At 67.4% G+C, this 55859-nt stretch carries 51 protein-coding genes (1 of these 51 running past the window's edge); 30 read left to right on the top strand and 21 right to left on the bottom strand.

Going from position 1 to position 55859, the window contains the following annotated elements; all coding sequences use genetic code 11:
- A protein-coding gene (locus HR9077_RS03705; protein ID WP_136065254.1) for a tripartite tricarboxylate transporter substrate binding protein crosses the window boundary here: on the bottom strand, positions 1 to 347 show its beginning. It extends 652 nt beyond the left edge of the window; 347 of the gene's 999 nt are visible here — the first part of the coding sequence; its start codon is at positions 345 to 347; its stop codon lies off the left edge, out of view.
- Between the two features lie 266 nt (positions 348 to 613).
- Between HR9077_RS03705 and HR9077_RS03700 the strand changes: the two genes are divergently transcribed.
- A complete protein-coding gene (locus HR9077_RS03700; protein WP_136065252.1) occupies positions 614 to 1660 on the top strand; it encodes a LacI family DNA-binding transcriptional regulator in 1047 nt (348 codons plus the stop codon).
- Positions 1661 to 1687: 27 nt separating this feature from the next.
- Here the strand turns inward: HR9077_RS03700 and thiM are convergent, their stop codons facing one another.
- From thiM to HR9077_RS03685, 3 genes are all read right to left on the bottom strand, one after another.
- Positions 1688 to 2557 (bottom strand): hydroxyethylthiazole kinase, encoded by an 870-nt coding sequence (gene thiM, locus HR9077_RS03695; protein ID WP_136065250.1) that lies wholly within the window; start codon positions 2555 to 2557, stop codon positions 1688 to 1690.
- Between the two features lie 90 nt (positions 2558 to 2647).
- Positions 2648 to 4009: an NCS1 family transporter gene (locus tag HR9077_RS03690; protein WP_136065248.1), complete on the bottom strand. Its 1362-nt coding sequence runs from the start codon at positions 4007 to 4009 to the stop codon at positions 2648 to 2650.
- Between the two features lie 147 nt (positions 4010 to 4156).
- Entirely contained in the window at positions 4157 to 4897 is a 741-nt protein-coding gene (locus HR9077_RS03685) for an aspartate/glutamate racemase family protein (RefSeq protein ID WP_136065246.1), read from the bottom strand.
- A gap of 283 nt (positions 4898 to 5180) precedes the next feature.
- Here HR9077_RS03685 and puuE point away from each other — a divergent pair, with 283 nt between their 5' ends.
- The 8 genes from puuE (at position 5181) to HR9077_RS03645 (ending at position 11609) form a co-directional block, all read left to right on the top strand.
- Positions 5181 to 6107 carry an allantoinase PuuE gene (gene puuE / locus HR9077_RS03680; RefSeq protein ID WP_136065244.1) on the top strand — a complete coding sequence of 309 codons (927 nt, stop codon included), beginning with the start codon at positions 5181 to 5183 and terminating at the stop codon, positions 6105 to 6107.
- A 316-nt stretch (positions 6108 to 6423) separates the two neighbouring features.
- The gene (locus tag HR9077_RS03675; protein WP_136065242.1) at positions 6424 to 7239 is read left to right on the top strand and encodes a transporter substrate-binding domain-containing protein; all 816 of its coding nucleotides are present in this window, start codon (positions 6424 to 6426) and stop codon (positions 7237 to 7239) included.
- Between the two features lie 14 nt (positions 7240 to 7253).
- On the top strand, positions 7254 to 7925 hold the full coding sequence (locus tag HR9077_RS03670; RefSeq protein ID WP_136065240.1) for an amino acid ABC transporter permease: 672 nt from the start codon (positions 7254 to 7256) through the stop codon (positions 7923 to 7925).
- Complete coding sequence (locus tag HR9077_RS03665) at positions 7922 to 8578, top strand: amino acid ABC transporter permease (RefSeq protein ID WP_136065238.1); 657 nt, start codon at positions 7922 to 7924, stop codon at positions 8576 to 8578. Before HR9077_RS03670 ends, HR9077_RS03665 begins: the two co-directional genes overlap by 4 nt.
- Positions 8559 to 9287, top strand: a complete 729-nt coding sequence (locus HR9077_RS03660) for an amino acid ABC transporter ATP-binding protein (RefSeq protein WP_136065236.1) — start codon at positions 8559 to 8561, stop codon at positions 9285 to 9287. The genes HR9077_RS03665 and HR9077_RS03660 overlap by 20 nt, the downstream gene beginning before the upstream one ends.
- Positions 9288 to 9328: 41 nt before the next feature.
- Positions 9329 to 10171 (top strand): MurR/RpiR family transcriptional regulator, encoded by an 843-nt coding sequence (locus HR9077_RS03655; RefSeq protein WP_136065234.1) that lies wholly within the window; start codon positions 9329 to 9331, stop codon positions 10169 to 10171.
- A gap of 83 nt (positions 10172 to 10254) precedes the next feature.
- Positions 10255 to 11082, top strand: coding sequence for a bifunctional allantoicase/(S)-ureidoglycine aminohydrolase (locus HR9077_RS03650; protein WP_136065232.1), 828 nt, complete (start codon positions 10255 to 10257; stop codon positions 11080 to 11082).
- Between the two features lie 38 nt (positions 11083 to 11120).
- The gene (locus HR9077_RS03645; protein ID WP_136065230.1) at positions 11121 to 11609 is read left to right on the top strand and encodes an ureidoglycolate lyase; all 489 of its coding nucleotides are present in this window, start codon (positions 11121 to 11123) and stop codon (positions 11607 to 11609) included.
- A 52-nt stretch (positions 11610 to 11661) separates the two neighbouring features.
- Here the strand turns inward: HR9077_RS03645 and efeO (HR9077_RS03640) are convergent, their stop codons facing one another.
- The 6 genes from efeO (HR9077_RS03640) to HR9077_RS03615 all read right to left on the bottom strand — a co-directional run bounded on the left by efeO (HR9077_RS03640) (position 11662) and on the right by HR9077_RS03615 (position 17426).
- Positions 11662 to 12501 (bottom strand): iron uptake system protein EfeO, encoded by an 840-nt coding sequence (efeO, locus tag HR9077_RS03640; RefSeq protein ID WP_136065228.1) that lies wholly within the window; start codon positions 12499 to 12501, stop codon positions 11662 to 11664.
- An 82-nt stretch (positions 12502 to 12583) separates the two neighbouring features.
- Positions 12584 to 13939 (bottom strand): iron uptake transporter deferrochelatase/peroxidase subunit, encoded by a 1356-nt coding sequence (gene efeB, locus HR9077_RS03635; RefSeq protein ID WP_136065226.1) that lies wholly within the window; start codon positions 13937 to 13939, stop codon positions 12584 to 12586.
- Between the two features lie 34 nt (positions 13940 to 13973).
- Positions 13974 to 15134 carry an iron uptake system protein EfeO gene (efeO, locus tag HR9077_RS03630; RefSeq protein ID WP_136065224.1) on the bottom strand — a complete coding sequence of 387 codons (1161 nt, stop codon included), beginning with the start codon at positions 15132 to 15134 and terminating at the stop codon, positions 13974 to 13976.
- 12 nt (positions 15135 to 15146) lie between these two features.
- The gene (gene efeU / locus HR9077_RS03625) at positions 15147 to 15983 is read right to left on the bottom strand and encodes an iron uptake transporter permease EfeU (protein WP_136065222.1); all 837 of its coding nucleotides are present in this window, start codon (positions 15981 to 15983) and stop codon (positions 15147 to 15149) included.
- Between the two features lie 185 nt (positions 15984 to 16168).
- Positions 16169 to 16942 (bottom strand): cytochrome c oxidase assembly protein, encoded by a 774-nt coding sequence (locus HR9077_RS03620; RefSeq protein WP_136065220.1) that lies wholly within the window; start codon positions 16940 to 16942, stop codon positions 16169 to 16171.
- Between the two features lie 16 nt (positions 16943 to 16958).
- Entirely contained in the window at positions 16959 to 17426 is a 468-nt protein-coding gene (locus tag HR9077_RS03615) for a DUF2243 domain-containing protein (RefSeq protein WP_136065218.1), read from the bottom strand.
- Between the two features lie 278 nt (positions 17427 to 17704).
- On the opposite strand from HR9077_RS03615, the gene HR9077_RS03610 reads away from it, so the two are divergent.
- Positions 17705 to 18331: a YdcF family protein gene (locus tag HR9077_RS03610; RefSeq protein WP_210725848.1), complete on the top strand. Its 627-nt coding sequence runs from the start codon at positions 17705 to 17707 to the stop codon at positions 18329 to 18331.
- Between the two features lie 76 nt (positions 18332 to 18407).
- Here the strand turns inward: HR9077_RS03610 and HR9077_RS03605 are convergent, their stop codons facing one another.
- The 4 genes from HR9077_RS03605 to HR9077_RS03590 all read right to left on the bottom strand — a co-directional run bounded on the left by HR9077_RS03605 (position 18408) and on the right by HR9077_RS03590 (position 22835).
- Positions 18408 to 19904, bottom strand: coding sequence for a sodium:solute symporter family protein (locus tag HR9077_RS03605; RefSeq protein WP_136065214.1), 1497 nt, complete (start codon positions 19902 to 19904; stop codon positions 18408 to 18410).
- Between the two features lie 200 nt (positions 19905 to 20104).
- A complete protein-coding gene (locus HR9077_RS03600; RefSeq protein ID WP_136065212.1) occupies positions 20105 to 20488 on the bottom strand; it encodes a RidA family protein in 384 nt (127 codons plus the stop codon).
- Positions 20485 to 21969 carry an N-acyl-D-amino-acid deacylase family protein gene (locus HR9077_RS03595; RefSeq protein WP_136065210.1) on the bottom strand — a complete coding sequence of 495 codons (1485 nt, stop codon included), beginning with the start codon at positions 21967 to 21969 and terminating at the stop codon, positions 20485 to 20487. Before HR9077_RS03595 ends, HR9077_RS03600 begins: the two co-directional genes overlap by 4 nt.
- A gap of 2 nt (positions 21970 to 21971) precedes the next feature.
- The gene (locus HR9077_RS03590; protein WP_136065208.1) at positions 21972 to 22835 is read right to left on the bottom strand and encodes a MurR/RpiR family transcriptional regulator; all 864 of its coding nucleotides are present in this window, start codon (positions 22833 to 22835) and stop codon (positions 21972 to 21974) included.
- A 196-nt stretch (positions 22836 to 23031) separates the two neighbouring features.
- Between HR9077_RS03590 and HR9077_RS03585 the strand changes: the two genes are divergently transcribed.
- Together HR9077_RS03585 and HR9077_RS03580 are read left to right on the top strand one after the other, a co-directional pair.
- Positions 23032 to 24261, top strand: a complete 1230-nt coding sequence (locus HR9077_RS03585) for an amino acid deaminase (RefSeq protein WP_136065206.1) — start codon at positions 23032 to 23034, stop codon at positions 24259 to 24261.
- Positions 24262 to 24413: 152 nt separating this feature from the next.
- The gene (locus tag HR9077_RS03580) at positions 24414 to 26468 is read left to right on the top strand and encodes a TonB-dependent receptor family protein (protein WP_136065204.1); all 2055 of its coding nucleotides are present in this window, start codon (positions 24414 to 24416) and stop codon (positions 26466 to 26468) included.
- Positions 26469 to 26582: 114 nt separating this feature from the next.
- Here the strand turns inward: HR9077_RS03580 and serA are convergent, their stop codons facing one another.
- Positions 26583 to 27833 (bottom strand): phosphoglycerate dehydrogenase, encoded by a 1251-nt coding sequence (serA, locus tag HR9077_RS03575; RefSeq protein ID WP_136065202.1) that lies wholly within the window; start codon positions 27831 to 27833, stop codon positions 26583 to 26585.
- Between the two features lie 328 nt (positions 27834 to 28161).
- Here serA and xseB point away from each other — a divergent pair, with 328 nt between their 5' ends.
- From xseB to HR9077_RS03550, 5 genes are all read left to right on the top strand, one after another.
- Complete coding sequence (gene xseB / locus HR9077_RS03570) at positions 28162 to 28455, top strand: exodeoxyribonuclease VII small subunit (protein WP_136065200.1); 294 nt, start codon at positions 28162 to 28164, stop codon at positions 28453 to 28455.
- Positions 28445 to 29335, top strand: coding sequence for a farnesyl diphosphate synthase (locus HR9077_RS03565; protein ID WP_136065198.1), 891 nt, complete (start codon positions 28445 to 28447; stop codon positions 29333 to 29335). The genes xseB and HR9077_RS03565 overlap by 11 nt, the downstream gene beginning before the upstream one ends.
- A 9-nt stretch (positions 29336 to 29344) precedes the next feature.
- Entirely contained in the window at positions 29345 to 31276 is a 1932-nt protein-coding gene (gene dxs, locus HR9077_RS03560; protein WP_136065196.1) for a 1-deoxy-D-xylulose-5-phosphate synthase, read from the top strand.
- A 39-nt stretch (positions 31277 to 31315) separates the two neighbouring features.
- A complete protein-coding gene (gene djlA, locus HR9077_RS03555) occupies positions 31316 to 32086 on the top strand; it encodes a co-chaperone DjlA (RefSeq protein ID WP_136065194.1) in 771 nt (256 codons plus the stop codon).
- Positions 32087 to 32155: 69 nt separating this feature from the next.
- Positions 32156 to 33121, top strand: coding sequence for an alpha/beta fold hydrolase (locus HR9077_RS03550; RefSeq protein WP_136065192.1), 966 nt, complete (start codon positions 32156 to 32158; stop codon positions 33119 to 33121).
- A 103-nt stretch (positions 33122 to 33224) separates the two neighbouring features.
- Here the strand turns inward: HR9077_RS03550 and HR9077_RS03545 are convergent, their stop codons facing one another.
- Positions 33225 to 35087 (bottom strand): ABC transporter ATP-binding protein, encoded by a 1863-nt coding sequence (locus tag HR9077_RS03545; protein WP_136065190.1) that lies wholly within the window; start codon positions 35085 to 35087, stop codon positions 33225 to 33227.
- 75 nt (positions 35088 to 35162) lie between these two features.
- Positions 35163 to 35735, bottom strand: a complete 573-nt coding sequence (locus HR9077_RS03540; RefSeq protein ID WP_136065189.1) for an NADPH-dependent FMN reductase — start codon at positions 35733 to 35735, stop codon at positions 35163 to 35165.
- A 77-nt stretch (positions 35736 to 35812) separates the two neighbouring features.
- Between HR9077_RS03540 and soxR the strand changes: the two genes are divergently transcribed.
- On the top strand, positions 35813 to 36265 hold the full coding sequence (gene soxR / locus HR9077_RS03535; protein ID WP_136065187.1) for a redox-sensitive transcriptional activator SoxR: 453 nt from the start codon (positions 35813 to 35815) through the stop codon (positions 36263 to 36265).
- Between the two features lie 23 nt (positions 36266 to 36288).
- Here the strand turns inward: soxR and trhA are convergent, their stop codons facing one another.
- On the bottom strand, positions 36289 to 36981 hold the full coding sequence (gene trhA, locus HR9077_RS03530) for a PAQR family membrane homeostasis protein TrhA (RefSeq protein ID WP_136065185.1): 693 nt from the start codon (positions 36979 to 36981) through the stop codon (positions 36289 to 36291).
- 69 nt (positions 36982 to 37050) lie between these two features.
- Positions 37051 to 37686, bottom strand: coding sequence for a GTP cyclohydrolase II (gene ribA, locus HR9077_RS03525; RefSeq protein ID WP_136065183.1), 636 nt, complete (start codon positions 37684 to 37686; stop codon positions 37051 to 37053).
- A 185-nt stretch (positions 37687 to 37871) separates the two neighbouring features.
- Here ribA and hemE point away from each other — a divergent pair, with 185 nt between their 5' ends.
- The 6 genes from hemE to HR9077_RS03495 all read left to right on the top strand — a co-directional run bounded on the left by hemE (position 37872) and on the right by HR9077_RS03495 (position 43861).
- Complete coding sequence (hemE, locus tag HR9077_RS03520; RefSeq protein ID WP_136065181.1) at positions 37872 to 38936, top strand: uroporphyrinogen decarboxylase; 1065 nt, start codon at positions 37872 to 37874, stop codon at positions 38934 to 38936.
- A complete protein-coding gene (locus tag HR9077_RS03515) occupies positions 38926 to 39306 on the top strand; it encodes a VanZ family protein (RefSeq protein WP_136065179.1) in 381 nt (126 codons plus the stop codon). Before hemE ends, HR9077_RS03515 begins: the two co-directional genes overlap by 11 nt.
- 278 nt (positions 39307 to 39584) lie before the next feature.
- Positions 39585 to 40613 (top strand): amino acid ABC transporter substrate-binding protein, encoded by a 1029-nt coding sequence (locus tag HR9077_RS03510; RefSeq protein ID WP_136065177.1) that lies wholly within the window; start codon positions 39585 to 39587, stop codon positions 40611 to 40613.
- Between the two features lie 73 nt (positions 40614 to 40686).
- Complete coding sequence (locus HR9077_RS03505) at positions 40687 to 41877, top strand: amino acid ABC transporter permease (protein ID WP_136065175.1); 1191 nt, start codon at positions 40687 to 40689, stop codon at positions 41875 to 41877.
- 1 nt (position 41878) lies between these two features.
- Positions 41879 to 42988 (top strand): amino acid ABC transporter permease, encoded by a 1110-nt coding sequence (locus HR9077_RS03500; protein WP_210725847.1) that lies wholly within the window; start codon positions 41879 to 41881, stop codon positions 42986 to 42988.
- 105 nt (positions 42989 to 43093) lie between these two features.
- Positions 43094 to 43861: an amino acid ABC transporter ATP-binding protein gene (locus HR9077_RS03495; RefSeq protein ID WP_458692906.1), complete on the top strand. Its 768-nt coding sequence runs from the start codon at positions 43094 to 43096 to the stop codon at positions 43859 to 43861.
- Positions 43862 to 43879: 18 nt separating this feature from the next.
- On the opposite strand, the gene HR9077_RS03490 is transcribed toward HR9077_RS03495, so the two are convergent.
- Positions 43880 to 44383, bottom strand: a complete 504-nt coding sequence (locus HR9077_RS03490; RefSeq protein ID WP_210725846.1) for a hypothetical protein — start codon at positions 44381 to 44383, stop codon at positions 43880 to 43882.
- Positions 44384 to 44700: 317 nt separating this feature from the next.
- On the opposite strand from HR9077_RS03490, the gene HR9077_RS03485 reads away from it, so the two are divergent.
- The 3 genes from HR9077_RS03485 (at position 44701) to HR9077_RS03475 (ending at position 48295) form a co-directional block, all read left to right on the top strand.
- A complete protein-coding gene (locus HR9077_RS03485; protein WP_136065173.1) occupies positions 44701 to 45126 on the top strand; it encodes a host attachment protein in 426 nt (141 codons plus the stop codon).
- A 379-nt stretch (positions 45127 to 45505) separates the two neighbouring features.
- Positions 45506 to 47650 carry a methyl-accepting chemotaxis protein gene (locus tag HR9077_RS03480; RefSeq protein WP_136065171.1) on the top strand — a complete coding sequence of 715 codons (2145 nt, stop codon included), beginning with the start codon at positions 45506 to 45508 and terminating at the stop codon, positions 47648 to 47650.
- Positions 47651 to 47809: 159 nt separating this feature from the next.
- Complete coding sequence (locus tag HR9077_RS03475) at positions 47810 to 48295, top strand: pyridoxamine 5'-phosphate oxidase family protein (protein ID WP_136065169.1); 486 nt, start codon at positions 47810 to 47812, stop codon at positions 48293 to 48295.
- A gap of 58 nt (positions 48296 to 48353) precedes the next feature.
- On the opposite strand, the gene HR9077_RS03470 is transcribed toward HR9077_RS03475, so the two are convergent.
- Positions 48354 to 50849: an EAL domain-containing protein gene (locus HR9077_RS03470; protein ID WP_136065167.1), complete on the bottom strand. Its 2496-nt coding sequence runs from the start codon at positions 50847 to 50849 to the stop codon at positions 48354 to 48356.
- A 274-nt stretch (positions 50850 to 51123) separates the two neighbouring features.
- Here HR9077_RS03470 and HR9077_RS03465 point away from each other — a divergent pair, with 274 nt between their 5' ends.
- The 3 genes from HR9077_RS03465 (at position 51124) to HR9077_RS03455 (ending at position 55663) form a co-directional block, all read left to right on the top strand.
- Positions 51124 to 51999 carry a DMT family transporter gene (locus tag HR9077_RS03465; protein ID WP_136065165.1) on the top strand — a complete coding sequence of 292 codons (876 nt, stop codon included), beginning with the start codon at positions 51124 to 51126 and terminating at the stop codon, positions 51997 to 51999.
- A 130-nt stretch (positions 52000 to 52129) separates the two neighbouring features.
- Positions 52130 to 53929 (top strand): assimilatory sulfite reductase (NADPH) flavoprotein subunit, encoded by a 1800-nt coding sequence (locus HR9077_RS03460; RefSeq protein WP_136065163.1) that lies wholly within the window; start codon positions 52130 to 52132, stop codon positions 53927 to 53929.
- 12 nt (positions 53930 to 53941) lie between these two features.
- Positions 53942 to 55663 (top strand): NADPH-dependent assimilatory sulfite reductase hemoprotein subunit, encoded by a 1722-nt coding sequence (locus HR9077_RS03455; RefSeq protein WP_136065161.1) that lies wholly within the window; start codon positions 53942 to 53944, stop codon positions 55661 to 55663.
- Positions 55664 to 55859: the final 196 nt, after the last annotated feature.

Raw genomic sequence — 55859 nt, 5'->3', positions numbered from 1 at the left:
GGCGTCAGGCCGATCCAGTGCATGGTATCGATCTCGACCGTGGCGGCGCCGATGGTATAGCCGTCCGGCTTGCCACGAGCGAGCGTGGTATGGCCGACGACACCGTTGCCCCCGGTACGGTTGACGACGTTGAACGGCACGTCCATCTGCTCCTCGAGCAGGCTGGCCAGCCGGCGTGCGTTGGCATCGGTGCCGCCGCCGGTGCCCCAGGGAACCACGAAGGTCACGGCACGCTCGGGTTGCCAATCGCAGGCTCCCGGCTGCTCGGCCAAGGCGGGGGTTGCCGCCAGCGCGGCCCACAGGGCCAGCGAGGCGGTCGTCATCGTTGTCGAAGTCGCGCGAACCATACGTCTACTCCTAACCAGTGGCGTGAGCCTTCCAGGCGGCGTAAACAACGCTCCCGGGCCGCCCTCCTGGTTCGTTTTTTACACAGTTCAATCGATTGAACCAATGCGACCTTGGTCGTTGAACCAAAGGGGTACCCGGCCCGCAGCGGCCCGCGATATCACTGAAAAGAGCGCTATGAGAAGATTCGGCGATACCGACCGGGCGGCTGGGCGTGGCGAAGCGCACCGATGCTCGCCCGGCGTTCGTGGGCGCAGGAACTCGCTGAATGGCAAATCGACCGACACTGAAAACCATTGCCGACCGGGTGGGGGTGACCGTCTCCGCGGTTTCGCTGGCCCTGCGCGACGATCCGCGCATTTCCCGGGCGACCCGGGAACGCATCCAGCAGGCGGCCGAGGCGCTGGGTTACGTCTACAACCGGCATGCGGCGGGCCTGCGGCGAGGTGATAGCGGTACGGTGGCGGTATGCCTCAACGACCTGAGCAACCCCTTCTTCACCGAATTTCTCGGCCACATGGAGGCACGCTTTCGCGAGGCGGACCGCATGATGCTGTTCTGCCATGCCCATGAAACGCCCTCGATCCAGGCCCGCTTCATTCGCCAGATGGCCGAGCATGGCGCCGCCGGGCTGATCCTGGTGCCGGTCGCCGGGACCACCCGCGAGGATCTCGACGGACCCCAGGTGCGGCACCTGCGGGATTTTCCGCTGGTGCTGATTTCACGGGATGTCGCCGATACCGGCTTCGACCGCGTCATCAACGACGACGAACTGGGCATCCGCCTGCTCTTCGACCATCTGCACGACGCGGGGCATCGGCGCTTCGCCTGGCTGGGGGGTGGCGGCGACACGTCCACGGCGCGGGACCGCGAGCGCTCTTTCCGCCAGCGGATGGAGGCCGCCGGGTTGCCGGTCGCCGCCGAGACCATCCACCACGGCCCGACATCGCTGGCCTTCGGCGATGCCATGCTCGAGCGGCTGCTGGCGTTGCCGACCCCACCGACCGCCATTGTCTGCTTTTCCGACATCATCGCCTTCGGCGTGCTGGCGGCCTGTTACCGACATGGGCTGCGTCCGGGAGTGGATCTCTCGGTCACCGGCTTCGATGACATGGGCGCGGCGGCCTACTCCGCGCCAGCGCTTACCAGCGTCAGGGTTCGCACGGACGTGATCGGCCAACGGGCCAGCGAGCTGCTGCTGGCCCGCATGGCGGGCGACCGTCACCCGCCGGTGCGTGAGGTGGTGCCCCCCGAGCTGGTAGTGCGGGCGAGCAGCGGGCCACCGCCAGCCTCGCTGGTCGAGACGCCGGGCTGAGGGTCATCCGGGGCTGTTGACCCCGGATTAGCCGTCGCTCAGCCACTCGGCTTCCAGGCGCTGCTCGACGAAGCCGGCCAGGTCGAGTGCGGGGTCGGCCAACGCATCCAGCCAGGCCACCGCGAAACTGCCCGGGCCGTCGGCGCGGGCTTCGGCCCGTTCGGCCGTGGCCGCGGCATGCGCATGGGCGGCGAGCATGGCCTCGGCGGGATCGTCGCAGACCGCGGCATAGGCGGCACTCATCGCCCCCAGCGCGCAGCCGCTGCCGGTCATGCGCGCCTGGAGGGCGCTGCCGCCGTCGAGGCGCAGCTCGAGCGGGCATGTCCGGCCGTCGTTGTCGACCCGCGTCATCAGGCGATCCTGTACCCCGGAAACCGCCACGCCGCCGCAACGTGCAAGCAATCGGCGGGCGGCGTCACGGGCTTCCGCGCTGGCACGCGCGCTGTCGACGCCGCGCCCGCCACCCTCGGCCTGACCTCCCAGGGCGATGACCTCGGCGGCGTTGCCGCGCAACAGCGTCGGCCGGTGGGCGAGCAACTCCCCGGCCCAGCGCCGACGCAGCGTCAGCGCACCGGCACCCACCGGGTCGAGCACCCAGGGCACGCGTGCCTCGCCGGCCGCGGCGATGGCGCGGTGCATCGCCTCGATCTGGTGGTCGCTGGGAGTCCCCAGATTGACCAGCACGGCGCCGGCCTGGCGCGCCACGTCGCCGGCTTCCTGGGGGTGGTCGGCCATCACCGGCGCGGCGCCGACCGCCAGCAGGGTGTTGGCGACCAGGTTGACGGTGACCTGGTTGGTCAGGCAGTGAACCAGCGGCGACTGTTCCTTCAAGCGCCGGTGAGCTTCGCTCACCATCTGCGGTGTCGGAACCTGGGTGGCACACGCGTTGAGACTCATGGGGGCTCCCTGTAGGCGAATCGGTTCGCCAGCACGCTGGCGCATTTGCCGCCGGCTGGCAATTCCCTCGCTACAGGGTAGCCCTCGAGGTCAGTCGCGAAAGCGCCGGCAGGCCGGCCAGTACTGCATCAGCAGGTAATAGAGAATCCCCGCCGGCAGCAGGCTGGCGTACCACGACACCGCCGAGACGTTGAGCGCCACCACGGCACCGCTCAGCGCGGCGACGATCGCCGCGTAGTTGACGCCGCGATAGGGGCCGGTGACGTCGTAGAGCTTGTCGAGGTCCAGCGTGCGGCGGCGGATCAGGTAGTAGTCCACCGCCATGATCGCGAAGATTGGCCCCAGAAACGCCGAGTAGGTCTGCACGAACAGCTGCAGGCCGGCGGCCGAATCGTCCTTGACCAGCTCCCAAGGGAAGGTGGCGAAGGCCAGCAGGCCGACGATCACCGTGGCGCTGCGGAACTTGAGCTTGAACACGTCCATCAGCACGTAGGTCGGCGGCACCACGTTGTTGAGCACGTTGGTGGTGACCTGGGCGAAGGCGATGAACAGCAGCGTGGTGACCAGCAGCGGGGTATTGTCCACCGCGTTGGCGAACACGTCGATGGGATCGGCGACGCCGGTGGCCCCGGAGACCATCAGCCCGATCAGCCCCATGAACAGCGTGCAGGGCAGGATCGACATGGCGTAGATAGTGGTCAGCAGCCCCGGCCCGGTGCCGTGCTTGAGCTCGCGGGAGTAGTCGCTGGCGTTGAGGATCATGGTGCTGTAGATGCCCAGGAACAGCATCGTCGCGCCCCAGAACGGCAGCCCCCAGGTGCCCTCGATGTCGATCAGCTGCTCGCCGAGCACGTCGCCGTACTTGTTGATCACGCTGACGAACATGTAGACCAGCGAGACCAGAATGAAGCCGCTGCCGATGTTCTCCAGCCACTTGATGCCCTGGAAGCCGAACACCGACAGGCCGATCTGCAGGAACTGGAAGGCGATGAAGTAGAACACCAGGTTGTCGAAACCGAACAGCGTCGCCGACACCGCGTTGAGCGCGCCGGCGCCGATCCAGCTCTGGAAGCCGTACCAGACGATCGCCGGCACCGCGCGCACCAGCCCGGGAAAGCGCGTGCCGGTGAAGCCGAAGGCGCTGCGTGCCTGGACCATGAACGGGATGCCGTACTTGTAGCCGGCGGCGCCATTGATCGCCAGCGCCACCCCGATCACGAAGCAGCCGATGGCGATGGCCAGCGACGCCTGCAGCAGGTTGAGCGTGCCGACGATGCTCGAGCCCATGGCGAAGGTGCCGATCGACACGCAGCCGCCGAACCAGGCCAGCAGGTAGGAAAGGCGTCCCATGATGCGCGTCTTCTGCGGCGCCAGGGATTCGTCGCCGGGGGCCTTGGTCGTCGTGGCGACGGCATCGGGTGCCGCCCCGGGCTGGGAGGTTGAAGTGGTCATGCGTTGCCTCGCGGTTTTGCCGGTTTGTTGTCGTCGCCGCAAGCGGCGGTTTGTGGGTCTGAGGCGTGCTGCGTTGTTGTGGTTGGTTGCGGTCAGGCTCGCTGGGTCGTCGGAATTACCTTGTGTCGTGTGTCGAACAGGGCCAGGTCAGTGGCGCGAGTCGCTCCAGTCGGCGAACCGGCCGCTGAACGGCTTGGGCCGCGGGAACGCCAGGTCGCCGTGCTTGCTGGTCTGAAGGCCCAGCCCGACCAGCGCCTCGGCGAGCTTGACCGCGGCGGTCACGCCCTCGATCACCGGCAGGCCCACCGCGTCGCTGATGCGCCCGGTGAGGTCGGCCATGCCGCCGCAGCCCAGCACGATCGAGCCGATGCCATCCTCGTCGCGGGCGCGCCGGCACTCGGCGACGATGCGCTCGAAGGCCGCCTCATTGTTGTCTTCCAGCTCGAGTACCGGAATCTCGGCGGCGCGCACCCGTCGGCAGTGGCCGGCGAAGCCGTAACTGGCGAGCAGGTGCTCGGCGATGATCGCGGTGCGTCCCAGCGTGGTGACCACCGAGAAGCGCGTGCTGACCAGCGTGGCCATGTGAAAGGCCGCCTCGGCGATGCCGACCACCGGCGCCCGGGTCAGCTCGCGCGCGGCCAACAGCCCGGGGTCGCCGAAGCAGGCGACGATGTAGGCGTCGATCGATTCGCGTTCGCCGCGGCGCACCTCCTCGGCGACGCCGACCGCGCTGATCGCCTCGTCGAAGTGGCTCTCGATCGATACCGGACCGTCCTGCGGGGTGACCGCGCTGATGTGTGTGCCCGGCGCGGCGATGGCCTCGGCGGCTTCGCCGATCTTGGCGGTCATGCTGGCGGTGGTGTTGGGATTGATGACGCGAATGTGCACGGTTGTCTCGCGGCTGAAGGCCGGCCTCGCCTGGTTGTCTACGATAGGGAAATACTTTGTACACAAAAGCTAGAGGCCACTGGCGGCGAATGCAAGCAGAGAAGCGTTGGTGGGGCAGGAAGGTGTCAACGTGTCGTGGACGAGGATTCGCCGGGTCGGCTGAGGCCAGGACAGGGACAAGCCCAGCGACCGGGAACGTCTTGCCGTGGAGCCGCGTTAGGCGCTAGGTTAGTCTTGTATACATTGGACACTCGCCGCCTGTACAACGACAAGGAAAACCGCCATGCCCCTATCGGATGCCGCCTACCCCCGCGACCTGATCGGCTACGGCCGCACGCCGCCGCAGGCCGGCTGGCCGGGCCGGGCCCGTGTCGCGGTGCAGTTCGTGCTCAATTACGAAGAGGGCGGCGAGAACAGCGTCCTGCACGGCGACAGCCACTCCGAGCAGTTTCTTTCCGAGATCGCCGGGGCCGAGGCCTATCCCGACCGCCACCTGAGCATGGAGTCGATCTACGAATACGGTTCGCGCGCCGGCGTGTGGCGGGTGCTCCGCGAGTTCGAGCGGCGCGGCCTGCCGCTTACCGTGTTCGGCGTGGCGATGGCTCTCGAGCGCAACCCCGAGGTCGCCCGGGCGTTCAAGGAACTGGGTCACGAAGTCGCCTGCCACGGCTACCGCTGGATCCACTACCAGAACGTGCCGGAGACGATAGAGCGCGACCACATGCGCCGGGCGGTCGAGATCTTCGAGTCGCTCTACGGCGAGAAACCGCTGGGCTGGTATACCGGCCGCGACAGCCCCAACACCCGGCGGCTGCTGCTCGACCGGGGCGGTTTTCTCTACGACAGTGATTACTACGGCGACGACCTGCCGTTCTGGAGCGACGTCCAGGACAGCCAGGGCCAGACGCACCGCCACCTGATCGTGCCCTATACGCTGGACACCAACGACATGCGCTTCGCCTCGCCCACCGGCTTCGACCACGGCGAGCCCTTCTTCCAGTATCTGCGCGATGCCTTCGACGTGCTCTATGAAGAAGGCGCGGAGACGCCGAAGATGCTGTCGATCGGCCTGCACTGCCGGCTGGTCGGGCGCCCCGGGCGCTTCCGCGCGCTGCAGCGCTTCCTCGATCACCTCGAGGCCCACGACCGGGTGTGGATAACCCGGCGTGTGGATATCGCCCGCCACTGGGCGGCCGAACACCCGGCGTGACTCTAACTGCACCACGTCACCGCCGTCCTTCACCGCTGACGGGTCAACCGAGCCTCTGAATTTTTCGCATCGTTTTGTGGTGCGGAAATCCCCTCGCGTGCCCCGGTTTCGGGCGTGGTGCCCTCCGTTCGGCTCGACTCGGCAGGTGACATGGACGGCTATCTATCAATAACCCCATGAATTGGCGCCAATAAAGCGAAGGTTGGCGTCAAGGTTGCTATCCGATTGTGTGGAACGAACGTTTCTACCGGCTCGGAGAAGTGGCCAAACGTTTCTCCATTCCTACAACAAGCCTGTTCTCGTCAGGAGATTCCGCATGTCTGTCTTCGCCAAACCCCGCTTTTATCGCCGCCTATTACTGGCGCTCAGCTGCGCCCTCGTCGCCGTTCTGGCAGGCGCCTCGGCCCAGGCCAGCGACCTGGAAACCATCGAACAGCGCGGCACCCTGCGTGTCGCCGTGCCGCAGGATTTCCCGCCGTTCGGCTCGGTGGGCACCGATCTGCAGCCGCAGGGCTATGACATCGACATGGCCCAGTATCTCGCCGACCAGATGAAGGTCGACCTGGAACTCGTGACCGTTACCAGTGCCAACCGGATCCCGTTCCTGCAGACCAACAAGGTCGATCTGGTGATCTCCAGCCTGGGCAAGAACCCCGAGCGCGCGGCGGTGATCGACTTCACCGATGCCTACGCGCCGTTTTTCCTGGGTGTGTTCGGCACGCCCGATGCGGATCCGATGAAGGAAGCCGCCGATCTATCCGGCAAGACCATTGGTGTGACTCGTGGCTCGGTCGAGGACATGGAATTGACGGGCCTCGCGCCTGACGACACCACGATCAAGCGCTTTGAAGACAATGCCACCACGATTTCCGCATTCCTCTCCAACCAGGTGGATTACATCGCCACCGGCAACGTGGTAGCGGCGCAGATCGCCGAGCGCAACGCCGATCGCGCGCCGACCATGGTCTTCCGAATCAAGAACTCGCCCTGCTATATCGGCCTGAGTCAGGACAACGAGGCGTTGAAGGCGCGGATCAACGAACTGATCGAGCAGGGCAAGGAAGACGGCACACTGGAAGCGATGTCGCAGAAGTGGTTCCACTCCGCGCTGCCCGACGACCTTTCCACCTGAGTGGGTGATCGTCCATGACCCTGGATTTCTCCACGCTGCTACCGTACATGGACGTGATCCTCGTGGGACTGGTGACGACGCTGTGGCTTACCGTCGTCACTACTCTCGTGGGTATCGCGCTGGCGGTCGTCGTCGCCTATGTCCGAGACGGCGAGTCGGCCATCGCGAGTCGCGTGCTCGGTGCTTATGTCGAGGTGATTCGCAACACACCGTTCATCGTGCAGCTATTCTTTCTGTTCTTCGGTCTGCCGGCGCTGGGCATACCGATCAGCGCTACGGTCGCCGCGCTGCTGGCGATGGTGCTGAATCTTGGCGCCTATACTGCCGAGATCCTGCGCGCGGGTATCGACTCGACAGCGCGCGGCCAGCACGAGGCGGCGCGTGCGCTGGGACTGTCGCGGCTGCAGGGCTTTCGCCATGTGGTGCTGGTGCCGGCCTTCTCGCGGGTTTACCCGTCGCTGATCAGCCAGTGCATCATCGTCATGCTGGGCTCGGCGGTGGTGTCCCAGATATCGGTGCTCGACCTGACCTACGCCGCCAACTTCATCCAGTCGCGCAGCTTCCGCGGCTTCGAGGTCTATCTGGTGGTGACGCTGATCTATCTGCTGTTGGCGGTCGGCTTGCGGTTGGCGTTCGAATTCGTCGGGCGGCGGCTGTTCGCGTTTCGCCAGGGAGGTTCGTCATGACCGATTTCACGCTGTGGGACATCGTGCGCAACCTGCTGCTGGCGGGACGCTGGACGGTGATGCTGTCGCTTATCGCCTTCGCCGGCGGCGCCGTCGTCGGTCTGGTATTGACCCTGTTGCGGATGGGTGGCATCCGTCCCCTCCGGTTGCTGATTCGCCTTTACGTCGACCTGTTCCAGGGCACGCCGCTGTTGATGCAGCTGTTCCTGGCCTATTTCGGCGCCGCCGTGCTGGGCTTCGACGTCTCCGCCTGGACTGCCGCCAGCGTGGCGCTGACGCTCTTCACCAGTGCCTTTCTGTGCGACATCTGGCGCGGCTGCGTCGAGGCGGTGCCCAGTGGGCAGTGGCAGGCCTCGCGCGTGCTCGGACTGAACTATCTGCAGTCGATGCGCCACGTCATCCTGCCGCAGGCGTTGCGACTCGCGGTGCCACCGACCGTGGGTTTCTCGGTACAGGTCATCAAGGGCACCGCGCTGGCCTCGGTGATCGGTTTCGTCGAACTGACCAAGGCCGGCACCATGCTCAACAACGCGGCCTTCGCCCCTTTCACCATCTTCGCGCTGGTGGCGCTCGGATACTTCATCCTCTGCTATCCGCTGTCCCGTTATGCCCGTTACCTGGAGAAAAAGCTCTATGGCGCTGGTATCCGTTAAAGACCTGCACAAATCCTTCGGCGACCTGGAGGTACTCAAGGGCATCGATCTGGAAGTCGAGGCCGGCGAGGTGGTGGCGATCATCGGACGTAGCGGATCGGGCAAGAGTACGTTGCTGCGTTGCCTCAACCAGCTCGAACGCCATGACTGGGGCACCATTCATCTCGCCGATCAGCGTCTCGATGGCGCCGCCATGTCGCCTGGCGAATTGAGCCAGAACGTCGGCATGGTGTTCCAGAGCTTCAATCTGTTTCCGCACAAGACCGTGGTCGACAACGTCATGCTGGCGCCGGTGGTGGTCAAGCAGACACCGCGGGACGAGGCGCGCCGGATCGCCGAGCAGGTGCTCGACAAGGTGGGAATGCGGGAAAAGATCGACGCCTATCCGGCGCAGCTTTCCGGCGGCCAGCAGCAGCGCGTGGCGATTGCCCGGGCGCTGGCGATGAATCCCAAGGTGTTGTTGTGTGACGAGGTGACCTCGGCACTCGACCCGGAGCTGGTCGGCGAGGTGCTGCGCGTGCTCGAGGATCTGGCCCGGGAAGGCATGACGCTGATATTGGTCACCCATGAGATGAAGTTCGCACGCGACGTCAGCGACCGGGTGGTGTTCATGCACCAGGGCCGAATTCACGAATCGGGCGACCCGCAGACACTGTTCACTCAGCCCAGGACACCGGAGCTCAGTCAGTTCATCGCGTCGATACTGTAGCGGCGGGTATTGCACCAGCGCTCACGATAAGGAATGTCAGCATGCAGGCCCACATCGGTCGTCGGCTACAGCAGCATTTTTCGGAATTGGGGCCTCAGGAACGCCGGGTGGCGGATTTTATCCTGGCTCACCTGGAGGATCTTGCCGTCTATAGCGCCGCCGATCTCTCGCGCCTGAGCGGGGTGTCCAAGGCGACCGTGACCCGGCTGTTCAAACGCCTGGGCTTTGATGATTTCAAGGCGGTCAAGGCGCATGCCCGGCAACTGCGCCATTATGGTGTACCGTTGGCGTCCAACACCGAAACGCTGGAAAATGGCGTCGAGCGCTTCCGTCGTCACGCCGAGCGCGAGAAGAACAACCTGCGCCACTGCCTGGAAGGGCTCACCCAGGGGGTGTTCGATGCGGTGGTCGGTGCACTTGATGAAGCGCCTGAAGTGGCTGTGGTGGGCTATCGCAACAGCTATCCGGTCGCGTTGCATCTGCGTCAGCAGCTGTTGCAGGCCAGAGCAGGCGTCAGGCTGCTGCCGGCGCCCAACCAGTCGTTGGCTGAAGAGCTGATCGAGCTTGATGCTCGGGCGCTGATCGTGTTGATCGGCTTTCGTCGCCGCCCCAGGCTGTTCGAAACGCTGATCGAGACGTTGGCCCATCGCCAGCAGCGCGTGCTGCTGATAGGTGATTCGACGGCGGCCAAATACAATGATCGGGTCACCTGGCGGTTGGAATGCGCGCTGGAGACGATTTCCGCGTTCGATAGCTATGCCAGTGCGATGAGCCTGGTCAGCCTGTTGGCCAACGCCATGTTGCATCGCCGACTGGCCCAAGGGCGTGCACGTATCGGAGAGGTGACCGAACTGTATCAGGAGCTCGAAGAGCTGGCGCCTTGAGCCGGCCATCGCCAACTTTCAAAGAAAACACGAATGCCGGGCAGCAGCTATTTTGCCCGGGTGTCGGTTGAAAAGGATGGAGCATGTCACAGCGTTCCTATTACGCCCCACACGGCGGGCTGCCGCCGCAGAGCCAGCTGATTCACGACCGCGCGGTGTTCACGGAAGCGTATGCGGTGATCCCCAAGGGGGTGATGCGCGATATCGTCACCAGCTTTCTGCCGCACTGGGAGAAGACCCGATTGTGGGTGCTGTCGCGGCCGCTTTCCGGCTTTGCCGAGACGTTCTCGCAATACATCATGGAGGTCTCGCCCGGCGGGGGTAGCGAGCGCCCGGAGCCGGACAGCGGTGCCGAGGGCGTGCTGTTCGTGGTCGAGGGCGAGATGCGCCTGATTATCGAGGGCGAAACGCACGACATGGCGCCGGGCGGCTACGCCTACCTGCCGCCGGGATGTACCTGGCAGCTGCGCAACGGGAGCGCGGCGCCGGTGCGCTTCCACTGGATCCGCAAGGCGTACGAGTTCGTCGAGGGCATCGAGGCACCGGAGGCATTCGTGACCAACGAGCAGGCGATCGAGCCGACGCCGATGCCGGATACCGACGGTCGCTGGGCGACCACGCGCTTCGTCGATCCCGCGGATCTGCGCCACGACATGCACGTGACCATCGTCACTTTCCAGCCCGGCGGCGTGATCCCGTTCGACGAGACCCACGTGATGGAGCACGGCCTTTATGTGCTCGAGGGCAAGGCGGTCTACCACCTCAACCAGGACTGGGTCGAGGTCGAGGCCGGTGACTACATGTGGCTGCGCGCGTTCTGCCCGCAGGCCTGCTACGCCGGTGGCCCGGGCCCGTTCCGCTACCTGCTCTACAAGGACGTCAATCGGCACATGAAACTGCGCCTGAGCTAAGCTGTGTCCCGACATCGGATACAGTGCAAGGAGAACGCATGCTCGAACTCACCGCCCAGCCGCTGACCGACGCGGCCTTCGCGCCGTTCGGCGAGGTCATCGACAGCCGGGTCGCCGACTACTTCCACATCAACGGCGGGCGGACCCGGCGCTATCACGACCTGGCCAGCGTCGAGACGCATGGCGAAGGCGGCCATGCGCTGATCAGCCTGTTCGTCAGCCAGCCGGTCGAGGTGCCGTTGACGCTGGACTTTCTGGAGCGCCACCCGCTGGGCAGCCAGGCGTTCATGCCGCTGCACGAGGAGCGCTTCCTGATCGTCGTGGCGCCGCCCGGCGAGACCATCGACCCCGCCAGCGTGCGTGCCTTCGTCACCGATGGCCGCCAGGGCGTCAACTACCGCGCCGGCACCTGGCACGCCATCCAGTCGGTGCTCGAGCGCGAGGGCGAGTTCCTGGTGGTCGACCGTGGCGGGCCGGGCGACAACTGCGACGAGTATCCGCTGGCGATGCGCGTCAGCCTGCCCTGAGCAGCGTTGCCGGCCAGCTGGCGCTGGCCGAACCGCGCTCGCCCGGGCGGCGCTATTGCAGGCCGAGCAGGCCGCGCAGCGTCGACAGGTCCTCGGCGAGCACGGTGACCGGGCCGACGAAGGCGCGACGATCCTCGTCACTGACTTTCTCGTAGCTGACGAAGCCGGCATCGGGGTTGTCGGCCTCCACGCGGTAATGGGCGAGTGTGGCCTCGACCGCGGCGAAGTTTTCCTCCACCCGGGCGACGAAGTCCGGGTCCTCCTCGGCAGCCAGCGGCTTGAACAGCTGGAAGATCTCCTGCGAGCCGTCGACGTTGCCCTGGAAGTCCCACAGGTCGGTATGACTGTAGCGATCCTCCTCGCCGCTGACCTTGGTCGCGGCGACCTCCTCCATCAGCGCCGCGGCGCCGCCGACGACCTTCTCGGGCGGGAAGGTCAGCCCGCGCACGCGCGCGTCGAGGTCTTCGACGTCGGCCATCAGCCGCTCGGCGAAGGGCGTGAGGCCCTCGGTGGTCCGTTCGTGGAACAGCCCGTACTCGAGGCGATGGAAGCCGGTGAAGTCCGGGTCCTCGACGCCCTTTTCATAGTCGTCCTCGCGGGCGTCGATGCTGGCATCGAGATCGGCGAACAGCTCGGCGACCGGTTCGATGCGTTCGTAGTAGACCCTCGTCGGGGCATACAGATCCTGGGCCTTGTCCAGCTCGCCGGTCTTGACGGCCTCGGTGAACTCCCGGGTATGGTGGGTGAATTCGTCGAGGTTGTCGAGCACGTAGAGCTTGTACTCGGCGACCGGGGCGATCAGCGCCTCGGGTTCGACGGCGGCCTGGGCGGGGCCCTGCAGGGCCAGCAGCCCGAAGGCGCTGGCGGCGAGAAGAAGCGAGTGTCTTGTCATGAGGTGTCTCCGATGAGTATTGGGTAATGCCAGTTCGGTCGTAAGCGCGCCGGGTGTTTACCGCCAGCGCCCGTTGGCGCTGCTAGGTGGCCGCCAGCAGCGCGCGGCCCAGGAAATCCCCGGGCTCGGTGATGCCGGGCAGGGTAAAGAAATAGCCGCCCCCCACCGGCTTGATGTACTCCTCCAGCGGCTCGCCATCCAGGCGCTTCTGCACGGTGATGAAGCTCGCCTCCAGGTCGGCCTGGTAGGCGATGAACAAAAGTCCCATGTCGAGTTGGCCGTTGGCCTCGACGCCGTTCGAGTAGTTGAACGGCCGGCGCAGCATCAGGTGTTTCTCGAAGCCCGGTGTGCGCGGGTTGGCCAGCCGGATGTGGGCATCCAGCGGGGTGGTCCTGCCTTCCGGATCATGGCTGTAGTCCGGCACGTCGTGTTCGACGCCGCCGCTCAGGGGGCTGCCGCTGGCCTTGCGGCGGCCGAAGATCGCCTCCTGCTCGCCCAGCGGCGTGCGATCCCAGCGCTCGACGAAGTTGCGGATGATGCGCACCGCCTGGTAGCTGCCGCCATGGGCCCAGGACGGTTCGTCGCTGTCGCCGCCGACCCACACCACGTCGTCCATGAGCGGCTCGTCGCGGGCATCGGGGTTGGCCGAGCCGTCGCGGAAGCCCAGGTAGTTGCGGGCGCTCTCCTCGGGTTGGCCCGGCCTGGGCGGCAGCACCGGCACGGTACCCTCCTGTTTCCAGCGCACCATCAAAAGCCCCGGGGTGTGCTTGATCACGTCGCGCAGTGCATGAACGGTGGTGTCGTGGCTATTGGCACAGATCTGCAGCGACAGGTCGCCATGGCAGCGCGCGGCGTCCAGCGCGTCGTTGGAGAACTCGCTCATGCGCTGCAGATGAACGGGGCGGGCGGCGGCCAGGCCGAAGCGCGCGTCGAACAGCGAGTCGCCCAGTGACAGCGTGATGGTCAGCGCATCGGGGGCGATGGTCGGCCCGAGAATGCCCGAATCGGCCGGTGGGAAGGCCGGGTCGCGCCGAGGATAGCTGCCGCCCTGGGTCAGGAACTCGATGCGCTCGGTGAGCGTGCGGAACAACCGCTCGAGACCGTCGCGATCCCGCGCCAGCACGTCGAAGGCCACGACCATGCCGGTGGCCGGGCGCGGCGTGGTGATGCCCTGCTGGTGAGGGCCGCGAAACGGGTGGATCTCATGGGTCGACAGGCTGACCGGTGAGCCGGTGACCTCGCGATGGTCGCCGCCCGGGTCGTCGGCAAACGCCCGGTTGGCGAGCCCGCCGCTGGCCAGGCCGGCCGCACCGAAGCCGGCCGCACCGAGGCCCTGAAGAAAGCGTCGCCGATCGGGCCGATGGGCGGAGCCATCGGCGGCGGTGACGTCGGAAACGGCAAAGGGGCAGCGTGGAGTAGCGTCGCGATTACGGGTCATGTCGTCAGAACCAGGTAACGGCGTGGTTGGGAAGTCAGGTGCTCAGCGCCAGCGCGGCGTTGACCTCGCGCAGCGCCTCGGCCAATGCCCCGGCGTCATCGAGCAGCGCCCGGGAATCGCCCGACGGCGGGGCCTTCAGGTCGGCGTGCAGCGCCTCGAGCCGTGCATCGAGCGTGGCCAGCGTCTCCGGCGCCTGGCGTTCGAGTAGCGGGGCGAGCAGGTCGACGATCTTCCCGGTGCCCTGCGCCAGGCCCCGCAGGTCGGCGCGCTCCGGCTCGGCCAGGGGGGCATCGGCGGGCTGATGGTCGTGCCAGGCCTGCAGCACCCGGGCGCTGCCGTTGGCCAGCTGCGCGGGCGGAACCGTCTGACGCTTGAAGCGCTGGGCCAGCGCCTCGATGTCGTCGACCAGCTGCGCGGCGATCGGCGCCAGGCCCGCGGTGTCCTGGCGGTCGTAGAGCCCCAGGGCCAGGCGGTGAAAGCCGACGAAGTCGGGGTCATCCTCGCGCTCGGCGAAGTAGTCGGCGCGGGCATTGAGTCGCTGGTCGAGGTCGTTGAACAGGCCGGTCGCCATCGCCAGGCGCTGGTCGGCGAGGCGGGCGTGGCGGTAGGCGGCACGAGCGCCTTGGAGATCGTCGGCGACGATCGCCTCGTGCAGGGCCCGGGCCGCGGTCTTCAGTTCGCGGGTCTGCAGGGTCAGGTAGACCGAATACTCGGCCAGCGGGGCGATGAAGTCCTTCCTGGACAGGGCGGCGATGGCCGCGTCGCCATCGCCGGCCACCACGTGCAGCGTGCCGCGCGGGTTGCTGAGCAGCCCGCAGGTCATCGCGTAGTCGCCCGGCGTCAACGCCGCGGTCAGTGGCTGGCGCAGTCCGGGGGCGATGTTCTCGCGCTCCTCGAGCACCATCACGCCGTCGAGGATCTCCCACTCGATGGCGCGCGGCGAGCGGTTGATCACCAGGAAGGTGGTCCGGCCCGCGGGCACGCTGATGGCGTTGGGCTGGCAGCCGCTGGCGGTGACGGTGACGGTGGTGGCGTCGTCGCCGGGGGCGTCATCGGCGTGGTGCAGCGAGGCGTAGAACAGTGCCAGGGCGGCCAGCATGGCCAGCGCGGCGAGGGCCACGCCGATACGCAGCAGGTGCGGCGAGGGCGGCTGGGTAGTGGCGGTTCGGGACGTGGCATGCCGCGTTTCGTTCACTCGTGACACCTCTCAGCGGACCCCGGCCGAAGGCGCGGAATGCGCGGCGGGCCGGGGGAGGAAGCAGAGGATCAGGGTCGCCGCCAGGTAGGCCAGATAGGCGACCAGCTCGCTGAGCGTGGGCGCGGGCTGATAGCCGAGCACGCCCGAGAAGACCGCGCCCAGCGGCGAGTCGAGAGGCAGGACCGCACTCAGGTCGAAGATCACCTGCTGGGCGTGGTTCCACAGCCCGGCCTCGTGCAGCGCGCGCACCGAGCCGGCGGTGAGCCCGGCCGCCACCAGCAGGATGAACAGCCCGGTCAGGCGGAAGAAGTGGCGCAGGTCGAGACGCAGGCTGCCGCGGTAGAAAGCCAGCCCGACGACGAGCGCGCAGACCACGCCCAGCAGGGCGCCGAGCGGTGCGCTTGCGGTATGGCTCTGCTGGAACACCGCGAGCAGGAAGAAGATCGACTCCAGCCCCTCGCGGGCCACGGCGAGAAACACCATGCCGACCAGCGCATAGGTATGGTGCCGCCCGCCGGCGAAGGCGCTGTCGAGGGCGCCGGTCAGCTCGGCGCGCATGCCGCGGGCGGCGCGGCGCATCCAGAACACCATCCAGGTCAGCACGCCGACGGCGATGAAGCCGACCAGCGCCTCGAACAGCTCCTGCTGGCGTTGCGGGAACTCGGCGCTGGCGAACTGCAGGCCGGCGCCCACGCACAGCGACAGCGCGACGGCGAGCAGCACGCCGATCCACACCGCGGGCATCCAGGCGCCGCGCCCGGTCTGCTTGAGATAGCCGGCGATGATGCCGACGATCAGGGCGGCTTCGAGCCCCTCGCGCAGCATGATCAGAAAGGGCACGAGCATGACCGGATCCTGGAAGCGTGAAGACGATTATGGAAAGCGGGCGCGGAAGGCATGCGGCACCGTTGAGGATGACAATCATTATCAAAAGTGGATGATAGACGTTGCCAAGCCGCCCGGCAAGTCGTGTATCCGCTCGCCAGGGGGAGAAAGCGCGCCGGTTGATCCGGGTCAAGTCCTGTGCCGTGTCAGGCGGGGCCCGCGAACGGCCTGCGTCCGGCCGCGGGGCGGGATCGACGCCAATGCAGCCACTGCTGCATCAGTGCTACCAGCAGCACGAGCTCGGCCAGGTCGCCGCCGTAGTACATCCATTGGGCGGCCGCCTGGATCTCGCCGATGGCGGCGCCGGTGCCCTGTGGCAGCAGCCAGGCGTACATCAGCTTGCCGAGCGTGGCGTGGGCGGCCATGGCCAGGAAAAGCACGCCCAGGCGCGTTCGCCAGCGCGGCCGGTGTGGCGCCGGGTCGGGGCCGGCGATCGCCCAGCTGAACAGGCAGCCGGAAATCACGAAATGCAGGTGGATGAAGTGATGCAGCCAGGGCGTGGCCAGGCTCTGGGTGTACAGAGACGTCATGTACAGCAGGTACATGCCGCCGATGTCGAGCAGCGCGGCGCTCGCCGGGTGGCTGAGCACACGCACCGGGACGCTGCCCAGCAACCCGACTACCGCACGCGCCCGGGCCGGTGCCAGGTTTCTGAGCAGCAGGCTCATCGGCGCGCCGAATACCAGCCCCAGCGGCGCGAACATGCCGACCAGCAGGTGCTGGAGCATGTGCCCGCGCAGGTCGTGATGGGCGAATGCATTGAGCGGCGCGGCGAACGCCACGATCAGCGTGACGATGCCGGCGGCGAAGCTGGCGCTGCGCCAGGGCGACCACGGCTTGCCGGCGCGGCGGGTGCGCCAGGCGCCGGCCAGGTACAGCGCCGCAGCCAGCAGCGCGAGCCATTGCGCGAGGTTGGGCATGGCGACGCGCCGGCGGTTAGCGCTGGCTCGCGGCGTGACCGCGCCGGGCGCGCCTGAGCAGCAGCCAGCCGATCGCCAGCACGATCACGCCGAAGCCGATCCAGGCGATGTCGTAGAGCCAGACGTTGTCGACGTAGCGCACCTGATGCAGGCGCAGGATCTTGTGATCGACTACCCCGTCGAAGACCTGGAAGCCCCCCGCACCCAGCAGGAAGCCGGGCCCGCGATAGCCCGGCGCCTGGCGGCTGGCGCCGTGCAGCTCGATCATCATGAAGAAGCCGGTCACCAGCAGCACCAGTTCGCCGGCGTGGAGCAGGCCGTCGGAGGCCAGCGCGAAGGCCGTGTCGCGGTCGACGAAGTGGTGCCAGGCCAGTAGCTGGTGGAAGACGATCTCGTCGACCGCCGCCATGCAGCCGATGCCGATCAGTACGCTGGCCAGCAGGGTGCGGCGAGGATTGGCGTGGCTGGGCTGGGGGATGGACATGGTGGCCTCCTGCCGATGTGTCGGATCCTCGTTCAACTCCTTGAACGTCTACTAAAACGTAGGCAGCCGGGGGCGTGCGGTAAAGCCGGCTTGTCTTTGATCGCCGAACGGCAGTGGTACCGCCGGGTCTATCGTCAGCAGGGGGAGTTGCGAATGGGGATGGAATGATCCATATATATTCCGAGTCGTATCGTTTTTAAAAAAGCGTTACATGAGTATGCAGCACATGCCTCGGGAAATTGTCCGCTTTCTGCAAGGGCTTGGCAGTGACACCAACAATGAGTCATGCGCGGGTCTTGTGGCGTTATCTTGCCGCGCCTCCTGACCATCATCGGGAAGGGTTACTGGTCGTATGTGGATCGTACGATCTGCGCGTATGCGATCATGCCTGCGATCTTTTCGAGCGCGGCCACTTCGATCGGCTCGTGATTACCGGACGCACCGGGAACTGGACCCGTCACCTGTGGAGCGAGACCGAAGCGCGGGTCTTTGCGGAGCGCGCGCGCCGGCATGGCCTTCCTGACAGCTCGATGCTCCTGGAAACGCAGGCGACGAACTTCGCCGAGAACATTCGAAACGTGCGGCTTCTCGTGCCCTCGGCCAGGAAAGTGACCTTCGTAACGAAGCTGAATTCCATCCGGCGCATCATCGCGACCGCGCCGATCCAGTGGCCCGACGCCGATGTTCGGGCCGATGGTCCGCCGATCCGTTTCCCCGACGAGGTATCGAACATCGTCGGGGTTTTCGGTGTGATCGCGGAGATGGTCGGCGACATCGACAGGCTCATCAACTATCCCGCTGCCGGATTCCAGGTGCCAAGTGACGTGCCGGACGATGTCCTGACGTCGTTCCGGTATCTGGCCGGACATGGCTTCGACAGTCATATGCTCTCGCCGACCGCCTGAGGTGTTCGTGACCACCGTCGAGACGGCCCCGGTACGGATACCGGGGCCATCGTCGAGTGAATGAATCGCTTGTCGGTCAGCCGGCCGGCGGCGCGCTCGGCTGGGTCAGCGTGGCCTCGGGGGCGCGCTCCATGCGTTCGCGCTCCTGATCGAGCTTGGCCAGTGCCTCGGCTTCGCTGATCCGCGAGGCCGGCGTGGCCAGACTGACGGCTACCCCGCCGAGAGTCGCCACGATGACCGCCGGAATACTGGGGTTGCCCCAGAAGGCGCTCCACCCGGCGTTGGCGATTACCGCCAGCGAGGTCGCCGAGGCGAAAATCAGCGTGGCGATCGCGCCCTGCCAGTTGTAGCGCGGCCAGAAGCGGCCCAGCATGCCGCACACGAACATCCCGGCGAGCACCGTCGAGATCATCTTGGTGATATAGCTGATGACGTTGTCCGAGGTCAGCGCGAAGGCCAGCGCCAGCCCGATGGTGGCGACCAGCGCCAGTCGCGAGTAGAGCACCACGTGGCGCGCGGCGGGCGTGCGCCCGGTGAACAGCACGTAGATGTCGCGCATCAGCGTCGAGACCCCGGCGATGGCGTCCGAGCTGGCGCTCGACATGGTCGCCGACAGCCCCGCGACCAGCAGCAGCAGGCCCAGACCCAGCGGCAGCACCTCGGTGGCCAGGAACGGGAAGGCGAAGTTGCTGTTGTCGAGGTCGGGATTGAGCACGTGGGTGGCCATGCCGATGATCGCCGGAACGATCGAGAAGGCCAGGTAGAGCGCGCCGGTGATGAAGAACGAGCGGCGCACCGAGCCCACCGACCTGCCGGAGTAGATGCGCTGGCGGAACGACGGCGTGGCCAGTACCCCGACGGCGATCACCGTGGCCAGCGACAGCGCCGGCAGCCCGCCGATCTTGTCGATGCCCAGGAAGCTCGTCGAGGCGGCGTCCATGCCGGCGGTGAGGCCGTCGAAACCGCCCACCTCGATCAGTGCCAGCCCGGCCATCAGGAAGAAGCCGACGAACAGCACGATGGCCTGGATGGTGTCGGTCCACACTACCGCCATGTAGCCGCCGATCACACAGTAGACGCCGAAGCCCAGCGCCACGGCCAGCTTGGCCAGGGTGGGGTCGATGTCGGCCACCCAGGCCAGGTACAGCCCGCCACCGAGGATGTGCGCGCCCAGCCAGCCGATGCAGGCGATGTAGATCAGCAGCGCGACGACGTTGCGTACCAGCCGATTGGCGCCGACATAGTAGGAGAGCTCCTCGCTCATGGTCATGAAGCGGAACTTGCGCACCGGGGCGAAGCACACCGCCAGCGCCAGCACGCCGACGGCGCCACCGATGCCGTAGAGCGCGCCGGCCCAGCCGTTGGAGTAGCCGAAGCCCACCGCGCCCATGCTCGAGCCGGTACCGACCATGGTCGCCACGGTGGTGCCCACGGTGAGAAACAGCGGCACGCTGCGCCCGCCGAGCAGGAAGTCGTCGCCGCTGCCACGACTGTTGCGCGACACCCACCAGCCGAAGCCGATCATCGCCACGATATAGGCGAAGAAGGTGCCGAGGAAGATATGACTGTTCATACATGCCTCTTATACTTGTTGGCTCGGTCGTTGCCGCGACCGAGGCAGTGGTAGAAAACGTTGTAGGTTGTAAACGTGGTTATCGCTGCAGTGTGTGGCGTCGGGGCCTTGCCGGGCCTCGGCGCCTTTTTGTTGCCCGTCCATTGTTGCCGTTTCGCGGCCCGCGGGTTGCCGCCCGCGGGCCCACGCGTCGGTCGCGCTCAGGCGCGGTAGCACTTGACGTCGACCTCCACCTTGCAGTCGACCACCAGGTCCTGAACGCTGCAGATGCGCGCCGGCGGGTGCTCGCCGAACACCTCGGCGAAAACCTTGTTGAACGACGAGAAGTAGCGCGCATCGGTCAGCACCGCGGTGACGTGGACGACGTCTTCGACGCCGTAGCCGGCCTCGCGCATGATCGCCAGGCAGTTGTCGAAGGCCAGTCGGGTCTGTTCGACGATACCGCCCTCGACGACCTCGCCGGCGGTCATCGGTGTCTGGCCCGAGACGAACAGCCAACCGGCGGCCTCGGTGGCGCGCGCGAACGGCAGCTTCTGGCCGCCGGTGCCGACGCCGCCCTCGACGCCGTAACGCTGGATGGTCATGGGGTTTCCTCCGTTGTGAATGAACTAGTGGGTTGTGGAGACAGGCGCTCGCTGCGACGCAGCAGGCGGCCGCCGCGCTCGCCGGTGGCCGCGCCGGCGCGGTAGCCGATCGTGCCGTTGACCATCACCAGCTCGATGCCGCGGGCGGCGGCGATCGGCCGGGCGTAGTCGGCGACGTCCTCGAGAGTGTCGAGATCGAACAGCGTCAGGTCGGCGTAGCCGCCCTCGCGGATCACGCCGCGGTCGGTGAGGCCGAACTGAGCGGCCGACAGGCCGGTCATCTTGCGGATCGCCTCGGCCAGCGGCATCAGCTCGAGATCGCGGCTGTAGTGGGCGAGCACACGCGGGAAGGCGCCCCACAACCGCGGATGCGGGTGCGGGTCGTTGGGCAGCCCGTCGGAACCGATCATCGCCAGCGGGTGGGCCAGCACCCGGCGCATGTCGTCCTCGCTCATGTTGTGGTAAACCGCGCCGGCCGGTTGCAGGCGGCGCGCGGCGTCGATCAGCGATACGCCCCAGTCGGCGGCGATCTCGGCGAGCGCGCGCTGGGCCTGCTCGGGGTGCGGGTCCGACCAGGTGATGAAGATCGCGATCTCGTCGGTGACCTGACCCAGATCCAGCGTCGACGAGCCGGCGGTATACGGATAGCAGTCGCAGTGCGCGCGCTGATGACGCGCGGCGTCCTCGAGCTTGCCGAGCGCGCGTGGCGCGCCGCCCCAGTTGCCGGCACCGGCGCACTTCAGGTGCGAGATCACCAGCGGCGCCTGGCCCTGGCGCGCGGTGTCGAAGGCCTCGTCCATCGCATCGATCAGGCCGGCGAATTCGTCGCGCAGGTGGGTGGTATACACGCCGCCGGCCGCGCCGACCTCGGCGACCAGCGCTCGCATCTCGGCCTGGGGGGCGTGAAAGGCGTTGCGGTAGGCCAGCCCCGAGCTCATGCCCAGCGCGCCGGCGGCCAGCGCCTTGCGCAGGGCATCGCGCATGGCCAGAATCTCGGCCTCGTCGGCGGGCCGGTCGAAGTCGCCCATCGCCTGGCTGCGCAGGCTGGTGTGGCCGATCAGCGCGGCGACGTTGACCGCGGGCGCGGCGGCGTCCACCGCGTCGGCGTAGGCCTCGAAGCTGGGGTAGCGGAAGTCCTCGGCGCGACCCAGCAGGTTCATGGGGTCGGGCACGTCACCGCTGAGCGTCACCGGCGCGGCGCTGATCCCGCAGTTGCCGACCACCACCGTGGTCACCCCCTGCGAGAGCTTGGGCAGCATCCCGGGGGTGCGGATGACGTTGGTATCGTCGTGGGTATGCACGTCGATGAAGCCCGGCGCCAGGTAGCGGCCGTGGGCGTCGATCACGGTGTCGGCGGTGGCTTCGCTGAGCGCGCCCACGGCGACGATGCGCTCGCCGCGCACCGCCAGGTCGGCGCGAAACGGCTCGGCGCCGGTGCCGTCGACGATCCAAGCGCCGCGGATCAGGGTGTCGTAGCGCATGCTCAGTCTCCCAGCGGTTGGCGGTTGTCGCCGCCGCGATGGGCGTCGAGGGTGATCTTGAGCCGGCGCAGCTTGGTGCGCGAGCGGTCCTGATGGCGCAGCGCCAGTTCCAGCGCCAGCACGTCGATGGCGGCGAGCATGGCGTAGCGCGACGCCGAGGGGTGATAGATGAAGTCGGTCTCGCGGGCCACCACCGGCAGCACCACGTCGGCGGCCTCGGCCAGCGGCGAGCCGTTGGCGGTGATCGCCACCACCCGGGCGCCATACTGACGGGCGATCTGCGCCGACTCGACGATTTCCGGGGTGTAACCGCTCACCGACAGCGTGACGACCACGTCGCTGGGCTCCAGCGTCGAGGCGACCATCCGCGGCAGCAGCGAGTGCGGGTAGGCGCTGATCGCGTAGCCCAGCCGCACCAGCCGGAACTGCAGCTCCTGGGCGAGCATCGTCGAACCGCCGCCGGCGCCGAACACCAGCACCTGGCGGGCGCCGTCGAGCAGCTCCACGGCGCCGGCGACATCGGCCTGTTCCATCAGCTCGCGATTGAGCGCCAGGGTCTGGGTGGCGATGTCGTAGACGGCGCTGGAGCCGTCGGCGTCGCCGGCGTCCTGGATGAAGCGGCGCCCGGCGGCCAGCGCCCGGGTCAGGCGCAGCTTGAGATCGCGCACGTTGGTGCAACCCACGGCGCGGGCAAAACGGGTCACGCTGGCATCGGAGACCTTGGCGCGTGCGGCGATGGCGCTGATATTGGCCTCGGCGACGAAATCGATGTCGGCGAAGATCAGCTCGGCCACCTTCTTCTCGGCGTCGCGCAGCTCGGCGAAATCGCTGGTGATGCGTGACAGAATGTCGATCTCCTGAGTCACCGGATTCTCCTCGGCAGGGTAAAGGCGAAGGGCCCGGGAGCCGTGCGGCATGTCTCGATCACGGGTATCGAGAGTTGTTTATCGGGAGCAGTATGGTATTTTCTAACAATAAATCAATAGGCGTGAAAATAACTAACACAAATCGCCAGCCAGCATCGAAACGAACAGGGCGACCGGCCCGGGGAGGAAGGCAGCGATGAGCGAATCGGCCAAGCGCAAGGCAGCGGGCAACAAGGGCACGCCCGAAACGGGGCGCTCGCTGCTGGGTGGGGTCGGCCTGCCGGCAGCGGCGATCTTCGAGGCGCCGCTGGCGCACAACCTGGTGTGGATGCAGCGCTTCGCCGAGGCTCACGGCGCACATCTCGCGCCGCACGGCAAGACCACCATGACCCCGGCGCTGTTCAGGCGTCAGCTCGAGGCCGGCGCCTGGGGCATCACCCTGGCCACCGCCCCGCAGTGCCGCGCGGCCTACATGCACGGCGTGCGCCGCCTGTTGCTCGCCAACCAGCTGGTCGGCGAGGCGAACATGGCGATCGTCGCCGGGCTGGTCGAGGCCGGCGCCGAGTTCTACTGCGTGGTCGACGGCGAGGCCAACGCCCGCGCGCTGGGGCGGTTCTTCGCCGCGCGGGGGTTGGCGCTCAACGTGTTGATCGAACTGGGCGTGCCCGGCGGGCGCACCGGCTGTCGCACAGTCGAGCAGGTGATCGAGCTGGCGCACGTGGTCGACGCCGAACCGGCACTGCAACTGGCCGGCATGGAGGGCTACGAGGGCGTCGTTGCTGACGCGGCGCACGGCGCCGACCCGGTGGCGGCGATCCGCGACTATGCTGCGCGGCTGATCGAATGCGCACAGCGTCTCGACCACGACGGCTTGATCGGTGTCGGCGAGCCGCTCGTCACCGCCTCGGGCTCGGCCTGGTACGACCTGATCGCCGAGGCCTTCGACGCCGCCGAACTGCGCGAGCGCTTCACGCCGGTGCTGCGTCCGGGCTGTTACGTGGTCCACGACCATGGCCTCTACCGCGAGGCCCAGCGCGGCGTGCTGGCGCGCCGCCCGGACCTTCACGAGGGGCTCGAGCCGGCGCTCGAGGTGTTCGCCCAGGTGCAGTCGCTGCCCGAGCCGGGACTGGCGATCGTCGCCCTGGGCAAGCGCGACATCGGCTACGATCAGCTACCCGAGCCGCTGCGCCGCTACCGCGAGGGCGGCCGTGCCGATCAGCCGCTCGCCGTCGCGGGCTGGCGGCTGTCCAGGCTGATGGACCAGCATGCCTTCATCGAACTGCCCAGCGATGCCGAGGATGTCGCGGTCGGCGACATCGTCGCCTTCGGCGCCTCGCACCCCTGCTTGACCTTCGACAAGTGGCGCCGGCTGTGCCTGGTTGACGAGACCCTGACGGTGCGCGAGACCCTGGCGACGTATTTCTAGTGGCGCCGTCGAAAGAGGCGATGGCGAGGCCATGGGTCGGCCCGGTTCGCCGCGCCGTGAGTGCTAGGCTGATAGAATGACGCCGCCCGGGTGACAACGATCGCCCGGGCGCCGTCGTCTTACGCCATCGCCACACGTCACAGGGAACCGACATGGTCCATCGCTACCTTCCCCTCGCGCCCTTGCTGGGGCTCGGCCTGCCAGTGCTGCTGGTGCCCACGGCCGCCGCCCAGCAAGCCGACGCGACCCCGGTCATCGAAGTCACCGCCCCGCGGCTCGACCGCGAACTCTACGCCACCCCCGCCGCGGTGTCGGTGGTCGAGCGCGAGGAGATCCAGCGAGGCCAGCAGCGGGTGCGCCTCGACGAGTCGCTGGTGACCGTGCCGGGCGTCTATCTGCAGAACCGCAACAACTTCGCCCAGGGCCAGCGCATCTCGATTCGCGGCTTCGGCGCCCGGGCTCCATTCGGCGTGCGCGGCATTACCGTCATGGTCGATGGTATTCCCTACACGCTGCCCGACGGCCAGGCCCAGACCGACGCCATCGACCTGGACAGCGCCCGGCGCATCGAGGTCATCCGCGGTCCGTCGTCGGTGCTCTACGGCAATGCCGCCGGCGGGGTGATCGACGTGACCACCGCCGACGGGCGTGGCGAATCGGCCGGCAGCGAGGTCCGCGTGGAGGGCGGTAGTGACGATTACCGCAAGCTCTCGGCGAGCAACGGCGGCGAGAATGGCCCCTGGTCGCATCATGTCAGTTTCTCGGCACTGAATAGCGACGGCTATCGCGACCACAGCGAGGTCGAGAAGTATCTGCTCAACGCCAAGCTGCGCCGTGAGCTGGGCAACGACCGCGCCATCACCGCCATCGTCAATCTGCTCGACAACCCCCGCTCCGAGGACCCGGGCGGGCTGACTCGCGAGCAGGTCGAGGAAGATCGCGATCAGGCCGGCGCCTTTACCGAGGAATACGACACTGGCCAGAGCGTCGACCAGCAGGTGCTGGGGTTGCAGTATGAAGACCTGTCCGCCGGCCCCGGCGAGCTCTATCTGAAGGGCTTCTACAGCTGGCGCGACTTCGAGCAGCAATTGCCCTATCCCGGCGACAGTCTGATCGGTTACCAGCGTGACTACTTCGGTGGTAGTGCCGAATATCATCAGGATCTGACGGTCGGCGAGCTGCCGCTGCGCTATGTGGTCGGTGTCGATGCGGCCCGCCAGGAGGACGATCGCTGGCGGCGCAACGTCGAGTTCGACGGCACGGTCACCGGCGAGGTCGCCGACGAGACCCAGACCGCGACCGCGCTGGGTGCTTTCGCCGAGGGTGATCTGGACATGACCGACAAGCTCACGCTATCGCTGGGCGCGCGCTTCGATCGCGTCGCGCTGGATATCGACGACGACTACGGCACCGACGGCGACAATTCCGGCGAGCGTACCTTCAATGAATGGAGCGGTTCGGCGGGGCTCAGCTATCGTTACCGACCCACTCATCAGATCTATCTGAACACGGGCACTGCCTACGAGACCCCGACGTTCTCCGAATTCGCCAATCCTAACGGTGGAGGGGGGTTCAATCCCGACATCGAGCCGCAGAAAGCCTGGAATCGCGAGCTTGGCCTGCGCGGCAACTTCGACAGCGGCATCGACTACGACGTGGCGCTGTTCTCGGTCGAGGTGCGTGATGAGCTGGTGCCCTACGAGGGCGAGTCCGGGCGCACCTTCTACGAGAATGCCGGCGACTCCTCCCGCGATGGCCTCGAGCTGGCGCTGGGCTGGCAGTTCACCCCCAACTGGCGCATCGACAGCGCACTGACCCTGGCGCGCTACGAGTTCGACAGCTTCGAGTCCGACGACGGCGACCATGCCGGCAATCGCCTGCCCGGGCTGCCCGAACGGGTGTGGGTCAATCAACTGGGCTGGCAAGGTCTTGGCGAGCGCTTCGCCACCCTCGAGACGCAATATATCGGCGACATGGTTGCCGACAACGCCAATGACGTCGACGTCGATAGCTTCTGGCTGGTCAACCTGCGCGCCGGCGATGGCTGGCAACTGGGCGGCGATACGTTGCTTAAGGGCTATTTCGGGGTGCGCAACCTGCTCGACGAGGAGCACTTCGCCAACGTGCGGATCAATGCCAATAACGATCGCTATTTCGAGCCGGCCCCCGGCCGCACCTTTTACGCCGGCCTGGGCGTGGAGTTCTGAGCGGCTGGCTCCGGGTTCGGCTCGGCCGGCGACACTGCCGTGCGCGTCAGGCGGGCATCAACAAAACCCCGGCATGCTGCATGCCGGGGTGGGGGCGTCACGGTCGTGTGGCGCTTACTCTTCGAAGTTGGTTTCCGAATAGAGCGCGCGGGTACGCAGGGTGTGGTCGACCTGCTTGATCGCCTCCAGCGCCTGGGCGCCGTAGGCCTTGTCGACATCGACCACCACGTAACCGACCTGGGGGTTGGTCTGCAGGAACTGACCGGCGATATTGATGCCGTTTTCCGACAACACACGGTTGATCTCGGAGAGCACCCCGGGCACGTTCTCGTGGATGTGCAGCAGACGATGCTTGTCCGGATGGGCCGGCAGCGCCACCTCGGGAAAGTTGACCGAGGTGATGGTGGTGCCGTTGTCGGAGTAGGTGATCAGCTTCTCGGCGACCTCGATGCCGATGTTCTCCTGGGCCTCGAGGGTCGAGCCGCCGATGTGCGGGGTGAGGATCACGTTCTCGAGCCCGCGCAGCGGCGAGACGAACTCCTCGGCGTTGCCCTTGGGCTCGACCGGGAAGACGTCGATCGCCGCGCCCAGCAGACGGCCGCTCCTGAGCGCCTCGGCGAGCTCCTCGATCACCACCACGCTGCCGCGCGAGGCGTTGATCAGGATGCCGCCCTGCTTCATCAGCGCCAGCTGCTCCTTGCCGATCATCCAGCGCGTCGACGGCACGTCGGGGACGTGCAGGCTGACCACGTCGGCGCGCGCCAGCAGTTCCTGCAGGCTGCCGACCTGGCGGGCGTTGCCCATGCCCAGCTTGGTGATGGTGTCGTAGAAGATCACGTCGAGGCCCACCGACTCGGCGAGTACCGACAGCTGGGCGCCGATGTTGCCGTAGCCGACGATACCCAGCGTCTTGCCGCGCGCCTCGTGGGAATTCCTGGCCGACTTCAGCCAGCCGCCCTGATGCGCCCGGGCGCTCTTCTCGGGAATCCCGCGCAGCAGCATGATCGATTCGGCCAGCACCAGCTCCGCCACCGAGCGCGTGTTGGAGTAGGGCGCGTTGAACACCGGAATCCCGCGTGCCAGGGCGGCATCGAGATCCACCTGGTTGGTGCCGATGCAGAAGCAGCCCACCGCGGTGAGTTTCTCGGCGGCGGCGAATACCCGCTCGTTGAGCTGGGTGCGCGAGCGGATGCCGATGAAGTGAACGTCGCGGATCTTGTCGATCAGCGTCTCTTCATCCAGCGATGTCTGCAGATGCTCGATATTGGTGTAACCGGCGTTCAGGAAGTTATCCACCGCCGACTGGTGAATGCCCTCAAGCAGCAGGATCTTGATCTTGCTCTTGTCCAGGGACGTTTTGGCCATTGTCGGTTCAACCCTTTTCGTCGACTGACGACGCGCTCGTTGGTGGGAAAGCGACCCGTTGGCTCCGGCTGATGAAGAGGCCGCGGTCGGGTGGCAGGCCAAGCCAGGCAAGGGGTAGCGCAACAGGGCGCCTATCGTAGCACAGCGTCGGCGGGGGACGATGAAAATGCCGCAGCTTGACCATGAGCCCGATTGATGGGGCTGTCGGCCCCGTGCCTGCAGTCCGCCCCGGGGCAGGCACCCCGCGGCACAGCGTGTATACTGTCCGGCCAGACCCTGGCCCGTGCGGGCCGCGAGGCCGCGGCCCGTTTCGATGAGTGAGAATGGCATGGCAGACAAGGACCCCGCAGCGCCCACGGACCACGAGGCGCCACCCGAGGATTTCGCCGCCACCCTGGAGCGGCTCGAGGCGCTGGTCGGCGAGCTGGAAGCCGGAGAGCTGACGCTGGAAGCGTCGCTGGCGGCCTTCGAGCAGGGCGTGCGGCTGACCCGCGACGCCCAGCGCCGGCTCGACGCAGCCGAGCTCCAGGTCCAGGCACTGGTCGAACAGCCCGACGGACGCTTCGAAGCGACGCCGTTCACGGCTCCCAACCCGCCCTCGGAGAGCGGCAATGATCGATGAAACCATGGAATGGCCGCTGCGTCTGAGTGCCGATCAGGCGCGCATCAATGCCGAGCTCGAGGAGCTCTTCGCCCATCGCGACACGCCCGCCGACCGGCTCGAGGCGGCGATGCGCTACAGTGTGCTGGGCAACGGCAAGCGCCTGCGCGCGGTGCTGGTGTACACCGCCGGACGCGCGCTGGGTGCCGATGACGAGTCGCTCGACCCCGCGGCAGTGGCGATCGAGCTGATCCATGCCTATTCGCTGGTCCACGACGATCTGCCGGCAATGGATGACGACGACATGCGCCGTGGCCAGCCCACGGTCCACAAGGCCTTCGACGAGGCCACCGCGATCCTTGCCGGCGACGCCCTGCAGACGCTGGCCTTCGAATGGCTGGCCGATGCCGGCCATGGGCGGCTGGCGGCGATGATCCGGGTGTTGGCCCAGGCCGCCGGCCGTGATGGCATGGTCGCCGGGCAGGCGCTGGATCTGGGGGTGGTCGGCGGCCGCATCGATGCTGACGCGCTGGCCCAGATCCATCGCTACAAGACCGGCGCGCTGATTCGTGCCGCGGTGCTGCTGGGCGGGCTGACGGCGGTGCCGATGAGCGACCCGCGACTGCAGCATCTGGAGCGTTACGCCAGCGCCATCGGCCTGGCCTTCCAGATCCACGATGACATTCTCGATGTCACCGGCGATACCGCCACGCTGGGCAAGGCCTCGGGCGCCGACGCCGCCCGCGACAAGCCTTCCTATCCGGCCCTGATGGGCCTCGAAGCGGCCCGTGCCAAGGCCGGCGAGCTGCTCGACGAGGCGTTGGCCGTGATCGCCCCGCTGGGCGAGGCCGGTGAGCCGTTGGCCGGCCTCGCCCGCTACATGATCGAGCGCGACTACTAAAGAGCCCTTATGAAGCTGTTCGACGAGATTCCTGTCGAGCGCCCGGCGACGCCGTTGCTCGACACCATCGATACGCCGGCCGCGCTGCGTGCCATGAGTGCCGCCCAGCTCGACGAGCTGGCCGATGAACTGCGCGCCTACCTGCTCTACAGCGTGGGCTGCAGCGGCGGCCACTTCGGTGCCGGGCTGGGCGTGGTCGAGCTGACCATCGCCCTGCATCACGCCCTCGAGACGCCCCATGACCGGATCGTCTGGGATGTCGGCCACCAGGCCTACCCGCACAAGATCCTCACCGGGCGCCGCGAGGCGATGCACAGCATCCGCCAGTTCGGCGGGCTGGCGGCGTTTCCCAAGCGCGACGAGTCGGAGTACGACACCTTCGGCGTCGGTCATTCGAGTACCTCGATCAGCGCCGCGCTGGGCATGGCGCTGGCCGCCCGCACCCGCGGCGAGAAGCGCCGGGTGTGCGCGGTGATCGGCGACGGCGCGCTGACCGCCGGAATGGCCTTCGAGGCACTGGCCCATGCCGGTCACGTCGATGCCAACCTGCTGGTGATACTCAACGACAACGAGATGTCGATCTCCGAGAACGTCGGCGGCATGGCCAGCTACCTGGCGCACATCTTCTCCAGCAAGACCTACATCAGCGTGCGCGAGGGCGGCAAGAAGGTGCTCTCGCGGTTGCCCGGCGCACTCGAGCTGGCGCGGCGCACCGAGGAGCACATGAAGGGCATGGTCAGCCCGGCGACGCTGTTCGAGGAGATGGGCTTCAACTACATCGGCCCGATCGACGGCCACGACCTGGCGGGGCTCAACCAGACGCTGCGCAACCTGCGCGACCTCGACGGCCCGCAGTTCCTGCACATCAAGACCAGCAAGGGCAAGGGCTTCCGCCCGGCCGAGGCCGACCCGATCGGCTATCACGCCATTACCAAGCTCGAGAAGGAGCCCGCGCCGCCGCCCGAGGTCGAGACCCAGGCGCCGGTCGAACAGGGCGCCTCCCTGCCCGAGGCCAAGCCGCGCAAGTATTGCAACGTGTTCGGCGACTGGCTGTGCGACATGGCCGCCGCCGACCCGCGGCTGATCGGCATTACCCCGGCGATGCGCGAAGGCTCGGATCTGGTGCGCTTCTCCAGGGAGTACCCCGAGCGCTACTACGACGTGGCGATCGCCGAGCAGCACGCGCTGACCCTGGCGGCCGGCTTCGCCTGCGAAGCCATGAAGCCGGTGGTGGCGATCTATTCGACCTTCCTGCAGCGCGGCTACGACCAGCTGATTCATGACATCGCCGTGCAGCACCTCGACGTGACCTTCGCCATCGACCGCGCCGGTCTGGTCGGCGAGGACGGCCCCACGCACCACGGCGCGCTGGATCTCTCCTACCTGCGCTGCGTGCCGGGGCTGGTGATCCTGGCGCCGGCCGACGAGGCCGAGTGTCGGGCGATGCTCAGCACCGCCTATCATCACGACGGCCCCGCGGCGGTCCGCTATCCACGCGGCAAGGGCCCCGGCACGCCGCTGCCCGGGAGCCTGGAAACCCTCGAGATCGGCCGTGCCGAGCCGCGTCGCCGGGGCAGCGGCGATGTCGCCCTGCTGGCCTTCGGCAGCCTCAACGGCCCGGCCGCCGAGGTCGCCGAGCGTATCGACGCCACGCATATCAACATGCGCTCGGTGAAGCCGCTGGACCGCCAGGCAGTGCTCGACGCGGCGCGCGATCACCGGCTGGTCGTGACGCTCGAGGAGAGCGCGATCGCCGGCGGCGCCGGCAGCGGCGTCAACGAGCTGCTGGCCGCCGAGGGCGTCCAGGTGGCACTGCTCAACCTGGGCCTGCCCGATGCCTTCGTCGAGCACGGCAAACCCGGCGAGCTGCTCGCATCCTGCGGGCTCGACGCCGACGGCATCGAAGCATCGATCCGTCGTCGCCTGGCCGACCAACCATGAGCCGGCGCACCTGCGTCTGATACAGCACACGAGGACACCATGGCGATCCTGATCGGGGCGATACTGGGCTATCTCATCGGCCGCTGGCCGGGGATGTTGATCGGCGCACTGCTGGGCTACTGGCTCGGCCGGCGCCTGGCGCGGGGCATCGGCATCGCCCGGGTGGCCCAGCTGCAGTCGCAATTCCTGGATTCCACCTTCGCGGTGATGGGCTGCATCTGCAAGGCCGACGGCCAGGTCACCGATGCGGAAGTGCAGGTCGCCGAGACGCTGTTCACGCGCATGCGCATGAGCGGCGACATGCGCAACCGCGCCCGCGACGCCTTCGAGCGCGGCAAGGCCGACGACTTCGATCTCGACGCCGAGCTTGCCGAGGTGCGGCGCATCACCCGCGGCCAGCGTGCGCTGCTGCAGGTGTTCCTCCAGGTCCAGCTGTCGGCGATCGCCGCCGACGGCAAGCTCGACCCGGCCGAGCACGAGATGATCCTGCGTGTGGCCCGCGGGTTGGGCTGCAGCGAGGCCGAGATCGCCCAGATCGAGGCGATGCTGCGTGGCGAGGCCGGTCAGGCGGGCGGCGGACCGCCCTCCGGCCAGGCGCTGGAGGACGCCTACCGGGTGCTCGGCGTCGAGCGCGACGTCAGCGACGCCGAGCTCAAGCGCGCCTATCGCCGGCTGATGAGCCAGAACCATCCCGACAAGCTGGCCGGCAAGGGCCTGCCCGAGAGCATGCGCGAGGTCGCCGAGGCGCGGACCCGCGAGATCACCCACGCCTACGACCAGATCAAGGAAGCCCGCGCCGCCAACGGCTGATGGCGCGCCGGCGGGCGCCGCCGCGCCGGACGCCACCAACACAGCATCGAGGCGAGCGAGGAGGGACGCATGGGCACCACCCCGTTGACGCTGGGCGTCGTTCTGCTGGCGACCATCGCGCTGAGCCTCTGGGGCTTGCGGCGCTTCAGTGCACGTGTCGCTCGCCGCGCCGAGACTGCCGTGCCGCCGGCCGGGCGCTTCGTCGACACGGCCGAGGGGCGCGTGCATCTCGTCGAGGCCGGCCAGGGCCCGCCGCTGGTGCTGATCCACGGGCTGGGCGGGCAGTTGCAGCACTTCTCCTACGCACTGATCGAGCGGCTGGCCGACGACTTTCACGTCATCGCGGTGGACCGGCCCGGCTCGGGCTATTCCGAGCGCGGTAGCGCCGCGGAGGCTGCCGTCCTGACCGCCCAGGCGCGTCGGATCCGCGAGGCCTGGCGCGCACTGGGCATCGAGCGGCCGTTGCTGGTCGGGCATTCGCTGGGCGGCGCGGTGGCCCTGGCACTGGCCGAGAACTACCCCGGCGACGTGGCGGGCCTGGCCCTGCTGGCGCCGTTGACCGGCCAGGAGACCGAGGTGCCGCCGGCCTTTCGCGGCATGGCGATCCGCTCGCCGCGCTGGCGGCGCCTTGTGGCCGATACCCTTGCCGTGCCGTTCGGTGTGCGCTATTCATCGCGGATGCTGGCGGCGATATTCGCCCCGGAGCCGGTTCCCGCCGACTTCGCGACGCGTGGCGGTGGCCTGCTGACGCTGCGCCCGCAAGCCTTCTATGCCAACTCGACCGATCTGGCGATGCTCGAGCACGCCTTGCCGCAGCTGGTCGATCGCTATCATGAGCTGCGCCTGCCGGTGGGCATCCTGTTCGGTGAGCGCGACGCGATACTCGACCCTGCGCGCCACGGCATGGCCATGCGGGACAAGGTGCCCGGCCTGGCCGTGGAGACCCTGCCCGAGGCGGGCCATATGCTGCCGCTCACCCGGCCCGATGAAACCGCGGCGTTCATTCGCCGGGTGGCGTCCCGCGTTCACCCATGATCCCGCGCTTGCCAATGGCCTAGACTGCGAGGGTCAATCCTGGAGCCACGCACGCCATGATCACCCTCCACGGATACCCGCGCAGCCGCTCGCTGCGCGTCGCTCAGCTCGAGGGCGCGGCGACGCTCGCCTGCGCCGCCTCGGCGTCCAGGAAGCCGCCGGACTGACGCCGCCACAATCGCGCATAGAGTCCATCGCGGGCGATCAGCTCGGCATGGCTGCCCTGCTCGACGATCCGCCCGCCCTCCATCACCACCAGGCGGTCCATGGCGGCGATGGTCGACAGCCGGTGGGCGATGGCGATCACCGTCTTGTCGGCCATCAGCGTCTCCAGATTTTCCTGGATCGCCGCCTCGACGTCGGAATCCAGCGCCGAGGTGGCCTCGTCGAGGATCAGGATCGGCGCGTCCTTGAGCATCACCCGGGCGATGGCGATGCGCTGACGCTGGCCGCCCGAGAGCTTGACCCCGCGCTCGCCGACGTGGGCTTCCAGGCCGCGGCGGCCGTGGATGTCGCGCAGCTCGTCGAGGAAGCTCGCCACGTGGGCCCGGCGCACCGCCGCGTCGACCATCGCCGAATCGGCATCGGGCCGGCCGTAGAGCAGGTTGTCGCGCACCGAGCGATGCAGCAGCGAGGTGTCCTGGGTGACCATGCCGATCTGCGCGCGCAGGCTCTCCTGGGAGACCCGGGAGATGTCCTGGCCATCGATGCGGATGCGCCCGCCCTCCAGGTCGTGGAAACGCAGCAGCAGGCTGACCAGCGTCGACTTGCCGGCCCCCGACGGCCCGACCAGGCCGATCTTCTCGCCGGGGCGGATCGTCAGGCTCAGCTCGTCGATCACCCCGCTGCCCTTGCCGTAGTGGAAGCGGATGCGCTCGAAGGCGATCGCCCCGCGTGTCACGTCGAGTGGCGCGGCATCGGCGGCGTCCTCGACATGATGGGGCAGCGACAGCGTGGCGATGCCGTCCTGTACCGTGCCGATGTTCTCGAACAGCGCCGAGACTTCCCACATGATCCACTGCGACATGCCCGACAGTCGCATCACCAGGCCCAGCGCCACGGCCACCGCCCCGATGCTCACCGACTCGGTCAGCCACAGGCCGATCGACAGTGCGCCCATGGCGAACAGCAGCAGCGCGTTGAGCGCATAGAGCGCGCCGTAGAGACCGGTGACCAGGCGCATCTGGCCGTGCACCGTGGTCAGGAAACCGGCCATGCCCTGGCGGGCGAAGGCGGCCTCGCGCCGGGCATGGGAGAACAGCTTGACCGTCTGGATGTTGGTGTAGCTGTCGACCAGCCGTCCGGTCATCTGCGAGCGGGCATCGGCCTGGGCCTTGGAGATGCGCCCGAGGCGCGGAACGAAGTAGCCGAGCAACAGCAGGTAGCCGGCCAGCCAGGCCGCCAGTGGCAGGGCCAGCCGCCAGTCGGCGATGCCCACCAGCACCAGGGTGCCGAGGAAATACACGCTGACGTAATTGAGCACGTCGATCAGCTTGATCACGCATTCGCGCACCGCCAGCGAGGTCTGCATCAGCTTGGTGGCGATGCGCCCGGCGAACTCGTCCTGATAGAAGCCCAGCGACTGCTTGAGCAGGTAGCGGTGGCCCATCCAGCGGATGCGCATCGGATAGTTGCCCATCAGCGTCTGCTGGTTGATCAGCGAGTGCGCCAGCACCATCGCCGGCAGCCCGACCAGGATCAGCAGCGCCATGCCGGCGAGCTTGGCGCCCTGGTCGGCGAGGAAGGTCTCGCGGCGCTGGTTGGACAGCCAGTCGACGATGTTGCCGAGGAAGCTGAAGATCCACACTTCGGTGACCGCGATTAGCGCGATCAATAGCGCGGAGGCGGCCAGATAGGGCCAGGCGCCGCGGGTGTAATGCAGGCAGAAGGCGATCAGCGAGGCGGGCGGTCGCCCCGGTTCGCCGGCGGGGAAGGGATCGAGACGGCTTTCGAACCAGCGGAACATGGTGTGTCTTCTCCTGGCGGGCATGGGCCCCGTCGGGGCCTGCCCGGGTGGTTTGGCGCAGCGCATAGGCGTCGCTCAGTCGTCCAGCCCGGCGCTGACGGAGGGGATGGCGACCGGCCCGGCCCCGCGAGCCGCGCGCAACGCGCCGGCGCAGAGCGCCAGCCGGGCGAGCAGCCGGCTCAGCCGCAGCGGCTCGCCGAGCGAGGCGTAGAGTTCGCCGTGCAGACCGAAGCGGGTGTAGGCATCGACACACAATAGCGGCCCGGGCAGCGCCAGCGCGCGCCGGGCGACGCAGCGTTCGTGGAGGCGTGCCACGGCCCGTTCGCCGCCCGAGTCGCCGCCGTAGCCGACGAACGCGACCGGCTTGCCGGCCCAGGGCAGATCGGCGGCATCGAACAGGCGCTCCAGTGCCATCGGGCCGCCATTGTACTCCGGGGTGATGAGCAAAAAGCCATCGGCGGCATGGAGATTCTTGCGGATTTCGGTCGGCGGCGGCGTGGAGGCGGGCCATCCGGCGCAGTCGATGGGGGTGACCGCCAGTGCGTCATGGTCTCGCAACTGGCGGGCCACCCAGCGTGCCACGCGATCGCGGAACTGCGTGGGCGGCGCGCCGCCGAGAAGCATGGCGAGAGAGAGCGGGGCAGGCATGCATCGGCACCTCGGGGTTGCGAACGGTTGCCGAGTACTCTAGAACCTCAAGTAAACTTGAGGTCAAGGAGGTCGCGATGAACCAATTCAAGCCGCGCAAGCGCGAGCTCTCGGTGGGCGAGGTCGCCGCACGCTGCGGGGTGGCGGTATCGACGCTGCACTTCTACGAGGCCAAGGGGCTGATCGCCAGCCGGCGCAACGCCGGCAACCAGCGCCGTTACGCCCGCGATGTACTGCGCCGCGTGGCGATCATCAAGGTCGCCCAGCGCACCGGGGTGCCGCTGGCCGAGATACGCGAGGCATTGCAGGCGCTGCCGGCCTGGCGCAGTCCCGGTGCGGCGGACTGGCAGCGCCTGTCGGTCACCTGGCGGGCCCGGCTCGATGCACGCATCCGGCGTCTGGAGCGGCTGCGCGACCAGCTCGACGGCTGTATCGGCTGCGGTTGCCTGTCGATGGACGCCTGCCCGCTGCGCAACCCCGGCGATGTGCTCGGCGAGGAGGGGCCCGGCGCCCGGCTGCTGGAGCCCTGAGCCGTCCCGCCCGGGGAGCGCGCTCAGGCCTGGGGCGAGAGCACCGCGGTGTACACCGCGACGTAGTGGCACACGCTGCCGCCCAGCACGAACAGGTGCCAGATGGCATGATGGAAGGGAATCGCGCGGATCGCGTAGAACACCACCCCCAGCGTGTAGGTGATGCCCCCGGCGACCAGCCAGGCGATGCTGGTGTCGGAGAGGTGGGTGCCCATGGCATCGCTGGCGACCACGATCAGCCAGCCCATCACCAGATAGACTGCCACCCGCAGCACGCCGAAGCGCTGCGGCCAGATCAGCTTGAGGGCGATGCCGCCGACCGCCAGGCCCCATATCACCGCGAACAGCGTCCAGCCCAGCGGGCCGCGCAGGTTGACCAGCAGAAAGGGCGTGTAGGTGCCGGCGATCAGCGCATAGATCGCGCAGTGGTCGACCACCTTCATGGCCCGCTTGAGGCGCGGGCGGCGCACGCCGTGGTAGAGCGTCGAGGCGGTATAGAGCAGTACCAGCGTGGTGCCGTAGAGACTGACGCCGACGATCTTCCAGGGGTCGATCCGGGCCGCGAGGCTGGCCAGTACGATCAGTGCCACCATCCCGGCCAGCGCGAAGGCGGCGCCGATGCCGTGACTGACGCTGTGCAGCACCTCCTCGAGCAGGCTGTAGCCGTCGCCGTCGTCGGGTGGGCGGGTCTCTTCTGGCAGACGGGAACGGGGCATCGGGCTGTCTCCTCGGTGACTACGGCGCCGCGACGAAACCACGCCGGGGCGGCGAACGACCGAACGTGTTCAGGGCTTGCGCCGGCTTTCCACGTCGCCCGCCGGGGTGAAGTCCTCCAGCGCCATGAGGTGGCCGAGCTTGCCGGCCTTGGTCGACAGATAATGTTCGTTGTGGGGATTTCGACCGGTGGTCAGCGCCAGTCGTTCGCTGATGGTCACGCCGTCGCGGGTCAGGGCGTCGACCTTGCGCGGGTTGTTGGTCATCAGCTTGAGCGAGCGTACGCCGAGGTGCTCGAGCATCGGCACGCACAGGTCGTAGCGGCGCAAGTCGGCGCCGAACCCCAGGTGCTCGTTGGCCTCGACGGTGTCGTAGCCCTGGTCCTGCAGGTGGTAGGCACGGATCTTGTTGAGCAGGCCGATGCCGCGACCTTCCTGGCGCAGGTAGAGCAGCACGCCGCGACCCTCGGCGGCGATGCGCTTGAGCGCTTCCTGGAGCTGGAAGCCGCAGTCGCAGCGCATCGAGAACAACGCATCGCCGGTCAGACATTCGGAATGCACGCGGCCGAGCACCGCTTCGCCGATCGACACGTCACCCAGCGTCAGGGCGATATGATCCTTGCCCGTCGCCTCGTCCTCGAAGCCGTGCATGGTGAAGGTGGCCCAGGGCGTGGGCAGCTGGGAGGCGGCGATGAAGCGTATCGTCACGATGATCCTCGACTGCGAACCGGCGGGCACCAGCGCCCGGCCGATGGAAACGTCCCATGATAGCAGGATAGCGGCTCCGGCTCATCAGCGATGCACCGCGACAGGCGCCCAGGGGGCATCCAAGGGGCGTCGAATGGCCGGCCATCCGTTACAATGGCGCAAACTCACGAGTCGACGAGGGCCCGATGGAACTTCACAACGACCGTCTTCTTCGCGCCCTGGCGCGCCAGCCGGTGGACCGTACCCCGGTATGGATGATGCGCCAGGCCGGGCGCTACCTGCCCGAGTACCGCCGGGTGCGCGGCGAGGCCGGCAGCTTCATGGACCTGTGCCGCGACACCGCGCGGGCCTGCGAGGTCACCCTGCAGCCGCTCGAGCGCTACCCGCTGGATGCCGCGATCCTGTTTTCCGACATCCTCACCATCCCCGACGCGATGGGTCTGGGGCTGTACTTCGAGACCGGCGAGGGTCCCAAGTTCAAAAAGCCGGTGCGCACCCAGGCCGACGTCGAGGCGCTGAGCCTGCCCGATGCCGAGCGCGACCTCGATTACGTGATGAACGCCGTCGCCGCGGTACGTCGCGAGCTCAACGGCCGGGCGCCGCTGATCGGCTTCTCGGGCAGCCCCTGGACGCTCGCCACCTACATGGTCGAGGGCGCCTCGAGCAAGGACTTTCGCCACGTCAAGGGCCTGCTCTACGGCAACCCCGAGGCGATGCACCAGTTGCTCGACCTGCTGGCCCAGGCGGTCACCGACTATCTCAACGCACAGATCCGCGCTGGCGCCCAGGTGGTGCAGATCTTCGATACCTGGGGCGGCACGCTGTCGACGCCGGCCTACCTGGAGTTCTCGCTGCGCTACATGGAGCAGATCGTCGCCGGTCTGATCCGCGAGCACGACGGCCGCCGGGTGCCGGTGATCCTGTTCACCAAGAACGGCGGCCAGTGGCTCGAGCAGATCGCCGCCAGCGGCGCCGATGCGCTGGGCCTGGACTGGACCACCGAACTCAGCGACGCCCGCGAGCGGGTCGGCCACCGCGTGGCGCTGCAGGGCAATCTCGACCCCAACGTACTGTTCGCCCGCCCGGCGGCGATCCGCGCCGAGGTGGCGCGCATTCTCGACAGCTACGGCACCGGTCCGGGGCATGTCTTCAACCTCGGCCACGGCATCAGCCAGTACACCGAGCCCGAGCAGGTCAGCGCCTTTCTCGATGCGCTCCACGAACTCAGTCCGGCTTATCATGCCGACTGAGCGTGCGGCATATCCGCTGCGGCGCCACCGGCGCTGGCTGGCCGCGGCCGCCACCCTGGTCGTGGCCCTGGTGATCGCCTGGGGCAGCCTGTCGCCGGTCGAGGCGCTGCCCCCGGACCTGCCCTGGGACAAGTTCAACCATCTCGTCGCCTACGCCGCACTGGCGTTGGCGCTCGGCCTGACGGGCCTGTCGGCCTGGCGGGCGGCGGCGCTGGCCATCGCCTACGGCGTGGCGATCGAGTTCGCCCAGAGCGCGGTGCCCGGCCGGACAGGCAGCGACTGGCTGGATATCCTCGCCAACAGTCTCGGCGCGCTGCTCGCCTGGCTGGCACTGGTTGTCTGGCAGCGTTACTTGGCGCACCGCGGCTAGGCAGCTAGCTCGTTTGGCGCATTGCCTGCCGCCATGTGCCGGAGCGGGGTCGGGCGCTCGGGCGTGGAAAGGAGCGCTTCATCGCGGTGCGTGACGCCCACGTCAGGGCGACTTTGCGGTGCGCCGGGGCCTGTCGGTGATGCGGCTCGGTTGCGTTGGAGCTACGTTGATTGATGGTGTGACGGCTTTAGGCGACAGGTTGGAACACTCCTTGCAAGCGTTATGGAGCCATGCTTGAGCATGCACTCAAATTACAACGCAAGGGAGTCGATTCCACTATGCGATACAAGAACAAGAACCTGTTACTGCTACCTGCCGCCGTACTGGCTGCCTCCGTGACCTCCCAGGCCCAGGCGGCCACGCTCGACGACGTCAAGGGTAACGGCGAATTCCGCTGTGGGGTGAGCACCGGTCTGCCCGGCTTCTCCGCGCCGGACGAGGATGGCAACTGGCAAGGGCTCGACGTCGAAGTCTGCCGTGGCGTTGCGGCCGCCGTGTTCGGCGATCCGGACGCGGTGAGCTTCACCCCGCTGACCGCCAAGGAGCGTTTCACCGCGCTGCAGTCCGGCGAAATCGACGTGCTGTCGCGCAACACCACCTGGACCGCGACCCGCGACAACTCCCTGGGTCTGAACTTCACCGGCGTCAGTTTCTACGACGGCCAGGGCTTCCTGATCCGCAAGGAGCTCGGCATCGACAGCGCCACCGAACTCGATGGTGCCTCGATCTGCGTGCAGTCCGGCACCACCACCGAACTCAACATGGCCGATTACTTCAAGGCCAACGACATGCAGTTCCAGCAGGTCGCCTTCGATACCTCGGACCAGACCGCGCAGGGCTTCGACAGCGGACGCTGCGACGTGCTGACCTCCGACTCCTCGCAGCTCGCCGCTTTGCGCCTGCAGCTCCAGGACCCGTCCAGCGTCAAGATCCTCCCCGAACGCATCTCCAAGGAGCCGCTGGGCCCGGTGGTACGCCAGGGCGACGATCAGTGGTTCGATATCGTCAAGTGGTCGCTGTTCGCCATGCTCAACGCCGAGGAACTGGGAGTGACCAGCGAAAACGTCGACGCCATGAAGGCCAACCCGCCGAACCCCGATGTCGCGCGCCTGCTGGGTACCGACGGCCGCTACGGCGAGCAGCTCGGGCTGAGCAACGACTGGGCCTACGACATCATCAAGCAGGTGGGCAACTACGGCGAGGTCTACGCCGGGACCGTGGGTACCGATTCGCCGCTGGAGATCGAGCGCGGTATCAATGCCCTGTGGACGGACGGCGGCATTCAGTACGCTCCGCCGGTCCGCTGAACGCGACATGATGTCCCCGCACCGCGCGCCTCGGCGTGCGGTGCATTTACCCTGCCCGAAGTAGAGACATTCCATGTTGCGTCCATCCACCTCCATTCCCCGGCGCGGGCGTGGCCCCCTGTGGCGTGATCCGGCCATCCGAGCCCTGGTGGTGCAGATTGCGCTGTTCGTGGGGCTGGCCGCCGTCATCGGTTATCTGGTCCACAACACGCTGGCCAACCTCGATGCCCGCGGCATTCGCACCGGCTTCGACTTCCTCGGCGAGCGTGCGGGCTTCTCGATCCCGCAGACGCTGATCGACTACTCCAGCGACGACTCCTACGGTCGTACCTTCGTCATCGGCCTTCTCAATACCCTGCTGGTTTCGGCGCTGGGCATCGTCGCCGCGACGATCATCGGCTTTGCGGTGGGCATCGCCCGGCTGTCGCCCAACTGGCTGCTGGCCAAGCTGGCGGCGGTCTACGTCGAGGTGTTCCGCAACATTCCGCTGCTGGTACAGATCCTGTTCTGGTATTTCGCGGTGCTGCGTTCGCTGCCCTCGCCTCGCGACAGCCTGTCGCTGTTCGACGCCTTCTATTTCAACGTGCGGGGGCTGGTGACACCGGCGCCGCTGCCCCTCGAGGGCTTCGCCGCCACGCCCTGGGCATTGCTGGTGGCGACCGTCGCCGCCGTGGCGCTGGGGGTCTTCGCCCGCAGGCGGCAGGCCGCCACCGGCAAGGCATTGCCCGTCTACTGGCTGGGCGCGACGCTCATCATCGGCGTACCGCTGATCGTGTTCGTCGCCACCGGCATGCCGCTGGAGTGGTCGATGCCCGAAATGACCGGCTTCAACTTCCGCGGCGGCATCAACGTCATGCCGGAACTGATGGCGCTGTGGCTGGCTCTGTCGGTGTATACGGCGGCGTTCATCGCCGAGATCGTGCGCTCGGGGATCCAGTCGGTGCCCCATGGCCAGACCGAGGCCGCGCGCTCGCTGAGCCTGCCGGGCGACATCACCCTGCGCAAGATCGTGATACCCCAGGCGATGCGCGTGATCGTGCCGCAACTGACCAGCCAGTACCTGAACCTGATCAAGAACTCGTCGCTGGCCACCGCCATCGGCTACCCCGACATCGTGGCCGTGTTCGCCGGCACCACGCTCAACCAGACCGGCCAGGCGATCGAGATCATCGCCATGACCATGGCCGTGTACCTGGTCATCAGCCTGTCGGTGTCGTTGCTGATGAACATCTATAACGCGCGCACGTTGCTCAAGGAGCGTTGAGATGGCCGCGATTCCCAATACTGCCCGCGTCGAGATGATCGAGGCCCGCCTGCCGCCCAACCAGAGTCGTGGCCTGGTCGGCTGGCTGCGAGCCAACCTGTTCTCCGGCCCGCTCAACTCGCTCGTCTCGATCGTCACCATCGTGGTGCTGGTTCGGCTGATCTGGCCGTTTCTGGAATGGAGCCTGTTCGACGCCGACTGGATAGGTACCACCCGCGAGGATTGTTCCGGCGAGGGCGCCTGCTGGGTGTTCATCTCGGCGCGCTTCGAATCGATCGTCTACGGCTTCTACCCGGAAATGGCGCGCTGGCGGGTCGATATCGTCTTCGCCATGATGGCGCTGCTGATCGCCTGGCTGGCGATCCCGCGGCTGCCGGCCAAGCGCTGGGTGGGATTGTTCACCCTGGTCGGCTTCCCGGTCGTCGCCTACTTCCTGCTGGTGGGCGGCAGTTTCGGCCTGCTGTACGTGCCAACCCGCGAATGGGGCGGGCTGATGCTGACCCTGACCGTGGCCACGGTGGGCATAGTCGGCTCCCTGCCGCTGGGCGTGCTGCTGGCACTCGGCCGACGCTCGAAGATGCCGCTGGTCAAGGGCGTGAGCGTGATCTTCATCGAATTCTGGCGCGGCGTGCCGCTGATCACCGTACTGTTCATGGCCTCGGTGATGCTGCCGCTGTTCGTGCCCTCGGAGGTCGAGTTCGACAAGCTGCTGCGCGCGCTGATCGGCATCATGTTCTTCTGGAGCGCCTACATGGCCGAGGTGGTGCGCGGCGGCCTGCAGGCGATCGACAAGGGGCAGAACGAAGCCGGCCAGGCGCTGGGACTGGGCTACTGGCGACGCATGAGGCTGATCATCCTGCCGCAGGCGCTCAAGCTGGTGATCCCGGGTATCGTCAACACCTTCATCGCGCTGTTCAAGGACACCTCGCTGGTACTGATCATCGGCCTGTTCGACCTGCTGGCGATCATCCGCGCGGGGCTGACCGACACCAACTGGCTGGGCTTCGCGATGGAGGGCTACGTCTTCGCGGCGCTGGTGTTCTGGATCTTCTGCTTTGGCATGTCGCGCTACAGCCAATACATCGAGCGCCGGCTGCACACCGGCCACTGACCGGCCTCGGCGCCCGGAACGCTCCGGCGCCGTGTGCGACCACGACAACAAGACGCCCGACCGACGCCATGTCCGCCGGGCAAACGATTACCAGGAAGAACAGTCATGAGCGAAGCAAGCGCCCCTCGCAGCGATGGCGAGGCGATGATCGAGATTCAGCATCTCAACAAGTGGTATGGCGACTTCCACGTGCTGCGCGATATCGATCTTACCGTCAAACGCGGCGAGCGGATCGTCATCTGCGGGCCCTCGGGGTCCGGCAAGTCGACGCTGATCCGCTGCATCAACCACCTGGAGGCGCACCAGCAGGGCGAGATCGTCGTCGGCGGCGTGCACATGACCCAGGACATCAAGCGCATCGAGCAGATCCGCCGTCAGGTGGGCATGGTATTCCAGCACTTCAATCTGTTCCCGCATCTCACGGTGTTCGAGAACTGCTGCCTGGCCCAGGTCTGGGTGCAGAAGAAGCCGCGTCGCGAGGCAGAGAAGACCGCCATGGAATATCTCGAGCGGGTGCAGATCGCCGATCAGGCCAAGAAGTACCCCGGGCAGTTGTCCGGCGGCCAGCAGCAGCGCGTGGCGATCGCCCGGGCGCTGTGCATGCGCCCCGAGGTGATGCTGTTCGACGAGCCCACCTCGGCGCTCGACCCGGAGATGATCAAGGAAGTCCTCGACGTCATGGTCGAACTGGCCAACGAGGGCATGACCATGCTCTGCGTGACCCACGAGATGGGTTTCGCCAAGACCGTCGCCGACCGGGTGATCTTCATGGACCAGGGCCAGATCATCGAACAGGCGCCACCCGAGACGTTCTTCAACAACCCCCGGTCGGAGCGCACCCAGCTGTTCCTCAGCCAGATCCTCGGTCATTGACGACGCGCCGGCCCATCGCTACAGGCTGGGTTCCTGGCGCGGCGGGCGCGTGGCGGTGCGGCCCGCTTCGCCCTGATCGTTCACACTGGCGCCGTCCCCGGCGGCCGGTTTCAGCGGCTGACGGGGGCGCGTCACCCGAGGGCTGCCGACCACGCCCTCGTCGGGGTCCATGGGCCTGGCCCCGTTGACCCAGGCGCTGTCGGGGTCGTGAACCGCCGGGCGCCGGTCGAAGGCGCGTGTGACCATGGCGCCGGGCGCGAAGCCTTGACGCAGGCCGGCGAGATGGTAAGGCAGCATCAACAGCTCGGCGAGCAGGCGCAGGCCGACCAGCGCCAACAGCCACAGGCCGGCCTCCAGCACCAGTGTCGGCCAGCGCTCGGCCCACGAACCGCCGGCCAGCAACGGGCTGCGCAACGCCAGCCAGGCGAGTCCGGCGATCACCAGCGTGAGCTGGGCCACCACGTGACAGAACACCAGGGTGCGCCGCGGCAGCGGGCGGCGCAGCAACAGAAAATCGCGCATCTTGCTGTTTCTCTCCGGTTGAAATCATCGGCATGACGGCGCGGTTGCTTTTCGGCAGTCCTTGCCGGTTAGCCGATACTAACAGCTAAGCGGGAAGGGAGATAATCGCTCCGTGGCATGCATCGTCTTGCCGCTGCCGCGCTCGAAGCGGGGTAGGCGCGGGGACAGGCGGGCGGGGCGAGTCGCCGTCGGCACGATCCATCGGGCCGCTGCCGGGGTGGGTTGTTGAACGCATCGCCGTGATCGACCATTCTGGAGATATCGCGTCCTCGTGAATCGCGATGGGAAAGGACGATGCCAAGGAACAAGGAGACTCCATGACGACCTATATCGTAGTCACCGACGCAGCGCGTGCCCGGGTATTCGCGCGTGACGCCGGGGTACTCAACGAGATCGAGGATCTGGCCCACCCGGAAAGCCGTGAACATACCGGCGACCTGCGTACCGGCGGCAAGGGCGAGGCCGGTGGTGGTGGCGGTCCCAACCTGCGCCAGACCGGCAACGACGACGCTACCTCCGAAAAACACGCGATGTTCTTCGCCAAGGAGGTCGCCGATTACCTCAAGAACGCCCGTTCGCAGGGCAAGGCCGACAGCTTCGTGATCGTCGCCGCGCCCAAGTTCCTGGGCCAGCTGCGCGACAAGATGGACTCGAACACCCGCGACATGGTCATCAAGGAGCTCGACAAGGATCTCTCCAAGGCCTCCAAGGAGCAGATCGCCGAAGCGCTCGGCTACGCCTGATCACCGCTTCCGATATCCCCGGAATACCTGGGCCGGGCCCGCCAGGGCCCGGTTACCTGCCCATCCCCGCTCGCCTGCCATCCAGCACCGGGCGCTCGCTTGATCGACGGCAAGCCTGGTTCGAATTCCCCTTAAGTTTGATTGACGCAAGCCGATAGCACGCCTATAGGCGGCGTTGCGTCACCTGCCGGCGTCTCCCGCATAATTCCAACTATCCCAAGCGAGATTCCCGTCATGTTGTCTTCCCTGAAGCGCCGCCCCCGGGTGGCCATAACGATCATTCCGAGCGGCTCGGCGATCCCCGATGTCCCGCGCCTGACGCGCTCGGCATCGCGCCCACCAAGACCCGGCCTCAGCGTGCCTGGAGAGAGAGAAGGCTATGCACTTTAAATCCGTTCGCACGCTGGTCACCGTGCTGGTGGGCAGCTGTATACTGCTGGTCGCCGCCGCGCTGGTCATCTACTCGTTGATTGCCAACGCGCGCTCCCAGGCGCTGGTGGACTCCGAGACCCGCACACTGCTCGAGCAGAACATCGAGCAGCGTCTGAGCGCGGTGGCCTCTGCTCAGGCCGAGCGCATTCAGGCCCGACTCGAGCATGCCCTGACGCTGGCGCGCAACCTGGCGGCCAGCAACGCGATGATGGGCCGCGAGCAGGCCAACGGCCTGCCGCAGCTGTCGCTGAGCCGCCAGGAGCTGTCGAACCTGGTGCGCCAGACGGTGGTCGACAACCCCGGCCTGCTGGATGCCTTCATCGGCTGGGAGCCCAACGCCTTCGGCAACGATGCCTATTTCACCGGCCGCGAGGATCAGGGCTACGGTGAGGATGGCCGGTTCATGCCCTGGTGGTATCGCACCAAGAGCGGAGACATCGAGGTCCTGCCGCTGGGCAGTAACATGGAGAGCCAGGAGCGCGACGCCTCGGGCATCCGTCAGGGTGAATACTACCTGTGTACCAAGGAGTCGAAGCGTACCTGCATCGTCGACCCCCATCTGTACGACTATAACGGCAAGATGCTGCTGGTCACCTCGTTCAATGCTCCCATTCTGGTCGAGGGCGAGTTTCGTGGCAGCGCCGGTGTCGACCTGTCCGTCGATTTCATCCAGGGCCTGCTGGACGAAGCCAACCAGTCGCTCTACGAGGGCGCCGGGGAAATGGCGTTGATCGCCTCTCAGGGTGCCGTCGCGGCGTTTACCGCCAATTCCGAGCTGCTCGGTCAATCCAGCGACGAGGCGTTCGACCCGGCCCTTCAGGCAAGCATCGCGCAGGCCCAGAACGGCGAGATGGTGCGTAATCTCGATGCCGGGCAGGGCATGATCGAGCTGTACTGGCCGTTTACCATCGCCGAGAGCGGCAAGCCCTGGGTGCTGATGATTCGTCTGCCCGAGAGTGCCGTCATGGCCGGCCTGCATGGGCTGCAAGCGCAGATGCAGGCTCAGCGTCAGAACGCCACGCTGGGGATGGTCGCGATGGGCCTGGCGATTGCCGGGGTCGGTCTGCTGGTCAGCTGGCTGCTGGGTGGCAGCATTGCGCGGCCGCTGCGGCAACTGGCCGAGCGCATGCGCGACATCGCCTCGGGGGGCGGCGACCTGACCCAGCGGCTGCCGGTCAGGGGGCGCAACGAAAGCGCCCAGTTGGCGACCCAGTTCAACGCCTTCGCCGACAAGATGAACGACGTGCTGCTCGATGTCCGCGACAGCAGCGATTCGGTGCGGGTGGCCTCCGAGGAGATCGCCACCGGCAGCCAGGACCTGTCGGGGCGCACCGAGACCGCGGCGTCCAGCCTGCAGCAGACCTCGGCGTCGATGGAGGAACTGACCAGCACCGTCGAGCATACCGCCGACTCGGCGCGCCAGGCCGACCAGCTGGCTGCCTCGGCGACCGACGTCGCCTCGCGCGGCGGGCGGGTGGTCGCCGACGTGGTGCAGACCATGGACGACATCGACGCCTCGTCGCGGCAGATTGCCGAGATCGTCACCACCATGGACGGCATCGCCTTCCAGACCAACCTGCTGGCGCTCAACGCCTCGGTCGAGGCGGCACGTGCCGGCGAGCAGGGTCGTGGCTTCGCGGTGGTCGCCGGCGAAGTGCGCCAGCTGGCCAGCCGCTCGGCGGAGGCCGCGCGCCAGATCAAGGGGCTGATCGACGCCTCCTCGACCAAGACCCGCGCCGGCGCCGAACTGGTGCGCACCGCCGGCTCGACCATGGACGAGATCGTCGCCAGCGTGGCGCGGGTCACCGACGTGCTCGGCGAGATCAGCGCCGCGACCGGCGAGCAGAGCCAGGGCATCGGCCAGGTCAACCAGGCGGTCGCTGAGCTCGACCGCATGACTCAGCAGAACGCCGCCATGGTCGAGGAGACCGCCACCGCCGCCGCCGAGCTCAAGGCCCAGTCGCAGCGCCTGGCCGATACCGTGGGCGCCTTCACCCTGATGCGCCGCGATGACCGGGCCGCGTCGGGCGCATTGCCCGCGCCGATGGCCCCGGCGTCGCGTCATGCCCTGCCGGCAAGCGAGCCGGCCTGAGACATCGCCGACGTCGTCCCGAACGGGCCGCCTGGTGCGGCCCGTTGCCGTTCATGCAACCGGCGCCATTTGCTCCGCCGCAGGCGCGGGACTAGGCTCAGCGGTGCAAGGAGCGCCGCAAGCCCGGGCGTGCCATATTCACAGGCAAGGAGGCAGTCAATGTCGAGCCCCGAGCACAAGCAGAAGATCTGGGAACTGATCAGCGACATCAAGGTGGGCATGCTGGTGACGCTGGACGGCCCCCAGCCGCGCGCCCGACCGATGCATCTGGTCCAGGATGCCTACGACGGGACGCTGTGGTTCTTTACCCGGCGTAGCGCCGAGAAGGTCTTCGAGACCCAGGCCGACCAGGACGTGTGCATCAGCTTTTCGGATCAGGAGGAGGGTGTGTACGTCTCGCTGTCGGGCACGGCGCGGCTCAACGACGATCGCGAGCTGATCGACAAGTACTGGAACCCGTTCGTCGCCGCCTGGTTTCCCGATGGCAAGGACGATCCCGACCTGACGCTGATGGAGATCAAGGTCGAGTTCGGCGAGCACTGGAAGGCCCGCGAGAGCAAGGTGTTCCAGCTCTACGAGGTCGCCAAGGCCAACGTCAAGAAAGGCACTCGACCCGACATGGGCGAGAACGAGAAGTTCGGCTGACCCGCGACGAGTGCCGTCGTATCGCCACGCCCGGCCCTTGCGGCCGGGCGTTTCACGTTCAGCGACCGGACAACCAGTTGGCGGCGAAGAGGTCAGCGGGTACCGGTCGGCCGGTCAGGTAGCCCTGGATGCGGTCGACCGGGAAGCGTTCCAGGGCGATGAGCTGGGCCTGTGTCTCGACCCCTTCGGCGACCACCAGCAGGCCGAGCTCCCGGGCCAGCCCGGTCACGGCCGCGAGGATCGCCTGGCCGCCCTGGCCGTCTTCGCTCAGCGACTGGATGAAGCGGCGATCGATCTTGAGGACGTCGATCGGCAACGCCTGCAGGTAGCTCAATGATGAGTAGCCGGTACCGAAATCGTCGATCGACAGGGTACAGCCCAGCTCACGCAGCGCCCCGAGAATCTGGATGGCCTGCTGCTGCTTGTCGAGCAGGGTGCTTTCGGTCAGCTCGAAGCCGATCAGGTTGGCGGGCACGTCCTGATCCTCCAGTTCGGCGCGTACCCATTCGGCCAGGTCGCGCTGCCAGAACTGGCGCGCGGAAAGGTTGACGGCCACCGGCACCGTGTCGAGTCTGGCATCCCGCCAGCTGCGCAACTGGCCGACGACGCAGCGCAGCAGGCGTTCACCGAGCGGCAGGATCAGGCCGGAGCGTTCGGCCAGGGGAATGAACTCCGCCGGCGACAGCTCGCCGAGTTCGGGGTGATGCCAGCGCAGCAGTGCCTCGGCGCTGCACAGCCGGCCGCTGGTGTAGTCGAACAGGGGCTGGTAGTGGACGTCGAGCCCCGCCCCGCTCTCGAGGGTTTCGCGCAGGGCGCTTTCCAGCGTCAGCACGCGATCGTTGTGCGCGCGCATGTCGGTGCTGAACAGGCGGTAGGTATTGCGGCCTTCCTGCTTGGCGCGGTACATGGCGGCATCGGCGTGGTGCAGCAGCCCTTCGACGCTGGTGTCGTCGTCCGGATAGAGACTGATGCCCAGGCTGCAGCCGATCCTGAACTCGCGATCGCCCAGACGGAATGGCGCGCGGATGGCTTCGATCAGCCGACGGGCCACGCGGGTGGCCTCTTCGGGGGTGTCGATCTCCGGCAGCAGGGCGATGAATTCATCGCCGCCCAGCCGCGCCAGGCTGTCGTCCTCGCGCAGGTGATCGACCAGCCGCCGGGAGGCCTGCATCAGCAGCTCGTCGCCCGCCGCGTGGCCCAGCGAGTCGTTGACCTGCTTGAAATGATCGAGATCGATGAAGATCACCGCGAGGCGTTGCGACTGGCGATGGGCGTGGCGGATCGCCAGCGACAGGCGGTCCTCGAGCAGCCGCCGGTTGGGCAGGTCGGTCAGTGCGTCGTAGTAGGCCAGGCGGCGCACCCGTTCCTCGCTCTCGCGCAGGTAGGTGATGTCGTTGAACAGCGCCGCGAAATGCGTGATCTCGCCCGCCTCGTCGCGGATCGCGGTGATGGTCAGCAGTTCCAGGTAGAGCTGGCCGCTCTTGCGGCGGTTCCATATCTCGCCGCGCCAGTAGCCGCGCGCGTGCAGGGCGTCCCACAGGTGGCGGTAGAAGGTGGCGTCGTGACGCCCCGAGGAGAGCATGGCGGGTGTGCGGCCCACCGCTTCCTCGAGGGAGTAGCCGGTCATGTGCGTGAAGGCGGGATTGACGAACTCGATGCGCGTCCGGGCATCGGTGATGATGATGCCTTCCAGCGAGGCATCGATGACCCGTTCGGCGAGTTGCAGATGATGTCGCGACTGGGCGAGAGCCTGGTCGCGCTTTTCCAGCGCTTCGCGCAGGTCCTGGAGATAGAACTGCTCGGCGCCGGACAGCATGTCGCCGAACCCCAGCAGGCCGATCACCGCTTCGCTCTCGTCGAGTACCGCCAGGTGGCGCAGGTGGTGGCCGATCAGCAGGTCGCGGGCATGGATCAGGCTATCGTCGACATGGATGCTGAGCAGCGGACGGCTGGCCAGTTCGCCGATCGGGGTGGTGCCCGGATGACGTGCCACGAAGCGCACGAGGTCGCGCTCGGTGAGGATGCCCAGCAACTCGCCGCAGCGCACGACCACGGCATCGCGGGTCGAGTCCCGCATGGTCCGCGCGGTTTCGCTCAACGACAGCCGGCCGTCGAGCACCAGCGGATTCGCATGCATCGCCGCGCGCACCTCGCGCAGGCGGAGATAGGGCTCGAGCCCCTGGTTGAGTACCACATCGGTCTGCGAGACGATACCCAGCGGTCGGCCGGTATCGTCGGCGACCAGCAAGTGCCGACACTGCTCGGTGGCGAAGCGCATCGCCGCCTCGCCGATCGGCGTGTCGGGCGACAGCGCGGCCACCGGGCGGCTCATGACCTGGGCGATGGGGACGCGCACGGCGGTCGGGTCGTCGAAGTCCACCATCAGACTGTCGTGCTCGGTCCAGATCCCCAGCACCTCGTCATTCTCCATCACCAGCATCGAACTGCAACAGCGCTCGGCCATGCGTGTGGCGGCTTCGCACAGCGGAGTGCGGGGGTGACAGTAGAGCAGGCCGGTCTGCATGATGCGCGCGATGGAAAGGTCTTGAGACATGGGTGGCTCGATCGGTGGCGGGGCGTGGATGCCGGCACGGGCACCGGTACCTGAAACGGATGAGAACGCCCAGTCTATCAGGGCGGACGATGCCTTGATCTGACCCAGGTCCGTTATTGATGCACCATCGCGGTGCGCCGTGCTTTCGGCTATGCTCGAGGGCCGGCCGTGCGGCCGGTAACCGTCCTTCGGCGATACGGCCGATCGTTGCATGGCGATGGCGTGGCGACGCGCACCGGCGCCGCCACGCCATCGCCCCGTCGTGGAGAGAGCCATGTCATCGTCCCTGCTGGGTATCCTGATCATGTGCGCGGGCGTGCTGTGCCTGGCGCTGGGCGATGCGCTCTCGAAATGGCTGGGCGGCAGCTACGATCCGATCCAGATCATCTTCTTCCGCACCCTGGTCTCGCTGCCGCTGATCGCCCTGCTGGCACGCTTCAATGGCGGCTGGGCGTCGCTCAAGACCCGCCGTCCCGGCGTGCATCTGCTGCGTGGATTGATCTTCACCGGCACCATGTTCTGCTTCGTCACCGGGCTGACCCTGCTGCCGCTCGCCGAGACCACGGCGATCGCCTTCGCCGCGCCGCTGTTCGTCACCCTGCTCTCCGGGCCGCTGCTCAAGGAGCGTGTCGAGGCGGTGCCTTTCGCCGCGTCACTGATTGGCTTCGCCGGCGTGCTGGTGGTGGTAAGACCCGGTGCGGCGGGCTTTCAGTGGGGTGCACTGATCGTCGTCGGTGCGGCGGTGTGCTACGCGCTGATGATGATCACCGCACGTCTCTATGGCGGCAAGGAACGACTGTGGGCGATGGTCTTCTATGCCACGCTGGTGCCGATGCTGGTCAGCGCCATGCTGCTGCCCAGCGTCTGGCAGACGCCGCACGGGCTGCACTGGCTGGGCTTCCTCGCCGCCGGGGTGCTGGGCGTGGGCGCGATATCGTGCATCACCCTGGCGTTTCGCTACGCGCCGGCGGCGCTGGCCGCGCCCTTCGACTACACGGCTATGGTCTGGGCGGTGCTGCTCGGCTGGTGGCTGTGGGGCGAAGTGCCGGACGTCTGGGTGTTCGTGGGTGCCGGCGTGATCATCGCCAGCGGCGTGGCGATCGCCCTCCATGAGCGCCGGGTGGCGATCAAGGCGCGGCCCAGCACCTGATCCGCACCCGGGATAACCGCCATTCCATATTGTTAGCGAATAAAAGGATAATAAACGATTCCTTAAAAGCATGAGCGACTTGCCACTAGTCTAGTAGGACCTTTGGCGATTTCTAGGATGGTGAACGCCTATGCCCAGCAAGGCGCTCGATGCGACCAACAGCCCGCTGACAGACGAGCAGGCCGCCGAGGTCAACCGCCTGGTGGCACGCCTGTCGGGTGATCAGCGGACCTGGCTGAGCGGCTATCTGGCCGGCCTGCAGGCGGTATCCGGCGAGGCGGGTGCGCCGCGCGAAGCCGCCGCCGAGCAGCACACGCTGACGATTCTCTACGGCTCCGAGACCGGCAACGCCGAGAGCGTCGCCCAGCAGGCCGGCGAGCAGGCCCTGGCCCGCGGGCTGCCGGCGCGGGTCGTCGACATGGCCGACTACAAGCCGCGCGAATTGCGCGACGAACGGCTGCTGCTGCTGGTCACCGCGACTCACGGCGAGGGCGATCCGCCCGATCCGGCGCTGGACTTCTACGAGTTCCTGCACGGTCGCAAGGCGCCCAAGCTGGGCGAGGCCCGCTTCGCGGTACTGGCACTGGGCGATTCCAGCTACGAGCATTTCTGCCAGACCGGTCGCGATCTCGATGCGCGCTTCGCGGCGCTGGGCGCGCAGCGGCTGATCGAACGCGTCGACTGCGATGTCGACTTCGATGAGGCCGCCGAGCAATGGATCCATAGCGCCCTGGATGCCGTCGGCGAGCATGTCGTCGAGGCGCCGACGGCGGCGACTTCGGTCGTCGCCGAGCCGGCGGGCATCAGCTATGACCGCCGCAACCCCTTTCAGGCCGAGGTGCTGGAGAACCAGATTCTCAACGGCCGCGGTTCCGAGAAGGCCACCCACCATATCGAGCTGTCGCTGGACGACTCGGGCATCGACTACCAGCCCGGCGACATCCTCTGCCTGATGCCGCGCAACCGCGAGGAGGTCGCCGCCGAGCTGCTCGAGGCGCTGAGCCTCGATCCGCAGCAGACGGTGGCCAGCCACGCCGGCGAGCGCCCGCTCGCCGAGGCGCTGCGCGACGACTACGAGATCACCACGCTGACCCCGGCATTCGTCGAGGCCTACGCCGAACTCGCCGAGGCCGAGGCGCTGCACGCCCTGCTCGCGGAGGGCAAGCGCGGCGACCTGATGGCTTACCTGCACGGCCGCCACATCATCGACGTGATCAACGAGCATCCGCTGAGCGAGGGGCTCGACGCCGAGACCCTGCTGGGCATGATGCGCCGGCTGCAGCCGCGCGAATACTCGATCGCCTCGAGCCATCTCGCCAATCCCGGCGAGGTCCACGTCACCGTCGCCGCGGTGCGCTACGAGAGCCACGGACGCCAGCGCCACGGTGTCGCCTCGACGTTTCTCGCCGAGCAGGCCGAGCCCGGCGAGACGGTGCCGGTCTACCTGCGCCGCAACAAGCACTTCCGGCTGCCCGAGGACCCCGACACGCCGATCGTGATGATCGGCCCGGGCACCGGAGTGGCGCCGTTTCGCGCCTTTCTCGAGGAGCGCGAGGTGAGCGGCGCCGGCGGCGCCAACTGGCTGTTCTTCGGCAACCCGCACTTTCGCACCGATTTTCTGTACCAGACCGAATGGCAGCGTTGGCTCAAGGAGGGCCTGCTGCGTCGCATGGACGTGGCCTTCTCCCGCGACGGGCCCGAGAAGGTCTACGTCCAGCACCGGCTGCGCGAGCGCGGCGCCGAGCTCTACCGCTGGCTCGAGGAGGGCGCCCACCTCTACGTCTGCGGCGACGCCGAACGCATGGCGCCGGACGTGCATGCCGCATTGATCGAGGTCGTCGCCGAGCACGGCGGGCGCAGCCCCGAGCAGGCCGGCGAGTATCTCAAGCAGCTACAGCGCGACAAGCGCTATCAGCGCGACGTCTATTAACGGAGAGAGGTCATGGAAACACCCGACCGCAGCCGTGATATCACCCAGCCGCTCGAGGCCAAGCATGCCAACGAGCGGCTCAAGGCCGAGAGCCGCTACCTGCGCGGCACCATCGAGGAGAGCCTGGCCGACCCGATCACCGGGGCGCTGGCCGCCGACGACACCCAGTTGACCAAGTTCCACGGCTTCTACCAGCAGGATGATCGTGACCTGCGCGACGAACGGCGGCACCAGAAGCTCGAGCCGGCCTACCAGATGATGATCCGCCTGCGCCTGCCGGGCGGCACCTGCACGGCCGGGCAGTGGCTGGCGCTCGACGACCTGGCGCGGCGCTACGGCGACGGCGGCCTGCGCCTGACCACCCGCCAGACCTTCCAGTACCACGGCGTGTTGAAGCGCGACATCAAGGCCACGCTGCGGGGCATCGACGCCGCCCTGCTGGATACCCTGGCGGCCTGCGGCGACGTCAACCGCACGGTGATGGCGGCGGTCAACCCGCACCAGTCGCGCGTCCATGCCGCGGTGCAGCGCTGTGCCCGCGAGGTCAGCGACCACCTGGCGCCGCGTACCCATGCCTATCGCGAGATCTGGCTCGACGGCGAGCGCGTCGACCCGGACGCCGACGAGGAGCCGCTCTACGGCCCCACCTACCTGCCGCGCAAGTTCAAGATCGGCTTCGCCGTGCCACCGGTCAACGACATCGACGTCTACAGCCAGGACATCGGCCTGATCGCCGCCGTGGAGGAGGGCGAACTGGCCGGTTTCACGGTGTGCGTCGGCGGCGGGCTGGGGCGCACCGAGAACGAGCCGGCGACCTACCCGCGGCTCGCCGATCCGATCGGCTTCTGCCGCCCCGAGCACGTCAACGAGCTCGCCGAGACCATCGTCGCCATCCAGCGCGACCATGGCGATCGCATCGACCGCAAGCATGCGCGCATGAAGTACACCATCGACGATCACGGTATCGACTGGTTCAAGGCGGAGCTCGAGCGGCGCCTGGGCTGGCAGCTTGCGCCGGTCCGCGAGGTACGCTTCGAGCACAATGGCGATCGTTACGGCTGGGTCGAGGGCGACGACGGCAACTGGCACTACACGCTGTTCATCGAGAACGGCCGCATCCGCGACTGGGACGACTATCCGCTGATGAGCGGCCTGCGCGAGATCGCCCGGGTCCATGCCGGCGAGTTCCAGTTGACCCCCAACCAGAACCTGACCATCGCCGGTATCGCCCCGGGCGAGCGCGATGCCATCGAGCGGCTGATCCGCGACCATCGCCTGGAGCGTCCGCAGCAATCGGGCCAGCTACGCCGTAACGCCATGGCCTGCGTGGCGATGCCGACCTGCGGGCTGGCGATGGCCGAGAGCGAGCGCTACCTGCCGTCGCTGATCGACGAACTCGAGCGCCGGGCCGCGGACGCCGGGATCGCCGACACGCCGATCGTGATACGGATGACCGGCTGCCCCAACGGCTGCGCGCGGCCCTACCTCGCCGAGATCGGTTTCACCGGCCGCGCCCCGGGCAAGTACAACCTCTACCTGGGTGGCGGCTTCCATGGCCAGCGGCTCAACAAGCTGTATCTCGACAATGTCGGCGAGGCGAGGATCCTCGAGACCCTCGACGGGTTGTTTCGCCACTACGCCGCCGAGCGCTGGGACGGGGAGCCGTTCGGCGACTTCACGATTCGTGCCGGTTACGTCGCAGAGGTGACCGCGGGGCGGGAGTTCCATGACTGAGAACTCCACGACCGAGTAGCCGGGCCGCGGGCGCTGCCATGGCGGGCATAAAAAAGCCGGGCGAAGCCCTAATGCCAGTCAGTTAAGCCTACCTTCAATAAGCTGATCATGAGACCTTTCCCTGTCAGGTACACTGACAGGGAAAGGTCCATGCATTTCAGCAATGCCATCGATGCCATTGCCAAGGTGGTGCCCG

This window comes from Modicisalibacter radicis, assembly GCF_900961225.1.
Classification (GTDB): domain Bacteria; phylum Pseudomonadota; class Gammaproteobacteria; order Pseudomonadales; family Halomonadaceae; genus Modicisalibacter.
Note: the sequence above shows the minus strand (reverse complement) of the source record. Positions and strands in the feature narration are given on the sequence as shown.

Excerpts from the sequence above, each read along its gene's own strand:
- HR9077_RS03700 (WP_136065252.1), top strand. The coding sequence starts at position 614 with ATGGCAAATCGACCGACACTGAAAACCATTGCCGACCGGGTGGGGGTG.
- thiM (WP_136065250.1), bottom strand. The coding sequence starts at position 2,557 with ATGAGTCTCAACGCGTGTGCCACCCAGGTTCCGACACCGCAGATGGTG.
- HR9077_RS03690 (WP_136065248.1), bottom strand. The coding sequence starts at position 4,009 with ATGACCACTTCAACCTCCCAGCCCGGGGCGGCACCCGATGCCGTCGCC.
- puuE (WP_136065244.1), top strand. The coding sequence starts at position 5,181 with ATGCCCCTATCGGATGCCGCCTACCCCCGCGACCTGATCGGCTACGGC.
- HR9077_RS03675 (WP_136065242.1), top strand. The coding sequence starts at position 6,424 with ATGTCTGTCTTCGCCAAACCCCGCTTTTATCGCCGCCTATTACTGGCG.
- HR9077_RS03670 (WP_136065240.1), top strand. The coding sequence starts at position 7,254 with ATGACCCTGGATTTCTCCACGCTGCTACCGTACATGGACGTGATCCTC.
- HR9077_RS03665 (WP_136065238.1), top strand. The coding sequence starts at position 7,922 with ATGACCGATTTCACGCTGTGGGACATCGTGCGCAACCTGCTGCTGGCG.
- HR9077_RS03660 (WP_136065236.1), top strand. The coding sequence starts at position 8,559 with ATGGCGCTGGTATCCGTTAAAGACCTGCACAAATCCTTCGGCGACCTG.
- HR9077_RS03655 (WP_136065234.1), top strand. The coding sequence starts at position 9,329 with ATGCAGGCCCACATCGGTCGTCGGCTACAGCAGCATTTTTCGGAATTG.
- HR9077_RS03650 (WP_136065232.1), top strand. The coding sequence starts at position 10,255 with ATGTCACAGCGTTCCTATTACGCCCCACACGGCGGGCTGCCGCCGCAG.
- HR9077_RS03645 (WP_136065230.1), top strand. The coding sequence starts at position 11,121 with ATGCTCGAACTCACCGCCCAGCCGCTGACCGACGCGGCCTTCGCGCCG.
- efeO (WP_136065228.1), bottom strand. The coding sequence starts at position 12,501 with ATGACAAGACACTCGCTTCTTCTCGCCGCCAGCGCCTTCGGGCTGCTG.
- efeB (WP_136065226.1), bottom strand. The coding sequence starts at position 13,939 with ATGACCCGTAATCGCGACGCTACTCCACGCTGCCCCTTTGCCGTTTCC.
- efeU (WP_136065222.1), bottom strand. The coding sequence starts at position 15,983 with ATGCTCGTGCCCTTTCTGATCATGCTGCGCGAGGGGCTCGAAGCCGCC.
- HR9077_RS03620 (WP_136065220.1), bottom strand. The coding sequence starts at position 16,942 with ATGCCCAACCTCGCGCAATGGCTCGCGCTGCTGGCTGCGGCGCTGTAC.
- HR9077_RS03615 (WP_136065218.1), bottom strand. The coding sequence starts at position 17,426 with ATGTCCATCCCCCAGCCCAGCCACGCCAATCCTCGCCGCACCCTGCTG.
- HR9077_RS03610 (WP_210725848.1), top strand. The coding sequence starts at position 17,705 with ATGAGTCATGCGCGGGTCTTGTGGCGTTATCTTGCCGCGCCTCCTGAC.
- HR9077_RS03605 (WP_136065214.1), bottom strand. The coding sequence starts at position 19,904 with ATGAACAGTCATATCTTCCTCGGCACCTTCTTCGCCTATATCGTGGCG.
- HR9077_RS03600 (WP_136065212.1), bottom strand. The coding sequence starts at position 20,488 with ATGACCATCCAGCGTTACGGCGTCGAGGGCGGCGTCGGCACCGGCGGC.
- HR9077_RS03595 (WP_136065210.1), bottom strand. The coding sequence starts at position 21,969 with ATGCGCTACGACACCCTGATCCGCGGCGCTTGGATCGTCGACGGCACC.
- HR9077_RS03585 (WP_136065206.1), top strand. The coding sequence starts at position 23,032 with ATGAGCGAATCGGCCAAGCGCAAGGCAGCGGGCAACAAGGGCACGCCC.
- HR9077_RS03580 (WP_136065204.1), top strand. The coding sequence starts at position 24,414 with ATGGTCCATCGCTACCTTCCCCTCGCGCCCTTGCTGGGGCTCGGCCTG.
- serA (WP_136065202.1), bottom strand. The coding sequence starts at position 27,833 with ATGGCCAAAACGTCCCTGGACAAGAGCAAGATCAAGATCCTGCTGCTT.
- xseB (WP_136065200.1), top strand. The coding sequence starts at position 28,162 with ATGGCAGACAAGGACCCCGCAGCGCCCACGGACCACGAGGCGCCACCC.
- HR9077_RS03565 (WP_136065198.1), top strand. The coding sequence starts at position 28,445 with ATGATCGATGAAACCATGGAATGGCCGCTGCGTCTGAGTGCCGATCAG.
- dxs (WP_136065196.1), top strand. The coding sequence starts at position 29,345 with ATGAAGCTGTTCGACGAGATTCCTGTCGAGCGCCCGGCGACGCCGTTG.
- djlA (WP_136065194.1), top strand. The coding sequence starts at position 31,316 with ATGGCGATCCTGATCGGGGCGATACTGGGCTATCTCATCGGCCGCTGG.
- HR9077_RS03550 (WP_136065192.1), top strand. The coding sequence starts at position 32,156 with ATGGGCACCACCCCGTTGACGCTGGGCGTCGTTCTGCTGGCGACCATC.
- HR9077_RS03545 (WP_136065190.1), bottom strand. The coding sequence starts at position 35,087 with ATGTTCCGCTGGTTCGAAAGCCGTCTCGATCCCTTCCCCGCCGGCGAA.
- HR9077_RS03540 (WP_136065189.1), bottom strand. The coding sequence starts at position 35,735 with ATGCCTGCCCCGCTCTCTCTCGCCATGCTTCTCGGCGGCGCGCCGCCC.
- soxR (WP_136065187.1), top strand. The coding sequence starts at position 35,813 with ATGAACCAATTCAAGCCGCGCAAGCGCGAGCTCTCGGTGGGCGAGGTC.
- trhA (WP_136065185.1), bottom strand. The coding sequence starts at position 36,981 with ATGCCCCGTTCCCGTCTGCCAGAAGAGACCCGCCCACCCGACGACGGC.
- hemE (WP_136065181.1), top strand. The coding sequence starts at position 37,872 with ATGGAACTTCACAACGACCGTCTTCTTCGCGCCCTGGCGCGCCAGCCG.
- HR9077_RS03515 (WP_136065179.1), top strand. The coding sequence starts at position 38,926 with ATGCCGACTGAGCGTGCGGCATATCCGCTGCGGCGCCACCGGCGCTGG.
- HR9077_RS03510 (WP_136065177.1), top strand. The coding sequence starts at position 39,585 with ATGCGATACAAGAACAAGAACCTGTTACTGCTACCTGCCGCCGTACTG.
- HR9077_RS03505 (WP_136065175.1), top strand. The coding sequence starts at position 40,687 with ATGTTGCGTCCATCCACCTCCATTCCCCGGCGCGGGCGTGGCCCCCTG.
- HR9077_RS03500 (WP_210725847.1), top strand. The coding sequence starts at position 41,879 with ATGGCCGCGATTCCCAATACTGCCCGCGTCGAGATGATCGAGGCCCGC.
- HR9077_RS03495 (WP_458692906.1), top strand. The coding sequence starts at position 43,094 with ATGAGCGAAGCAAGCGCCCCTCGCAGCGATGGCGAGGCGATGATCGAG.
- HR9077_RS03490 (WP_210725846.1), bottom strand. The coding sequence starts at position 44,383 with ATGCGCGATTTTCTGTTGCTGCGCCGCCCGCTGCCGCGGCGCACCCTG.
- HR9077_RS03485 (WP_136065173.1), top strand. The coding sequence starts at position 44,701 with ATGACGACCTATATCGTAGTCACCGACGCAGCGCGTGCCCGGGTATTC.
- HR9077_RS03480 (WP_136065171.1), top strand. The coding sequence starts at position 45,506 with ATGCACTTTAAATCCGTTCGCACGCTGGTCACCGTGCTGGTGGGCAGC.
- HR9077_RS03475 (WP_136065169.1), top strand. The coding sequence starts at position 47,810 with ATGTCGAGCCCCGAGCACAAGCAGAAGATCTGGGAACTGATCAGCGAC.
- HR9077_RS03470 (WP_136065167.1), bottom strand. The coding sequence starts at position 50,849 with ATGTCTCAAGACCTTTCCATCGCGCGCATCATGCAGACCGGCCTGCTC.
- HR9077_RS03465 (WP_136065165.1), top strand. The coding sequence starts at position 51,124 with ATGTCATCGTCCCTGCTGGGTATCCTGATCATGTGCGCGGGCGTGCTG.
- HR9077_RS03460 (WP_136065163.1), top strand. The coding sequence starts at position 52,130 with ATGCCCAGCAAGGCGCTCGATGCGACCAACAGCCCGCTGACAGACGAG.
- HR9077_RS03455 (WP_136065161.1), top strand. The coding sequence starts at position 53,942 with ATGGAAACACCCGACCGCAGCCGTGATATCACCCAGCCGCTCGAGGCC.